Here is a 48,771-nt window from a genome sequence, read left to right as displayed (position 1 = left end):
CTGCCGGCAAAAGCAGTGCCCGTGGCAACGAGGATGGCGGCGGCGGTAAGAGCGATCTTGGTCATTTTAATTACTCCTGAGTTCAAGTTTGGGTCGATATCGGCAGTCGCGATTAGCGGCCGAAGAGGTTGCGGTCAGCGCCCTGCGAAGCGGGAGCCTGGACGGTCTGCGTCGACTTGGAGACCGAAGCGGTGATCGAATGGTCGACAGCGACGGCAGGCTGATTGGCGTTGGCCGAGCCATAATTGTCGCTGCCGGCAAAAGCAGTGCCCGTGGCAACGAGGATGGCGGCGGCGGTAAGAGCGATCTTGGTCATTTTAATTACTCCAGTATTTGTCATGTCCGTCTAGTGGCGTGCCCTTGGGAGGAATTTCGCGTCGCTCGGACCACCCCGAGATGGGCTCGCCCTGCCGCGGATTCCAATCACGAAGATGTTCCCCCGCGGCTCGAATCCAGGCCTTGAAATTTGACACAGGGCCTCGGCGGTCATAATTTAACTGTTTGAAATCAGACAGTTAATCGATAACGCCCATCACCAGGCGCGACCGCTCGCCAGGCCGGCGTTCACCATCTGCTACACAGTGCGTCAACAGAAATCGAACTGAACGGTTCGGTTTGAAGCGATTGCGCACCATCTGAACTTCTGGATCTCCTACATTTGCCTTGCGGTTGGATCGAGATTATCGCTTGTGCACGATCATCAATCGGGCGCGACTTGGCGGCGCCAGTTGAAGAAGTGGCGGAAATCCGGGTGACCTGCACCCCAGGACAGCGATAGAAATGCGGTTGCTGCTTGTAGAAGACAATCGCGAGCTGGCGGATTGGCTGGGCAAGACCCTGCGTCAGGCGAACTATGTCGTCGACATCGTCCATGATGGCGAGGATGTCGAACACGCGCTCGCCGCCGGTGACCACGCGCTTGTCATCCTCGACCTTGCGCTGCCGCGCATGAGCGGGCTGGAGGTGCTGCGAATGTTGCGGACGCGCGGCAACCGGGTGCCGGTGATCGTGCTGACCGCAAACGCCAGTCTCGACGGCCGGGTCAAGGGCCTCAATGAGGGCGCCGACGACTATCTGGCCAAGCCCTTCCAGATCGAAGAGCTCGAAGCACGAATCCGCGCGCAATTGCGCCGTGCCAATGACCGCACCGCGCCGGTCGTTGCCTGCGGTGATCTCGTCTTCGACACCAACACGCGGCTGTTTTCGCTTGCCGGCGAGGCGATGGCGCTGACACCGCGCGAGCATGCCGTGCTTGAGCAATTGATGGTCAAGGCCGGACGCACGGTGAGCAAGGCGGCATTGTCGGCCGCGATCTACGATTTCGAGACCGACGCCGATCCCAGCGCCATCGAGATCTACGTGCACCGCGTGCGCAAGAAGCTCGAAGGGTCGCGGGTCCAGATCGCCACACTGCGTGGCCTCGGCTACCTCTTGCGCCAAGACGATTTGGCGCCGTGACGATCCTGGCGCCATGAGGATCAACAGCCTCCGCCTGCAATTGCTGGCATGGGTGGTGCTGCCGCTTGCCGGGCTCGCGACCATCAACCTGTGGACCAGCCAGCGCAACGCACTGGCGACCGCGGACCTGGTCACCGACCGGATGCTCGTCGGATCGGCGCGGGCGATTGCCGAGCAGGTCGCCATGGTCGACGGCGTGCTCGATGCCACGGTGCCCCCGGCGGCGATCGAGATGTTCGACACCGGCGACCGCGACAGCGTCTACTATCGCGTCGAGACAGCCGGCGGGCGGCTGCTGACCGGATATCCCGACCTGCCCGAAGCGCCGCAGCATGCCAGTGTCGAGGCCCCCTACCGCGATCACCAGCTGCGGCTCCTGACCCTTGGCCATGCGGTGATCGGCGCCGGCAACGACTCGCCAATATCAGTCACCGTGGGCGTCACCCTTGCCGGCCATGACGCCATGGTCAAACAGCTTTGGTTCAGCGCCTTTGCCCAGCAACTGGCGCTGGTGGCGATTGCCGGCGTGTTCGTGCTGCTCGGCTTGCGTCGCGGCCTGGCGCCGTTGATCCGGCTGCGCGATGCGGTACGCTCGCCAAACCGCAGCGACCTTGACCCCGTCGAAGTGCCCGGTGCGCAAAGCGAGATCCGCCCGCTGATCGACGCCCTCAACGCCTACATGGAGCGCGTGCGGGCGCAGATGGCGGCGCAACGCCGCTTCATCGCCAATGCGGCGCACCAGCTGCGCACGCCCCTGGCGCTGCTGTCGACACAGGCAAGCTATGCGCTTCGCGAAAGTGCCGCCGATGCCCGCCAGGAGGCGCTGGTGGCGCTGCAGGCGAGTTCCGGCAAACTGGCGCGGCTGGCCGAACAGCTCTTGACCCTGTCACGCGCCGAGCCAGGCAGCCGGCGGCCGCGCGCCGACCGCATTGACCTGGCGGAAGCCGCCCGGCACGTGCTGGAAACCCTGGCGCCAACGGCCATCGATCGCAAAATAGATCTCGGCCTCGAGGAGGCTGGCCCCGTTCCGGTCATCGGCGACGGCACCATGCTGCGCGAGATGATCGTCAACCTCGTCGACAACGCGCTGCGCTACTCCCGGGCTGAGGGCAGTGTCACGGTGAAGCTGGCGGCCATCGACGGCGAAGCCGTGCTGACGGTCGCCGACGACGGGCCTGGCATTCCGGCGGACGAGCGAGACCATGTCTTCGAGCGCTTCTACCGTATTGCCGGTTCGACCGAGGAAGGCAGCGGGCTGGGGCTCGCCATTGTACGCGAGGTCGTCGAAAATGCCGGCGGCCGCGTCACCCTTGGGGATGGCGCGGCCGGCGGTCTGTTGGTTGAGGTCAGGCTGCCGCTGGCCTGACCGGTCAGGCTGCCCCTGGTCTGACCGATCACGTTCCCTGCTCGTTGAACGGCGCCGGCCGCCACTTCACGACATAGTTCTCGAAGCGGGTGATGATGAACTCCACCACCAGCGCCATGACAGCCAGGATGATCATCGCGGCGAACACGCCATTGGCGTTGAAGGCGCCCTGCGCGGTCGAGATCAGCAGGCCCATGCCTTGCTTGGCGCCGAGGAACTCGCCGACCACCGCGCCGACCAGCGCGAAGCCGAAGCTGACATGCAGGCTGGCGAGGATCCAGCTCATCGCCGAAGGAATGATGACGGTGCGGGTGATCTGGAACGGCGAGGCGCCAAGGATCTGGGCATTGGCGATCATTGCCCTGTCGGCCTCGCGCACACCCTGGAAGGCGTTGGCGAAAACAACGAAGAACACCATCACCACGGCAAGCGCCACTTTGGACGCCATGCCGAGGCCGAGCGCGATGATGAACACCGAGCCGAGCACGACGCGCGGCACCGAATTGGCGATCTTGATGTAGATCGAAAAGACATCCGCCAACAGCCGATTGCGGCCGAGGATGATGCCGGCGGCGATGCCGCCAAGGGCACCGATGACAAAGCCGAGGAAGGTTTCCTCCAGCGTCACGTAGATCTGCAGCCAGAGTGGGCCTTGCGAGGTGCCTTCGGTGATCCACGACCAGATCTGCTGCCAGATGCCAGAAGGGCTGGCGAAGAAGAACGGGTCGATGATGTTGTAGTCGGCGCCGAGTTCCCACAGGCCAAGGAAGACGACCAGGATCGCCAGGCGCAAGGAGATGACAAGCGCGTCGCGGCGGCGCAGCCTTGCCCTCGCCCGGGCTTCGGCAACGGCGATGGAAGCATCGCGGACGGCGGCCTGGTTGGCGGTCGGAGAGATTGCGGTCATGCTGTTTCTCCTTTCAATGTCCGGTCTGCAAGGTCCGGCTCTGGCCGAGCTGCACTTCCTCGCGCAGATCGTTCCAGATCACCTTGGCGATCTCGACGAAGTTCGGGTCGTAGCGGATGTCGGCCATGACGCGCGGGCGCGGCAGGTCGATGCGGTAGACGCTCTTGACCGTGCCCGGCCCAGCGGTGAGCACATAGACCTTGTCGGCCAGCGCCACCGCCTCCTCTAGGTCGTGGGTGACGAAGACAACCGAGGATTTCTGCTCCGACCACAGATCCAGCAATTCGTCCTGCATGGCGGTGCGCGTCTGCATGTCGAGCGCGCTGAACGGCTCGTCCATCAAAAGGATCTTGGGCTGGTTGATGAAGGTCTGCGCCAGCGCGACGCGCTTGCGCATGCCGCCCGAAAGCTGGTGCGGATAGTGCTTCTCGAAGCGGCCGAGGCCGACGCGGGCGATCCAGTCGCGGGCGCGGTCGTAGGCCTGCGCCTTTGGCGTGCCGCGATAAAGTGGACCGGCGGCGACATTGTCGATGACACTGCGCCAGGGAAACAGCGCATCCGCCTGGAAGACAAAGCCGATGTCCCGGCTGATATCGGTGACCGGCGTGCCCATGACGCGGACATTGCCGGTCGTCGGCCGCAACAGGCCGGTGACCAGGTTGAGCGTCGTCGACTTGCCGCAGCCGGTCGGCCCGACGACGCAGGCGAACTCGCCGCGCGCCACGGTCATCGTGAAATCGCGGATCGCCGTCATCATGTGCCCGTCGGGCGTGACGAAACGCAAGGTCACATCATCGATGGCGATCGCGGCGTCGGCTTGTGGCGCGGCCTGAGACAGCTTCTCGGCCGCCATGGGTTGCACTTGCATGGCGCACTCCTGTCGCAATGGGGCAAGGGAGCCCGCGGCAGTGCCACGGATCTCCAGGTGTTCGGGAGGCCGCGCCGCTGCCTTCTTGATTCAAGCAGCCGGCGCAAGTCCTTGTTATTCAACGAGTGGTAGGCTGGCGCCGCTATTTGGCGGCGTCGACGAATTCGGTCGTGTAGGTCTTCGACAGGTCGATCTGCTTGCCTTGCAGGCTCTTCGAGAATGTCGAGAGAACCTTGAGCACGGTCGGCGGACCATCGGCCGGCATGCGGCCATCCGGCGTGAACATCGCCTTGCCGCCGGCCAGCCCCTGCACGTAAAGGTCCCGGTTGCCGGCATAATAATCCTTCGGCATCTTGTCGGCGATCTCTTCGGCCGAATGCGTGGCGATGAATTTCATCGTCTTGACGAAGGCATTGGCGAGCTTCTGTGCCTCATCCTTGTGGCCTTCCAGCCAAGAGGACTGGACATAGAAGGACGCCGCCGGATAGTCGCCGCCCAGCGCTTCCTTGGTCTTTTCGGGCGTGCGCATGTCGACCAGGATGCTTGCCTCGCCGGTCTTGAGCAGTTTGGCGATGGTCGGCTCGGTGGTCATGCCGGCCTGGATCTGGTCCTGCTTGACGGCGGCGATGAAGGTGTTGCCGGCGCCGACCGGCAGCAGCGTGTAGTCGCCGGGCTTCAGGCCGCTGCGCACGGCAAGATACTGGGTCAGGAAATCGGTCGAGGAGCCGAGACCGGTGACGCCGAGCGTGGCGCCCTTGAAATCGGCGGGCGACTTGATCTCCGGGTGCTTGGCGGAGACCAGCTCGACCTCACCAGGCGCTTGGCTGAACTGGACGATCGACTGGATGTATTTGCCCTTCGACTGCAGGTCGACGGTGTGATCGTAGAAGCCGACAACGCCTTGGACGGCACCGGCCAGCAGTTCATTTTCGGCCTCGACCCCGGCGCGCGAGTTGAGCAGTTCGACATCGAGCCCCTGGTCCTTGAAGTAGCCGAGCTGCTGGGTGAGCACGGCAGGCAGATAGATCTGCTTTTCCATGCCGCCGACGATGATGGTGATTTTGTCGGCAGCCGAAGCCACCGTGGCGCTTGTGGCTGCAATAGCAAGGGTTAGCGCCGCTGTGCGCAGGGCGCACTTCGAGATGAAACCGGTCACGAAACTTCCTCCACTTGGGCGGCGCGCCATCCCGGCTGCGCCGCATTCCTCCTTACCGGCCGCTCCCGCACCGGTCACACGGCGAACGCCGCAATGACTTCATGGCACGCCCAAGCTTTCAGCTGGCTTTCAGTCGTTTTAACGGCCGTTGAAATGGAATCCGTTGTGGCTGCCGGTCACGGAGCGCCGAAACCGAGAACGTCGCGCATGTCGTATTCGCCGGGCGGGCGTCCCTCGAGCCAGAGCGCGGCGGCAATGGCGCCGCGGGCGAACATGACGCGGTCGCCGGCCGCATGCGACAAGGTCACAAGCTCGCCGTCGACACAGAAGCTCACGCTGTGTTCGCCGATGATGCTGCCGCCACGCACCACCGCGAAGCCGATCTCGCCGGCAAGCCGCGCGCCGGCAACGCCATCGCGAACATGCCGCGCCACCGCGTCGAGCTCGACCTTGCGGCCGCCGGCCACGGCCTGGCCAAGCATCAAAGCGGTACCTGACGGCGCGTCGATCTTGTGTCGGTGATGCGCCTCGAAGACCTCGGCGTCCCAGTCTTCGGGATCGAGCGCTGTCGCCGCCTGTTCGACCAATCCGACCAGCATGTTCAGCCCCAGCGAAAAGCTGCCGGAGCGCACGATGGCGATGGTCTTCGCGGCCTCGGCGATGTCGGCGAATTCAGTCGCATCGAAACCGGTCGATCCGATGACCAGGGCCGGCCCGCCGCGGGCGGCGCAAAACCTTGCCAGGTCAGCCGAGGCCGCCGGCGTCGTGAAGTCGATGACCACATCGGCCGTGGCAAGCGCCTCCTCGCGGCTGACCAGCCCATCGCCGACAGCGCCGGGCCGATGGAACCGCGCAGCGAGCGCCAGCCGTGGATCGACCCGCACGGCGTCCGTCATCTGGCGGCCCATGCGGCCGAGCGCGCCGGCGATGGCGATCCTGATCGGCGGCTGCGGCATGGCCTCGGCTATTTCCACATGCCGCGCATGCGTGCGCCGATGTCGACGCGCACCTCCGGCCGGGCCGCCCTGCCCTGTGCTGCCTGTGCGCTCGGCCACGACACCTGCTGGAATGCGGCAAGGATCGAAGCCGGGATGAAACGGGTGCGCGAGGCATAGAGATGGCGGTCGCCGCGCGCCGCCTGGCCATGTGGAAAGAAACGCTGCGGCATGACCAGGTTGAGATTGTCCTTGGCCCGCGTCATTGCCACGTAGAGCAGCCGGCGCTCCTCCTCGATGTCCTCCTTGGTGCCGACGCCGAGATCGGCCGGGATGCAGCCATCGACGGTGTTGAGCACGAAGACATTTTTCCACTCCTGGCCCTTGGCCGAGTGGATGGTCGACAGGATCAGATAATCCTCGTCGCGATGCGGCGGCCCAGCCTGGTCGCTGGTGGCGTCCGGCGGATCGAGCGTCAGTTCGGTCAGGAAGCGCTCGCGCGAGGCATAGCCCGAGCCGATCTGCTCAAGTTGCAACAGGTCGGCCCGGCGCGTCGTCGCGTCCTCGTGGATGCGTTCCAGATGCGGCTCGTACCACAGCCTGATCTGTTCGAGGTCGGCCGGCCATCTGGCGCCGGCGCGCAGGCCGGAATAGAGCGAGACGAAGCCAGGCCAGTCATCGGCAGCGCGTTGCGGCGGACGCCAGCCGGCCAGCCCCATGGCCTCGTCCAGCGCCGTCGTCATGGTCTCGACGATCTGCGCGGCGGCCGAAGGGCCGATGCCAGGCAAGAGTTGCAATACGCGAAAACCGGCGACACGGTCGCGCGGATTTTCGGCAAAGCGCAGCACCGCCAGCACATCCTTGACATGGGCGGCATCGAGAAACTTCAGGCCTCCGAATTTGACGAAGGGAATGTTGCGCCGCGTCAGTTCGATCTCCAGCGGCCCGCTGTGATGCGAGGCGCGAAACAGCACCGCCTGGGATTTCAGCGCTGTGCCCGCCTCGCGCTCGGCCAGGATGGTGTCGCAGACGAAATTGGCCTGCTCGACTTCGTCGCGCACGGTCACCAGTTTTGGCCTGTCGCTGGATTTGCGCTCCGACCACAGGTTTTTGGTGAAGCGCTCCGAGGCTTCGCCGATCACCGCGTTGGCGGCAGCAAGGATGGTCTCGGTCGAGCGGTAATTGCGCTCCAGCATCACCACGTCGGCGGCTTGCGCGAACTGATTGGGGAAGTCGAGGATGTTGCGAACCTCGGCGGCGCGGAACGAATAGATCGATTGCGCATCGTCGCCCACCACCGTCAGCCCGGCGCCGTCGGGTTTCAGCGCCATGAGGATCGAAGCCTGCAGGCGATTTGTGTCCTGGTATTCGTCGACCAGCACATGGTCGAAACGCCCGCCCAGATGCGCTGCTATCTCGGGCTCCGCCGCCATCTGCGCCCAGTAGAGCAGCAAATCGTCGTAATCGAGCACGTTTTGCGCCTGCTTGGCCTCGACATAACCGGCGAACAATTCTTTCAGCTGCTCCGCCCAGCCGGCGCACCAGGGAAAGGCGGAACCCAACACCTCGTTGAGCGGCGCCTGCGCGTTGACGGCGCGCGAATAGATGGCAAGGCAAGTGCCCTTGGTGGGGAAGCGCGCTTCCGTCTTCGAGAAGCCGAGCTCGTGGCGGACCAGGTTCATCAGGTCGGCGGAATCCTCGCGATCATGGATGGTGAAGGCCGGGTCGAGGCCGATCTCCAGCGCATAGTCGCGCAACAGCCGCGCGCCGATGCCGTGAAAGGTGCCGGCCCAGGTCAGCGCATCGGTGATGACGGCTGCATCGCGGCCGAGCACCTCGCCGGCAATACGCTCGACGCGCCTGGCCATTTCGGATGCGGCGCGGCGCGAAAACGTCATCAGCAGGATGCGGCGCGGGTCGGCGCCCTTGACGATCAGATGAGCGACGCGATGCGCCAGCGTGTTGGTCTTGCCAGATCCGGCGCCGGCAATGACCAGCAACGGGCCGGCAATCTGACCGGCGCCGTGCTCGACGGCCTGGCGCTGGGCATCGTTCAGCCGCGCGAGATAGGCAGGCTGGACGGTCGGTTCCCGAAAGGTCGAATCAGCGGTGGCGAGGTTCATCGCCCATCAAGCATCGTTTCTGCTTTGTTCGCAACATCGATGCGGGCACACCTAACCCATGCAGGACTGGGGCCGGTCTGAAGAGAAGGGATCGCGGCTAGCGTTGCGGATCGACACCCATGTCGGCCGACTGCCGTCGCAAGGTCTCGCGATCAGGTTGCGACGGCGGCAACAGCAGCGGGTCGACCGTATCGGGCACGTTTTCGACCATCTTCCTGGCGATGCGATAAGTGACATAGGCGAAGGCGCCGGCGACGAGCAGACGGAACATGGTGCAACACTCCTTTGGAGCAGAACCAACCGGGGAAACCGCCTTTGGTTCCCTTGCCAATCGTCCACGCGCGCAGTCGAAGATGGAGGGCGGTTTCGCCAGCGCTCCCGATGCATTCTCGAGGCAACCGGAGGCGGAACTTGGCCTTTGCGAGGTTCGCGTGCTGCCGCAACCCGCTGTGGCGTCCCGGACGAACTTTTGGAGAAGAAGGCCGGCGCCGCTTGGGAGGAGTGAAGCGCCGGCCAAGCGGATAATTAGGTCCGCCGCACAGGTAAGGCTAGCTGAGTCTTTCCCCCGCGTCATCGGAACATTGTTTTTGTTAACAGCGTATCTGCCCGCGACTCTACCCATATCCGGCTCGCGATACGCATGTTTGACAATAGTGACGCCGCGATCATCTCCCGGCCGCGAGCCTTTGCCTGACCAGCGCGACATGGAAATTCGTGCCGAACAACAGCCCCTCATCGTCGAAGTCGTAGCTGGAATTGTGCAGCGGCGCCGAGCCCTCGCCATTGCCGAGGAAGGCGAAGCAGCCCGGCACATGGTCGAGGAAGCGGGCGAAATCCTCGGAGGCGGTCATCGGCTCGCGGGCGACGGCGATGTTGCCGGGTTCGAAGACGCCTCTGGCGGCGGCGAATGCGGCATCGACCAGTTCGGCATCGTTGCGCAGCGGCACAAACTCCCTGCTGTACTTGACCTCGGCGGTGACATTATAGGCGGCAGCGATGCCCTCGGCGAGAATGCGCATCTGCCGCTCGATCTCGGCGCTGACCTCGGGACGGAAGCTGCGCGCATCGCCGAGGATGCGGGCAAGACCGGGCAGAGCGTTGCGGGTGCCGTCGGTGATCAGCTCGGTCACCGAAACCACGGATATGTCGGCCGGACTCAGTCGGCGCGAGACGATGGTCTGCAGATTGGTGACCAGCGCGCAGGCCGCGACCAGCGTCTCGTTGCCCGCATGCGGCCGCGCGGCATGGCCGCCGAGCCCCTTGAGCACGATCTCGAAGTTGTCCTCGGCCGACATTATGGGTCCGGCACGGGTCTCGAAATGCCCGATCGGCAGGCCGGGCATATTGTGCAGGCCAAATATCTCGTCGAAGGGAAAGCGCTGCATCAGCCCATCGTCGAGCATGGCGAGCGCGCCCCTGCCCCATTCCTCGGCCGGCTGGAAGACGAAGCGCACGGTGCCGTCGAAACCGCCCTCACCGGCCAGCAGCTTTGCCGCGCCGAGCAGCATGGTGGTGTGGCCGTCATGGCCGCAGGCATGCATGATGCCGGGATTGCCGGACCGGTAAGATGCGTCCGATTGTTCTGATATGCGCAGCGCATCCATGTCGGCCCTCAGCGCAATCGCCCGGTTGCCGCTGCCGCGCTTCAGCGTGCCGACGACACCGGTGCCGCCGACGCCTTCGGTGACATCGTCCAACCCAAATTCGCGCAGTTTGGCGGCGACGAAGGCTGCGGTACGCTTCTCCTCGAAACCGAATTCGGGATGCGCATGCAGATCGCGCCGCCAGAAAATCATCTCCTGCTTCAGCGCGTCGCGATCGAGTTCAGACATTCTTCTGCCCCTTCTGCTTCTGCCCCTTCTGACCTACTTTGCCAGTTGCGCGGCCACATCAAGCAGGATGTTGGCGCCGGCAACAAGCTCGGCGTCATCGGTGTGTTCGCGAGGACTGTGACTGATGCCGCCAACGCTCGGCACGAAGATCATCGCCGCAGGCGCGATACACGCCAGCATCTGCGCGTCGTGGCCGGCGCCTGATGTCATGCGCCTGACCCCGAGGCCACGGCGTTTCGCGGCGGCCTCGATTTGTTCGACGATGCGCAGGTCGAAGATCACCGGTTCGAAGCGGGCCAGTTGCTCGACCGAAACCGTCACGTTCTCAGCGGCGGCAAGCTGCTCGAGATAGGCGGCAAGCGCCGCTTCCGCCGCCTGCAGGCGCTGTTCGTCGGGATCGCGCAGATCGACGGTGAAGACCGCGCGCGAAGGGATGACATTGATGGCATTCGGCTCGAAGCGGATCGTGCCGACGGTGGCGACGGTCGGCGCGTTCGAGGCTTTGGTCCGGTCGAGCAGGAAGGTGATGACCCGGGCGGCGGCGTGGCCGGCATCGTTGCGCATCGACATCGGCGTGGTGCCGGCATGGTTGGCGACGCCGTCGATGGTGATGCGCTGCCAGGAGATGCCTTGCAGATTCTCCACCGCGCCGACCGGCAAGCCTTCGCGCTCCAGCACCGGCCCTTGCTCAATATGCAGTTCGAGATAGGCGTGCGGCGTGAGGAAGCCGGGCTCCCGGTCGCCGGCATAGCCGATGCGGGCAAGCTCCTGCCCGAGCACGCTGCCGTCGGTGCCGACGGCCGCCAGCACCGTTTCGGCATCGATGCCGCCGGCGTGGACCAGCGAGCCCATCATGTCGGGTGTGTAGCGTACGCCCTCCTCATTGGTGAAAGCGGCGACCGCGACCGGGCGCGACGGCGAAAAGCCCGTCGCCTTGAGCGTCTCGATCACTTCCAGCCCGGCAAGCACCCCGTAGCAGCCGTCATAAATGCCGGCATCGATGACGGTGTCGAGGTGCGAGCCGATGAGCAGCGGCGCTTGCCCGGTAATTTCCGGGTTTTGCCAGATGCCGAAAATGTTGCCGACCCGGTCGATGGCGACATCGAGCCCGGCCTGCCGAAGCCAGCCGACGAAGAGGTCGCGGCCCTGCCTGTCGGTGTCTGAGGCGGCCAGCCGGGTCAGCCTGCCCTCGCCATCCCGGCCAACAGCGCCGAGTTCGCGGATGCGGCCGAGCAGGCGCTGCGCATCGATGGCGATCATGCCGTTGCCTCGACTGTCATCTTGCCTTCCAGCACATCGGCCGGGTTCATGCCAACCAGTTCGGCGTAGCGATGCGGGTCGGTGGCGCCTTCGGTGTTGATCACCAGCACCCGCGATTTGCCGTCGAGTTCAAGATCGGCCCGGTTGTCGGCCACCGCCCGGATCAGCCCGGCAAGGCCGACACCACCGCTTTCGCCGGCGACGATCACCGGGTCACCGCCGGCCGGCCAGGCCAGCCGCCGCATCACCGCGATGGCCTCGTCCTCATCCACCGTCATGAAGGCGTCGGCGGCGCGCGCCAGCACCCGCCAGGCGACCGGCGAGGCTTCGTAACATTCAAGCATGGCCATCACCGTCGGCTGGCCGTGCGCGACCTTGACCGGACGCCCGACCTGGGCGGCTGCGAGAACACAAGCGGCACGCGCCGGCTCGACCACGATGAAGGTCGGCCTGGCGTCACCGAGCACGATGGCCAGATGACCGGCCAGCGCGGCGGCAATGCCGCCGACACCGGCCTGCACGAAGACGTGGGTCGGCGTCCGAGGGAGTTGACGCAAGGCTTCGCGTACGATCGCGGTATAGCCCTGCATGACCAGGCCGGGAATGCGCTCATAGCCCGGCCACGAGGTGTCGGAGACCACGGTCCAGTCCTTGTCGGCCGAAACCTGGGCAGCTTGCCTGACCGAATCGTCATAATTGCCGTGGACGCGGATCATCTCGGCGCCATAGCGGGCGATCGCCGCGATGCGCTCCTCGCTGATCCCGGCGTGGACGAAGATCGCCGCCCGCGCGCCGACGAGTTGCGCGCCCTGTGCGACGGAGCGGCCATGATTGCCGTCGGTCGCACAGGCAAATGTCATCGCCGCGGCGACCGCCCGCACGTCAGCCTGATCGAGATCGGCCATGTCGACGGGCCGGCCAAGGCGACTGCCGGCCTCCTCCAGCATCAGGCGGAAGACGGCATAGGCGCCGCCAAGCGCCTTGAAGCTGCCGAGGCCGAGGCGAAAGCCCTCATCCTTGATATGGATGGCGCCCAGTCCGAATTCACTGGCGAGCGCCGGCAGTGCATGCAGCGGCGTCATCCGGTGATTGTCGCGGTGGCTGAGAAAACGCTCGACTGTGTCGGCTCCGGCCACGCCAAGGGTTTCGGCATCGATCGGATCGAGCGGCCGGCGGTGCGATGCGTTGCGGTTGAGCAGGAACATTGGCCGGTCCCGTTGGTCAGCGAGAACATATTGCAGGAGCGACGCAAAGAGCGCTGTAATATGGTCTCTTAAATGCAAGTTTGTTTCGTCCGGGATATTCCATTGCCTGCATTGCCGTCCTCGCTCGATAGTTTCGATCTCGCCATCCTTGCCATCCTGCAGCGCGACAACACGACGCCGCAGCGGTTGATCGGCGAGGCGGTGAACCTGTCGGCGCCGGCGGTGCAGCGCCGCATCAAGCGCATGGAGCAGACCGGCGTTATTGCCGGCAATGTCGCTGTCGTCGAGCCGGCAGCGGTCGGCCAACCCATCACCATCTTCGTCGAGGTGGAACTCGAGAGCGAACGCGCCGAACTGATCGACGCGGCCAAGCGGCAGTTCTCGGCGACCCCCGAGGTCCAGCAATGCTATTACGTCACCGGCGAGGCCGACTTCATCCTGGTCATCACAGTGGCCGACATGGGCGCCTATGAGGCGCTGACGCGAAAACTGTTCTTCGACAGCAACAATGTCCGCAAATTCCGCACGTTCGTTGCCATGGACCGGGTCAAGGTAGGGTTGACGGTGCCTTTGCCTGTCTAAATATTTGTCGCGCGGCAGGCCTTTACTTTTCCCACCATGTTTTTGACATTCTCGGGCTGTGAATTCTGCCGCGGAGGCGCGCTTGGACGACACCACCCCAGTTGCGATCATCGGTGCCGGGCCGGCGGGCCTGGCCATTGCCGCGTGCCTGCGGGAGAGCGGGCAGGATTTCGTCCTGCTGGAAAAGGAGCAGCAGGCCGCACCCGCCTGGCGACGCCACTATGAGCGCGTCCATTTGCACACGGCCAAGCGCTTTTCCTCGCTGCCCTTCGCGCCCTTTCCCAGGGACTATCCGCGTTATGTGCCGCGCGATCTCTTCGTCGACTATCTCGATGCCTATGCGCAACGTTTCGATCTGCGGCCGCGATTTGGAGAAACAGTGCGGGCGATCACCCGGCGGGGCAGAAGCTGGCTCGTGGATACGACGACCGGTCCCTTGCATGCTTCAAACGTTGTGATTGCATCTGGCAACAACGCAGAGCCGCTGATGCCCGGATTTGCCGGCGCCGATGCCTTCAAGGGCCAAAAGCTGCATAGCGCCGACTATCGCAACGCAGTGCCTTTCGCCGGCCGGCCGGTGCTGATCGTCGGCATGGGCAATACCGGCGCCGAGATCGCGCTCGATCTGGTGGAAGGCGGTGCGCGGCCGACGATTTCGGTGCGCGGCGGCGTTCATATCGTACCGCGCGAACTGCTTGGCGTGCCCATCCAAATGATCGGCATGGCGGCGCGCCTGATGCCGCAGCGCATCAACGATGCCTTGTTTCCCATCATCCTCGATCTGGCGTTGGGCAGGCTCGGGAAATATGGGCTCAGGCGGCCGCAGCAAGGAATGTTGCAGCAGATCGCGCTCTCGTCGCGCATTCCGACGATCGATATTGGCACGGTGCGCAAGATCCGCGAAGGCGCGATCAAGGTCGCACCCGACATTGCCGAGATCACCGAACAGGGCGCCCGTTTTGCCGATGGCAAGCATGGCGAGTTCGATGCGATCATCTTCGCCACCGGCTTCCGGCCCGGCTACGCCAAATTGCTGGAGCCCGGCGTTCAGCCAGAGCGCAGCGGCGTCAATGCGAGGGCTTCAGAGCTTGGCCTCTATCTCATCGGCTTTCACAATCCGGTCACCGGATTGCTGCGCGAAATCTCGATCGAGGCCGAGCAGATCGCCGACGACATCAGTCTTAGGCGAAACCGAAAGAAGGTGGCCGAAGCCCTGCCGGTATAATTTGACGCGAGAGCAACTGAGTTCTCTCACCTTGCCGCGCGCAGCCAGACCTTGTTGTCGTGGAAGGCAGCACCCCCATAGGGTGCAGGCGCGTCGGCGCCGGTCAAAACGTTGATGCCCTCGCCGCGCTCATGGGCGCTGTTTGGCCAGATGCCTTCGGCGATCACCACGCCACGCTTGATGCCGTCGAACAGTTTTGCATGCAGCACGACTTCGCCGCGCTGGTTGCCGACCTCGACACGGTCGCCATCGGCCAGCCCAAGTGCCGCGGCATCGTCGGGATGTAGAAGCAGTTCCGGGCGGCCCTCCCTGGCTTTCGACACCGGTGTTTCCGAGAATGTCGAATTGAGGAAGTTGCGCGCCGGCGACGTCGTCAGCCGGAACGGGTGGGCTTCGTCGGCGACCTCGATCAGGTCGACATGGTCGGGGAATTCCGGCAGCCGCGCCACCGGGCCGAACAGGCCCATGCTTTTGGGCGGCCGGTTGGGCGCCGCCTGCCCGGTCCAGTCGGCGCGGAAGCGGAATTTTCCATCCGCATGGCCAAATCCGCTGATGAAGTGTGCTGCCTCGAAATCCGGCTGCAGGTCGACCCACTTGTCTTGCTTCAAGCTTTCGAAACTGCCCAGCCCGCGCTTGCCCAGGATGATGTCGATATGCTGCTGCTCGGTCAGGCCGAAACCCGGACGGTCGGCGACACCGAGGCGATCAGCCAATTGCTCGATGACGAAATGGTTGGTGCGCGGTCCCTCCGGCGGCTCGATCAGCTTGGGGCCAAGCGTGATGTGCTGGTTGCCGCCGCCCTTGTAGACATCGTCGTGCTCGAGGAACATCGTGGCCGGCAATACGACGTCGGCAAGCTTGGCCGTGTCGGTCATGAACTGCTCGTGCACGCAGGTAAACAGGTCGTCGCGCAGGAAGCCTTGCGTCACCAGCCGCTGCTCCGGCGCGACATTCACCGGATTGGTGTTCTGGATCAGCATCGCCGTCACCGGCGGGCCACCATAGAGCGCATCGCTGGCTCCGGTCAGCACCGGGCCGATGCGCGAATGGTCGAGATAGCGGATCGAGGGATCGCGCATCTTGGTGCCTTCGAGCACATCCTGGTTGAGCTTGAAGATGCCGGAATTGGAATGGAAGGCGCCGCCGCCCTCATATTGCCAGCTGCCGGTGACAGCCGCGATGCACGAGGCGGCATGCATGTTGACGGCGCCATTGCGCTGGCGTGCAAAACCATAGCCGAGGCGGAAATAGGTCTTCTTGGTCGTGCCGACGAGGCGGGCGAAGGCCTCGATCTCGGCGACCGTCAAGCCGGTGATCCCGGCCGCCCACGCCGGCGTGCGCGTCTCGAGATGCGCTTCCAGCCCTCTCGGGTCGTCGGTGTATTTCGAGAGATAGGCGCGGTCGGCCATGCCCTCCTTGAACAGCACATGCATGACCGCGCAGGCCAGCGCGCCATCGGTGCCTGGCTTCAGCACAAGGCCGAGATCGGCCTGCTTCATCGTCGCGTTTTCGTAGACGTCGATGACGACGATCTTGGCGCCGCGCTCCTTGCGCGCCTTGATGGCGTGGGTCATGACGTTGACTTGAGTCACCACCGCATTGGTGCCCCAGATCACCACGCAATCGGATTTCGCCATCTCGCGCGGGTCCGGCCCGCGCAAGGCGCCGGCGCCCACCATCCAGCCGGTCCAGGCGAGATTGGTGCAGATCGACCCGAAAAAGCCGGAATATTTCTTGGCGTGGCGCAGCCGGTCGATGCCGTCGCGCTGCACCAGCCCCATCGTGCCGGCATAATAGTAGGGCCAGACCGTCTCCGAGCCGTAGCTCTCCTCGGCCGCAATGAACTTTTCGGCGACAAGGTCGAGCGCGGCCTCCCAACTCGCTTCCTTCCAGGTGCCGCCGCCCTTGGTGCCGGCGCGGATCAGCGGCTTCAGCAAACGGTCGGGATGGTGGACGCGGTCGGCATAACGCGCGACCTTGGCGCAGACGACGCCGGCCGTGTAGCTGTTGGACTTGGCGCCATGGACGCGGCCGATGCGATTGCCGTCGAGCAGTTCGACCTCGAGCGCACAGGTCGACGGGCAATCATGCGGACAGGCGGAATGGCCGATTCTGAGCTTGGCGTGCTGGTTCATGCGGCAAGACTAGCGGGTTTCAAAGGGCGCGTGTAGGGCCAGATGATTAGCCAATCTCCCCACTTGTGGGGAGATTGCGTAATCACTCCGCCGTGCCTTCCTCATACTCTGCCGACATGGACAGCCACTTTTCCTCGTGGCCGGCCAGCGTCTGGGCCAGTTGCGAGCGCTCCTTGGCCAGCCGGGTCGCTGTCGAGGGATCCTTTTCGTACACCGCCGGATTGGACAGTTCGTCCTCGATGCCGTCGATGCGCTTGCGGATGCGGTCCATCAGCGCTTCGGTGGCGCGGATTTCCTTGGCCAGCGGCTCGAAGGCGGCGCGGCGTGCCGCCGCATCGCGACGGCGGTCGGCCTTTGATGCCTTGTCGGCCTCGCGCTTGCCGCGGCGGTCGCCGGACACGCCGGTGACCAGCGTCTTGTAGTCTTCCAGATCGCCGTCATAGGGGTTGACCGCGCCGTCCTTGACCAGCCACAGCCGGTCGGCGGTTGCCTCGAGCAGATGGCGATCATGCGAGATCAGGATGACGGCGCCAGGGAATTCGTTCAACGCATGGATCAGCGATTCGCGGCTGTCGATGTCGAGATGGTTGGTCGGTTCGTCGAGGATGAACAGGTTCGGCCCCTCGAAGGCCGACAGGCCCATCAGCAGCCGCGCCTTCTCGCCGCCCGAAAGATCCTTGGCGGCGGTGTTCATCTTCTCGGTGGTGAGGCCGAACTGGGCGACGCGGCCGCGTACCTTCGATTCCGGCGCCTCCGGCATCAACCGGCGGACATGCTCGTAGGCGTTTTCGTCCGGCCGCAGATCGTCGAGCTGATGCTGAGCGAAGATCGCCACCTTCAGCCCGGGCGCCACCGTCATGGTGCCGCTCTCCTGCTTCAACCGGCCGGACAGCAGTTTGGCGAAGGTCGACTTGCCGTTGCCGTTGGCACCGAGCAGCGCGATGCGGTCGTCGGCGTCGATGCGCAGCGTCATCTTCTTAAGGATCGGCTGCCCCTCGGTGTAGCCGACATTGACGTTGTTCAGCGCCACGATCGGCGAGGCCACCGTCTTCACCGGCTCGGGGAAGGAGAACGGCCGCACCGAGTCGTTCACGAGGGCCGCGATCGGCTTCATCTTTTCCAGTGCCTTGATGCGCGACTGTGCCTGTCTCGCCTTGGAGGCCTTGGCGCGGAACCGTTCGACGAAGGATTCCATGTGCTTGCGCGCGGCTTCCTGCTTGACGCGGCCCTTCTCCTGCAATTCCTTCTGTTCGGTGTATTGACGCTCGAACTGGTCGTAGCCGCCGCGCCAGAAGGTCAGCTTCTTCTGGTCGAGGTGAACGATCGAGTTGACGGCGCGGTTGAGCAGGTCGCGGTCGTGCGAGATCAAAAGCACGGTGTGCGGATATTTCGACACGTAGTTTTCCAACCACAGCGTGCCTTCAAGATCGAGATAGTTGGTCGGCTCGTCGAGCAGCAGCAGATCGGGCTCGGCAAACAGCACCGCGGCGAGCGCCACGCGCATGCGCCAGCCGCCGGAAAAGGAGGAGGCCGGACGCCGTTGCGCAGCGTCATCAAAGCCGAGGCCGGCGAGAATGGTGGCGGCGCGGGATTCGGCTGAGTGCGCGTCGATGTCGGCAAGCCGCATATGGATGTCGGCGATGCGGTGCGGATCGGTCGCCGTCTTTTCCTCTTCGAGCAACGCCGTGCGTTCGAGATCGGCCTTGAGCACGATCTCGATCAGCGCATCCTCGGTGCCTGGCGCTTCCTGCGCCACCTGGCCGATGCGGGTGCTCTTCGGCAGGCTGATCGAGCCTGTCTCGGACGGGAAATCGCCGGTAATGGCCTTGAACAGCGTCGTCTTGCCGGTACCGTTGCGGCCGACAAGGCCGGCTTTGGTGCCGGCCGGCAAGGTCAGCGAGGCATGGTCGAGAAGCAGGCGTCCGGCCATGCGGAGCGATAGGTCGTTGATGATCAGCATGGCCGCGCTTTTGCACCGGACATCAACGCTTCGCAAGGCCTTGCGGGCCAGTTGGCCGCACAAGGCCTCGAAACGACGCCCGCGAGGGCGCCGTCAAAGCAGCCGAACGGTGGCTTGCCTGCTCTCAGGCAGTCGCCTTGCGCTTCGTTGCCTTGGCGACAGCGGCCGGCGCTGCTGCCGGCTTGCGGCCCAGTCCCGTCGACTTTGCCAGCGCCGATCGCGTCGCCGAGTAGTTTGGCGCAACCATCGGATAGTCCGGCGGCAAGCCCCATTTGGCCCGATAGTCGTCCGGGCTCAGGCCGTAGTCGGTCCGCAGGTGCCGCTTGAGCGACTTGAACTTCTTTCCGTCCTCAAGGCAGATGATGTAGTCGGGAAATACCGACTTCTTCGGATTGACTGCCGGAACCAGGTTTGGTGTTTCCGCGACAACTGCACCAGCGAGCTTGCGAACCGAAGCACTGACGCTGGCAATCAACTCAGGCAGGCCGGAAGCCGGAAGGGGATTGTTGCCTACATAGGCCGAGACAATATCGGCCGTCAGCTCGATAACGGTCTTATCATCGATATTTGACAATTCTTTCACCTTATTTGCGACAAAATCCTCCACCCCAGCGAAGACTTGTGTCGATGTATCTCTTTAACCGCGTCCCCCAACGGACCGCCAAGTCTCATAAAAGAATGAAGAATCGGCCAAAATAGCATTCATGCGAAATCGACGCCGTGCAAATTAGAAAATCTAATACTTGGAACCAGCAGACTTAGCGGCAGGACTTTCGTCCAATATCTCCAGAATACGCTTCCAGCGGGCGCAGCACGCGAAATCCTTTTGTTCTATCGCCTTTTCGGCCCTCATCGCGGCGCAAAGCGGTGCCTCGACGCCGAATTCGTCGATCAGCCAATGCGCTTCCTGAATGGCCAGACGCTCATTCTCGTCAAACATGGTTTTCGGCCTCCGAACGTTCCACACCGACCGCGACACAACTGCCGATGACGAGGATGGCTCCGACAATGGCCGTCACCGTCAGCCGTTCGCCGGACAAGGTCAAAAGCAGGGTCGAGGCGATCGGCGTGAGATAGGCGACCACCGCGACCCTGCCGCTGCCTTCAAGCTTCAAGGCGCGCGACCAGAAATAGTAGCCCAAGCCCATCGGACCGGCGCCGAGATAAAGGCCGAGAGCCAGGTCCGCGCCGATGGGCCAGGTGAAACCGTCGCGAGCGCACCACAGAAACGTCAAAGCGACGCCGATCAACGATGAGGGCAGCAACAGGCGATCGGCTGGGGTGGCGACCCGTCCCACCATGATCGAATAGAAGGCCATGCACAGCGCCGACCCGAATGCGGCGAGATATCCGACCAGATCGCCGTCGAACCAGGATTGGTTGCGCCCTCCCGAAATCACCAGTGCGACGCCGATGAAGCCTACCACCGCGGCGAGACCCAACAGTGCCGGACGCCGCGGATTTTCCAAGGCAATGACTGCCGCCGCGACCATCAACGGCCAGGTGTAGGCGACCAGATTGGCCTCGATCACCGGCATCGAAGCGAAGGCGATGTATTGCAGCACCATGGTGCCGACCAGACCGATGAAGCCGACCGCGAGAGAGATGAACGCCGCCCCGGCCGTGACCGGTGCTACTCTTTCCCGGCTCATCAATCGGATGGCCCGGCTCATCAATCGGATGGCGGCGAAGACGAGTGCAGCGCCTGCAAATTGCAGGAACTGGACCTGCGACACCGGATGGCCGGCCAGCAGGGATTTGCCGATCAGGGCATTGGTGGACCACAACGCCACCGCACCGGCAGCGAAGACCAACGCGGATATCGAGCCGGATCCCTGCCGAAACAATCGGCATGGGATTCTATTTTGCTGTTCGACCATGATCCTGTCCGAAAACCGGTTCCGACTTTTCGGGATCATGGTTCACTACCATGATTCCCTGGCTCCGCCCGGAACCGGAGCATCGACGGCGGCGGGCACGGGATGCTCCGCCTCGAACCGACGGTAGGCCGGGAGCTGGTTGGTCCAGACATCTTCGGCCAGTTCGCTGACCCACTCACGGTCGTGGTCATTGTCGGCGGCGAGATAGAACATTCTGTTGTCGTCGACATAGGGTTTGGCCACCGAGCGCTGGTTGAGCACCAGCGTGACGCGCTCGCCGAACCGGATCGGCGCGGTGCGATGCAGGACGCCCAGGAACTGGCCGAGCGTCGCGTAGTTCATCTTGTGATCGATGCGCATGACACTGTTGCGCGGGATCTCGCGGCCGGATTCGAGAATGGCGCGGCCGGTTTCGGAGTCGTCGCAATAGATTTCGAGGTGGCCGCCGACCAGCGGATTGCTGATCGACAGCGGAATGAGCTCGGTGACCGGAACGCCATCGCAATGCCACTCCACGGCGCCGTCCCTGGGATTCATGAAGGTGACCGTCGAGCCGACGATCGACAGCGGATAGGGCTCCAGCTTGGTGCCCATCATGTCGGACAGCCGCTCCAGGCGCAGCTTGTCATGCAGCAATTCCCTGATCTCGGGGATGAAACGGTCGGCCCCGGTGATGAAGGTCAGATCGAGGTGCTTGTGCACGGCATGGCTGGCCTTGAGCTTCAGGGCAGCCTCCTCGATCGCGGCAAGCAGTGCCGGGTCATAGCCGTGCAGATATTGCGCGACACCGAAACTCGACACTTTCCAGGCGGTTTCATGGCCGATAATGGCTTCGCGGCTCATCGCATAACGCAGTTCGGGAATGGTATGGGCGTTCATTGTACTTCTCCAGGATGGGGGCAACACTTGGTAAACAGTCGATTAATTCACCCACCCCTGTAAAATTAGGAATGCTGGTGCTAGTGTAAGCCAAGCTTAAGGTCGAAACCGTGCGTCTGCTCAGTCAGGTCAACCTCAATTCGCTGAAAATCGTGGAAAGTGCTGCAAGGCACGGTAATTTCACGCGCGCCGGTGAAGAACAGTTTATTACCGCTTCAGCGGTCAGCCAGCGCGTGAAAAGCCTGGAGGATCAGCTTCGTTTCAAGATTTTCCAGCGCGGCGGCAATGCGGTGTCGTTGACGCCGGAGGGCGAGACCTATGTCTCGCGCGTTCGCGAGGCGCTGGAGCGAATCGTCGCCGCCAGCATGGAAGCGACCGGACAATCGCAGGAGCATGTGCTAAAAATATCGGTGCTGCCGACCTTTGCGGCACGCTGGCTGTTTCCGCGCCTGCCGCTGTTCCAGCAGCAATATCCCGATATCGTGATGCGGGTCTCAACCTCCTACGCGACGCATGAGCTCACGGCCTCGGAATTCGATCTCGAAATCCGTTATGGCGACGGTCACTTTCACGGGCTGCAATCCGATCTGCTGTTTCGCGAAGACCTGACACCGGTGTGCAGCCGCAAGCTGTTCCACGAAGTCCTCGGCGACAAGCGGCTGTCGAAGGTGACACCGGACGACCTCAAGCACTTCACCCTGCTGCATTCCGACACCTGCACCCAGAATTGGCAGTCCTGGCTTGGTTTCGCCGGCGCCAGCTTCGTGCTCAGCGAGACCAAGAGCATCTATTTCGACTCGTGCATGATGTCCTACGAGGCAGCCAATTCCGGGATGGGCTTTGCGGTGGCCAACCGTGCCTATATGGCCAGCGACATCCGCGCCGAAAGGCTGGTGGCTCCCTTCGCCGTCCATCATCCGAACACGGCTGGCTGGTATTTTGTCTCTCCGCTGAAAGGCCTTGCCGCACGCAAGGTCCAGTTGTTCAAGCAGTGGGTAATGGCGGAAGCGGCCCTGACCCAGTCCCAGTTGGACAACGAAATCAGGGGCGAGGCTTCGACGGCTGCCTGAATCCATCCGGTGCCTACTGATGCAAAGACGATGCTGCAGCACAAAATGCAGCGATGGTCGGCACAACCTTCGGACTGGCTACGCCAACGCCACCGATCAGGCGAAAGCCCTGCCCTCCTCGGTCCGCTGGAAAAGCATCAGGTCCAACCCCAGGCTTGGCCGTCCCAGGATGGTCAAGATCGTATGCGCCTGGCCGCGATGGTGGGTCTGGTGGTTGAAGACATGGTCCAGCGCCGGCGCCAGCCTTTGCGAGACGGTGCGCATGTCCGAGACGGTCATGTAGGTGAACCGGCCCGTCAACGCCTTGTCATTGAGGCCGCCGACCCAATCGATGATCCGCCTGTCCTCGGCTTCACGCGCCGCCCGCAGGCCGGTCAACCCCCGATGCAGGATAGCGTCCAGTGTCGTCGGCGCGTCGCCCTCCCCGGTGAAGCGCTTCATCCAGATGCGGTCGGCAGTCAAAAGGTGGTTGAGCGTGCCCATCATCGAGCCGAAGAAGGCGCCGACATCGCGGTTGAATTCCTCATCATCGAGTTCGGCGGCGGCATCATAGATGCGACCGTTGGCCCATTGATTATAGGCCGCAAACATCATGAAATGCTGTCTCATGGCTTCCCTCGGCTCGCGTCGATGCGGGGCCTACCTAACCCGCACGGGAGCCGCCGCCAATGACCATTCTGCTTTATGATCTCGTCGGACGCGACAGCACACGTCCGTTCAGCCCGCATTGCTGGAAGGTGGCGATGGCGCTTGCCCACAAGGGGCTCGACATATCAACCGTACCGACGCGCTTTCTCGAGGTGCCCGCTGTCGAGGGCGGCGTTTCGAAAACCGTTCCGGTGATCCGCGACGGCGAGACAGTCCTCGCGGATTCCTTCGCCATCGCGCTCTATCTCGATGAAGCCTATCCGGACCGGCCGACGCTGTTTGGCGGTGAAGGCGGCGAGGCGATGGCGCGCTTCATCGAACGCTGGTCGCAAGTGACCATTCATCCCTACGTGACCACCGCGGCCATCATGGACCTTCATGCCATGCAGGACGCGGAAAACGCCGTCTATTTCCGCCAGAGCCGGGAGCAGCGTCTTGGCAAGAGGCTGGAGGAGGTGACGGCCGCCAGGGAAGCCGGGCTCGGCACTTTCAGAGCCTCGCTGGAGCCATTGCGCTCGATGCTTTTCTATCAGCCGTTCATCGGCGGCGCGGCGCCGCTGTTTGGCGACTATATCGTCTTCGGCGCCTTGCAATGGGCGCGCATAGCCTCGCCCTACCAATTGCTCGACGACGGCGACGTGGTGGCGCAGTGGTTCACCCGCTGCCTCGACCTGCATGGCGGGCTGGGACGAAAGGTCGCCGCCGCGGCTTGACCCCGTAAAGCAGTAACTTACTTGGCCGCCTTCTTTGGCTTGCCGGCCTTCGTGGCAGCCTTTGCCTCCTTGGGGGCGGCTTTTGGCTTGGCGGCGCCAGCTGCCTTCTTGGTTGGCTTTTTGGCTGCCGACTTGTCCGTGGCGTCCTCCTGGTCGACATCCGCCGCCGCCTGATGCCAATGGCGCTCATGATGTCCAGCCGGCTGGCCCTCTTGCAGCCAGATCTGGTGCGCACGGTTGCGAATGCGTTCCTGACGATCGTCTGTCATGGTCATGTTGTCTCCATACGGCCCGACCTCAGCGCGGCGCCGGCACGCGACTATAGCAAGCAAAGCGTTGCTGTGCAGCCGTCTGATCGGGGGCCCTTGGCAATGGGCCGGGCGGCTTGTATAGAGCCCGCCACTCTCAATTCCATTCTCAGACAAGGACGACCCATGGCGCTCGAACGCACATTTTCCATGATCAAGCCGGACGCAACCCGGCGCAATCTCACCGGCGCCATCACCAGGATGCTGGAAGAGGCAGGCCTGCGCGTCATCGCCTCGCGCCGGGTCTGGATGAGCCGCCGCGAAGCGGAAGGCTTCTATGCCGTCCACAAGGACCGCCCTTTCTTCGGCGAATTGGTTGAATTCATGTCGTCGGCACCGACCGTCGTCCAGGTGCTGGAAGGCGAGAACGCCATTGCCAGGAACCGCGAAGTGATGGGCGCCACGAACCCGGCCAACGCCGCCGAAGGCACCATCCGCAAGGTTCATGCGCTGTCGATCGGCGAAAACTCCGTGCACGGCTCCGACGCACCGGAGACCGCGGCAGAAGAGATCAAGTACTGGTTCTCGGACACCGAGATCGTCGGCTGAGCCGACGATCCAGACCTTGGATTCCGTAAAAAGAAGGCCGGCGTTTCGCCGGCCTTTTTCGTTGGGGGTCAGCTCGCCGCGCTAAAGCGCAGGATCTCGCGGCCATCCTTGCCTGATATGATGAGCTTGCCGGCCTCGACACGGTATGACGCCGCCTTGGCCAGCGCATCGAACAGCGCCTTTTCCTCGGCCATCACCTCTGGCGCACAGGCCTTGTAGGTCGAACCGATGTCTCCGATCACGATCGTTTGCCCATTGACCTTGGCGGTGGCGAAATAGGTGTTGCAGGGGCCGCTGCCGCCCGCCTTGCCGGCCTCGCTGACCCTGAATGTCGCTTGCGGGGCAGCGATGACGCCGATGCCGTCGACATAGTCGACCAGCCAGAGCTGGTCGAAGACCGAAACCGTCGGCTCGGCGTTCGGGGCGACCATCTTCAGCATGATGGTCTGCGGCACGTCGGTCAGCGGATCGACCTGATGGCGCATATCGGAGATGAACAGGAGCTTGTCGTCGACGGTGATGCGGGCTTGCAACGCGTAAGTCATCTGCGACCGGATGACGGAAGGGTCGAATTTGATCTCGAAGCTGATCGGCACCTGGCCGGTCGGCTTCACTTTCTGCTCGCCGATAATGGTGGCCGGCGCATCGGCCAGCGACACATCGGCAAGTTGCACAGAGAGCACGGCACTGGGCGGCAAGGCAATGCGCTCGCGATAGATCACTTCGCCTCTCACTGCCTTTTCGGCGGCAACAGACTGCTCAGGAACGGCCAATATGCCGACGACCAGAGGCACGAAACCGAAGATGAAGAACTCCGCGATCCTGTCCAGCATGACCATCTCCCTCACCCCGGGCTGCCAATGCCCCGGGCTGCCAATGCCCAGGCTGACCAATTCCGCCAATTGGCCAAAGGATTGCGGTCAATGCATGGCTGCGGCGATCTTATTCGGACGCTTTCCAGCGTTGCGCGGCCGTTGCATCGGCTTCCTTGGCCTCGACCCAGCCACCCTCCGAACCGTCAGCCCGATGCTCCTTCTTCCAGAAGGGCGCGCGCGATTTGAGATAGTCCATGAGAAAATTCGCCGCCTCGAACGCCGCATGGCGGTGCGCGGAGGCTGCCACCACCAGCACGATGTTCTCGCCGGGCGCGATCTTCCCGTGGCGGTGGATGGCGGTGAGCCCCTGCAACGGCCAACGCTCGACCGCTTCAGCAGCGATGCGGGCGATTTCTGCTTCGGCCATACCGGGATAGTGTTCGAGCTCGAGCGCTGAGAGCGCGCCCTGCTCGTCGCGGCAAAGGCCTGAGAAGCTCACCACGGCGCCGATATCGGCGCGGCCTTGCGTCAGTCTGGCGATTTCGGCGGCGACGTCAAAATCTTGGCGCTGAATGCGCACGACAGGTATGATCCCGCCGGTCATGTCAGCCCCCGGTCATCGGCGGGAACAGCGCGATTTCGCGGGCGCCCGCGATCTTCTCGCGGTGCTCGACATGCTCCTGGTTGATGGCGACGCGGATCACGTCGGGATATTGCAGCGCGTGCTCGTAGCCCTCGCCGCGCGATTTCAGCCAGCGCAGGAGATCGGCGACCGTCTCGATGCCAGCCGGCAAGTCGACGTCTTCCTCGGGCATGCCGATGCGCTCGCGCACCCAGGCAAAATAGATGAGCCGGGTCGTCATCTCACTCGTCCATGATGTGCTTGAGGCCGGCGCGGAAATAGTCGTAGCCGGTGTAGAGCGTGACCAACGCCGCGATCCACAGCAGCACCAGCCCGGTCTGGGTGGTCAGCGGAAAGATCTTGTCGCCGGCTGGTCCGGCCAAGAGGAACGCTATGGCGACCATCTGGATGGCGGTCTTCCATTTTGCCAGCTGCGTCACCGGCACCGAGACTTTCAGCGCCGCCAGATATTCGCGCAGGCCCGAGACGAGGATTTCGCGGCACAGGATGATGATCGCCGCCCACAACGACCAGCCGGCAATGCCTGCATGGCGATCGGTGTCCGCAGCCAGCAGCAGCAGGCAGGTGGCGACCAGCAGCTTGTCAGCGATCGGGTCGAGCATCTTGCCGATGTTGGAGGTTTGTTGCCAGGCGCGCGCCAGATAGCCATCCAGATAATCGGTGATCGAGGCGAGCAGGAAGATGATCAGCGCCGACCAGCGGGCAAAGTCGCTCGACTTCAGATGTCCTTCGAGAAAAAAGCACAGCACCACCATCGGCACCGCGACGATGCGGGCGTAGGTGAGCATGTTGGGCAGGTTGAACGCGCGCTTGGCCATATCCGGGAAACTCTTTCTGCCTGCCTACTCAAATCAGAAGCGAATGTGGGGGGTCAACAGGCCAGATTCGACAGGCCAGATGAAAGTGCCAGATTTTTCAACTCTCGTGGAAGTGATTGTAGACCAGTTTCGCCACCTGCTCGGAAATCCCGTCGACTTTCCGCAGATCCTCGATGGCCGCGCGGCTGACCGCCTTGGCGGTGCCGAATGCCAGCAGCAATGCCCGCTTGCGGCCGGGACCGATGCCGCTGATCTCATCCAGTGGGCTCTTGACCATTTCCTTCTTGCGGCGAGCCCGATGCGAGCCGATCGCGAAACGGTGAACCTCATCGCGCAGCCGCTGGACGAAATAGAGCACGGGGTCGCGGACCGGTAGGGAAAACGAGTCCCTGCCTTTGACGAAGAACCGCTCGCGGCCGGCATCGCGGTCCTGGCCCTTGGCGATGCCGATGGCAACCACGCGATCCTCGATGCCGAGATCCGAAAGGATCTTGCGCACTGCGGTCATCTGGCCCTGGCCACCGTCGATCAGGATGACATCGGGCCAGGCCGGGAAGCTGCCGGAGATATCGTCCTCCATATCGTCTGCCGAACCGTCGGCTGCATCCCCAGCCGGGACATCGCCATGCTCCTTGAGCAACCGCGAAAACCGCCGTTCCATCACCTCGCGCATCATGCCGAAATCGTCGCCAGGCGTGATCTCGGTCGAGCGGATGTTGAATTTCCGGTACTGGTTCTTCACGAACCCCTCCGGTCCGGCAACGACCATGGCGCCGACGGCATTGGTGCCCATGATGTGCGAATTGTCGTAGACCTCGATGCGCACTGGCGGCTTCGGCAGGCCGAATGTCTCGGCGAAACCGGCAAGCAGGCGTCCCTGGGTGGAGGTTTCAGCCAGCCGGCGTCCGAGCGCTTCGCGGGCATTCTGCAAAGCGTTGTCGGTCAGGTCCTTCTTCTCGCCGCGCTGCGGCACGGAGATCGCGACCTTGCGGCCGGCGCGGGTGGAGAGCGCCTCGGCCAGCAATTCCTGATCCTCGACGCCATGCGACAGAAGAATGTTCCGCGGCGTCGGCTTGTCGTCATAGAACTGCGCCAGGAACGAGCCCAGCACCTCGGCTGCTTCCAACGCCGGATCGGCCTTGGGGAAATAGGCGCGGTTGCCCCAGTTCTGGCCGGTGCGGAAGAAGAACACCTGGATGCAGACCTGGCCGCCTTCCTGATGGATGGCGAAGACATCGGCTTCGTCGACGGTCGCCGGATTGATGCCCTGGTGGCTCTGCACATGCGACAGGGCCGCCAACCGGTCGCGATAGATCGCGGCGCGCTCGAAATCGAGAGCTTCCGACGCCTGCTGCATGGCGGCCGAGATTTCCGTCTTCACCTTCTGGCTGCGGCCGGACAAGAAGTCCTTCGCCTCATTGACCAGCTCGGCATAGTCCTGGTGCGAGACCTCGCCGGTGCAGGGACCGGCGCAGCGCTTGATCTGATAAAGCAGGCATGGCCGCGTGCGGTTCTCGTAGAACGAGTTGGTGCAACTGCGCAGCAGAAAGGCGCGCTGCAGCGAGTTGATGGTGCGGCCAACGGCACCGGCCGAAGCAAAGGGGCCGAAATAATCGCCTTTGCGCGAGCGCGCGCCGCGATGCTTGTAGATGCCGGGCGAGACATGGTCGCCGGTCAAGAGGATATAGGGAAACGACTTGTCGTCGCGCATCAGGACGTTGAATCGCGGCCGCAAGCGCTTGATAAGATTGGCTTCGAGCAGCAGCGCTTCGATCTCGGTGCGGGTGACGACGAACTCCATCGTCGACGTCTCGCGCACCATGCGGCCGATGCGGGTGGTGTGGAAGCGGCCTTGCGCGTAGTTGGTGACGCGCTTCTTCAGGCTGCGTGCCTTGCCGACATAGAGCACGTCGCCGGCAGCGTTCATCATGCGGTAGACGCCGGGCGCGTTGGGCAGCCGCTTGACCAGCGTCTGGATCACCTCGGCGCCGATCATGCCTTCCGCGTCGCCGGCATGCGGCGTCCAGTCGATGGCGGTGAAGGCGACATCGGGACCGACGGTTTCAACGATTTCCTCGACCGCCTCGTCCTCAAGGTCGATATCGGGGGGCAGATCGTCGGTGCCGCCGCGCGGCTTGCTTTTGTGGTCTATAGGACTCATTCCGTCATGCCTGTCACATCGGGCGTCTGCCACGCAAGATGCTGGCCGCCATCGAGCGCGATCATCTGGCCGGTGACCGAGCGCGCTTCCCAGAGATAGCGGATTGTGGCGCCGAATTCCGGCAATTCCGGGCCGCGCTTGAGGATCAAGCCATCGACTTGGGCTGCAAAATCGCTGTCGTCCTGACGCGCGTTCTTCAATGTCGGCCCCGGGCCGATGGCATTGACGCGGACGCGGGGACCGAGCGCTTGCGCCATCATCTGGGTGGCTGTCCACAGCGTCGATTTGGACAGTGCATAGGAGAAGTAGCGCGGCGTCGGCCGCCAGACGCGCTGGTCTATCATGTTGACGATCAGGCCCTCCTGCCCTGCCGGTAGTGCCCGGGCGAAATTCTGCGCCAGGAGCGCGGGCGCTTTCACATGGACGGCAAAGTGCCGGTCCCAGGCCCGCCAGTCGAAATCCAGAACCGAATCGTCCTCGAACAGCGACGCGTTGTTGACCAGCAGCGAGAGCGGCCCTAGCGCTGCTTGCGCCTCGCCGATAAGGTCATCGATGGCGTCCATATCGGTCAGGTCGGCGGCGACCACCGCGGCGCGGCCACCTCCGGCGATGATTTCGGCAGCCAACGCATCGGCCTCGCTGCGCGAGCGGTTGCAATGGATGGCGACGGCAAAACCGTGCGCGGCGAGATCCTCGACGATCGCCCTGCCGATCCGCCTGGCCCCGCCCGTCACCAGCGCCGTGACAGTGGCTTTGCTCATATGGTGTCAATCCTCAATTTCGGCCCGAAAAAGCAGTGCCGGCGAAATATGGCCCGGCATGCGTTAAATGGTGTTCGCACCTTGGGCAGCATTGTGGCGAAACGGCCGTTTGGGCATCTTGGCCCGCCCTGGACTCAGGCGTGCCCGACCGCAATATAGGGTGCTGGAGTCCTTGCACCAAGCGGTGTGCAGCGCAGCACCGGATGGTTCCTGCCATTTCGCTGTTGCGAAGATGCAACGTCAAGGTTCTGCCTCATTTGCGCCGGGGAATGACCCAAGTTCAGGTTCGCTTCAGCCGCATTTTGACACGACATTTGGAACCGACGAACGCCAGATCCGTTTCACCCCCCGGACGGGTCGATGGCGATCGTGAGAAACAAGCCTGTGTCCTGTGGCTTAAGGAGTAAAGAACAATGCAAGCCAATCTCAAATTCGCACGGCCGCTGGCCGTTGCGCTCGGGCTCTTCGCCCTCAGCGGAACTGCCTATGCTGCTGACGTGGTTTCGGAAGAGCCGCCGGCACCTGCGCCGATCGCTGAACTTCCCGTCGCTTCGTGGGCCGGCCCCTACGCCGGTCTCAACGTCGGCTATGGCTTCAGCGGCCATACCAAGGAAAAGGATCTGGGTGTTGACAATGTTGACGTCGGCACCAAGGGCTTCGTGGGCAGCGTCTTCGGCGGCTATCAGTGGCAGCAAGAGAACTTCGTCTACGGCGCTGAAGCCGAACTCGGCTACAACGGCGTCAAGGGCGACGATTCTGGCGTCAATTCCAAGGCCGGCTTCGAGGGTTCGTTGCGAGCCCGTCTCGGCTATGCCGTGACCCCGGAAATCCTGCTCTATGGCACCGGCGGTCTCGCCGGAAGAAGCCTGAAGGTCGAAGACGACGTATACGGTTCGGACCGCGCCACGTTGCTCGGCTGGACCGCTGGTCTCGGCACCGACATCAAGCTGACCGACAATGTCTTCGGTCGCGTCGAGTATCGTTACACCGACTTCGGCAGCAAGAGCTTCGATGGTATCGGCAAGGTCAAGGCCACCGACAACCGCGTCACCTTCGGCGTCGGTATGAAGTTCTAAGTCGTTCAAGCCACGACACGAAAAAGCCGGGCCTCGCGCCCGGCTTTTTTATACCCGCGTGATTTCCGGGTAAATCTATTCGGGTAATGGGCGGTCAACCGGGAATGCAGGGCTTCAGTTCTGGAAACTTCTCGTCGAAGCGTGCCGCCCACCGCGTCAGCCGGGCGCGACCCTTCTCCCATTTCCCGGCAAAGCGCAGCGCGAGATAGCCAAGGCAGGCGCGCAGCGCCATCTGGCCGGCGGTGATCTTTTTCGGCAGCTTCGGCGGCTTGGCGTTGAGCAGGTCGAGTGCCGCCGTGATCTTCGCCCACTGGCGATCGAGCCAGGGCTGATAGACCATCTCCTCAGGCCGCGTGCGCCGTTCATAGACCATCGACAGCGCACAGTCGCAAATGCCGTCGGCCAATGCCTCCAGCACTTCCGCCTCGAGCCGCTTGTCGGGATTGCGTGGAAAAAGCGCGCTCTTCGACAAACGGTTGAGATGCTGGGTGATGGCGCGACTGTCATGGATGGAGCGACCGTCGTCGAGCACCAGAACCGGAATCTTGCCGAGCGGGTTGGCGATCATCAAGTCGACCGGCTTCTCCTCGGTCTTGATCGGCACCAGATCGACAGCGATGCCGGCATAGGCTGCCGCCATTCGTACCTTGGAACTGTAGGGAGAAGACGACGCATAGAGCAGTCTGGGCATGATCCGTTTCCTGTTTTGCAGGCCGGCAGTGTTGACCGATCGGGCGCGATCGGGCAATGGCCAGAAGCGGAAAACCCAACCGCCAGCGAGCGACGCATCGGACAGGGCCGTTTAGCGAGCGCTCCATGAAGACGGTGCTTCGTCACCATGGCCGCCGGGTTGCCGGGATCGCGCGAAGCCGCCAGCCGACTGGCAAGACCGAAGAGCCTCGCGCCGATGTTCATCACCCGCATGAATGACACGAAAAAAGCCCCACCGGACTCCGCCCTATGGCGAAGTCCTGGGAGCTGCGAAAAGATATCCTCCGTCCGCCTCTGTTCTCGCCTTCCGACTGCCTAAACAACGAGCGGGGCGCCCTGTGAGGCACCCGCCCTTGACTGTTTCGGCACCGCCCCCGGCGAGGGAAGCGCGACTACTTCTTGCCGGCCTTCGCGGGCGCTGCCTTCGGCTTGGCCGCAGGTGCCGCTTTCTTCACCGGCGCTGAAGATTTCGCTGCCGCCGCCTTCTTTACCGGAGCAGCCTTGGCAGCCGGCTTCTTGGCTGGTGCAGCCTTGGCAGCCGGTTTCTTGGCAGGTGCTGCCTTCTTCGCTGCGGGTTTCGCCGCGGCTTTCGCTGCAGGCTTCTTGGCCGGTGCCGCCTTGGCAGCCGGCTTTGCCGCTGCCTTGGCGGGTGCCGCCTTCTTCACTGCCGGTTTCGCAGCAGCTTTCGCTGCCGGCTTCTTGGCCGGTGCTGCTTTTGCCTTGGCCGCGGCCTTCGGCTTGGCAGCAGGTGCTGCTTTCTTCACTGCAGCTGCGACCTTTGCCGTCGCTGCTTTTGCGGGTGCTTTCTTTGCCGGTGCCTTGGACGCCGGCGCTTTGGATGACTGCTTAGCCATGCGATGCCCCTTCCTTTGTGCCGACGGCCGTAATGACCCGGCGCGCTCATGCATATCTGACTCGCGGCTTGCTAGCCAGCGAAGCAATAGACTGATTTTCGCAGCTTAAATTTCGGTTACGATCGGCACATGGTCGTGCTGATCGTCGCAGAAATTCACTTCTGATCTTCGACCATTGGCTAGAATGTGTCGCCGACATTCTCCACAGTCCGCGGAAGCGCTCCTCTCGTGAAGCTCCGAAGATCAGCGAGCTGCTTTGCGTGTCGATCGTCGGCCGCCGATATCATGACCGCTGCCTCATCGGTGCGATCATCTCGTGCAGGCGGACGATCTATACTGCAATGCGACAGCCGATCGGTGCATCGTCTTGTCAAGCACGAACGCAGATCGGCCTGCTCGTGAATTGACAGATAACTCTACATGGCAGAGTATTCTGTACAGCATGCTGGAGCATTTCAATGTCGATCGCACAGGAGCAAGCGGCGCTGTCGCCGTTCGAGATTGCCAAGACGGTCCGCCACGGCGGCAGCATGGTTGTCGGCGGCCTCCGGCTTGGCTGCGCCGGAGCCAATCGATGAGTGCCGACGAAATCATCCACCAGAGCACTCGGCTCAGGATCATGGCGGCGCTGAGCATGCTGGAAAGGCGGCAAACGCTGGATTTCACCGGGCTGAAAGCCATCGTGGACGTCACCGACGGCAATCTCGGTGCGCATCTCGATACGCTGGCCAGGGCTGGTTATGTCGACATCGAAAAGCTGTTCGTCGGCCGCCGGCCGCAGACGCGCGTCAGGGCGACGACGAGCGGACGGCGCGCGTTCCGCGGCCATGCCGCATTCCTGCGCAAGATCCTCGATCAGGCCGAGGCGGCGGCGCGCAGGAAATAGCGTGATGACTGGGCAATCCGCTCAGCGCGCGGCAACAACGGCAACGCCGGCGCCGATCATTACACCGCCCGCCGCGCGGTTCACCCGGCGTACGATCCTTGGTGTGCGCAACAGGCTGCGGGCGCGACCGGCGAGGACGACATGACCGCCGATCACCACGACCTCGACGGCCACGATCACCATCATCAGCACACCGAGATGACCTGCGTCGAGCGATGCGCCGACGACGCTAGGCAACAGCGCAATGTAGAACAACGGCATTTTCGGATTGCCAAGATTGAGCGCGATGCCGGTGGCAAAAATCATCAACAGCCCTCGCCGTCCTGAGATGGGCTGCAGTTCGGGAATGACGGGCGCCGCCATCCACAGCCTGATGCCCGTCCAGACCAGATAGGCCGCTCCACCATAGCGAAGCACCGTCATGACGATCGCCATCTTGGCGGCGACGATCGACAGGCCGAAGGCGGCGAGGATCAGGAAGATGAGGATGCCGACCACGGTGCCGGCACCGTAGGCGATGCTCGACGCGGCGCCATTGGAGATTGTGCGCGCGATGATCGTCATGTTGTCCGGACCCGGGCTGGCAGCGAACACGAAGAAGGCGGCCGCAAAGGCAAGCGAGGTCGCGAGATCTATGAAAACTCCCGAGGGTAATGCCGCTCTCGGGAGTCCAGACTAGCCGGTTTACCTGTCGGCGCCATCAGGAAAATCGCGAAACTGCGCGATGCGCATTTCCGTCACGGCTGATAGCCGAGGCAGATGGCGCCGAGCGCGACGATGGCGCAGGCGCCGACCCGCCGCGGCGTCAGCACCTCGCCGAGGAACAGACGTCCGATGAAGGCCGCGAAGACGACGCTGGTTTCGCGGATCGCGGTGATCGGACCGGCCGGTCCGAGCGCGAAGGCCGCGACCACGACACCGTAGGCCAGAAGTGCAAACAGGCCGCCGCCCAGCGCCTTCCAGGTTTCCGGCGCACCCAGGTCGACTGTGAGCCGGCCACGGCAGGCGACGAAGGCCGCCGGCAGCAACGCGCCGTAGATCACCAGCACCCATGCGGTATAGGCGCCGGCGTTTCCCGCCGCCCGAACGCCGAGCGCATCGACCGTCGCATAGGCGGCGATGATCGCTCCCGTTGCCAGCGCATAGAGTATCGATGTCGTGGCGGCCCTGCCCCTTCCGAGAGAAAGGCCCATGATGCCGCCCGCGACCAGCGCGACACCGATGGCCTGCGGCAGAGTGAGCTGCTGGTTGGCCAGGAAGAACCCGCCGAGCGTGACGAGCAGCGGCACGCTGCCGCGAACGATCGGATAGACCTGTCCCAGCTCGCCATATCTGTAGGCGGCCACCAGAAACAAACTGTAGCCAACCTGCAGGCAGGCCGAGAGCACAATGTAGGACCAGGCCGGCGCGGCCGGAAGGGCGTGGAAGAAGGCTAAGGGGATGGCGAGCGCCGTACTGGAAAAGCTCATGACGGTGACGGTCCACAACCTGTCGGCCCCCGTGCGCAGGAACGCGTTCCAGGTTGCGTGCAGGATTGCCGCAAACAATGCGAGCCCGATGACCAGCGGGCTCATTGGGACTTACGCGAAGCAGCGACGATGCCCATGGCCGCCTTGCGGGCGTCGCGAATGGCGGCGTCGGCCGGCCCCATCTGCGCCAGCAAGGTCGCACCTTCGATCAGCATAAGCAGTGTCGCCCCCACGCTTTCGGCGCGGCCGCGCGGCATCATCTCTTCGAGGATAGACCGCATGCGCCGCTTGAGGCCGTTCTTCTGCCTGACAACGGCCTTGAAAACCGGATGCCCGGGATCGCCGAACTCGGCCAATGCATGTGCGAACAGACAGCCATGGAAATCGGCGCTGCGGAACCAGCGTGCATGCCAGTCAAAGATCCTTCCGATTTTCTGCTCCGGCGGAATGCCCTCCTGGGCGAGCCGGTCGAGCTGGCGGTCGAAACGCATAGCGCGATAGTCGAGCACCTCGACGATCAATTCGTCCTTGCTGGGGAAGTGGCGATACATCGTCATCTTGGCCACATCGGCTTCGGCGATGATCCGGTCGATACCCGTCGCATGGAAACCGGCGCGCTTGAACAGCACGTAGGCCGTTTCAACGACGTGCTGGCGCTTATCGGAAACGGGCGATGGTGTCATGACGCATACCGAGTGATGAGACAGGTCTGTCTCATATCTATGCGACGGATCGCGCCTGCTGTCAACGCAGCACGAAAAACGCCTGCAGCCGATCAAGCCACAGGCGCGAAAGAGATTGGAAGGGGAAACCGGGTTTAGCGCAGAATGCGGCAGCGGCCGTTGTAGACCATCCAGCGGTCGAAGCCCGAGACGCAGAATTCGACATTGTCGCCGATCGAGGCAAAGCCCTGGCCTTCCTCGATCAGGTACCAGATGGTGCGATCGCGGCCGTCGGACAGGCTGACGGTGGCCCCGCAATAACGGCGACCGATCGGCCAGGTATCGTCGGCCGCCAGATAGCGATGCTGGTGAATGCGCCGGAAATCGGTGATCTGCACATCCGGCAGATGCGGCACGTGATGCACCTGATAGGAAAAGCGGCTGGTGATCTTGTTCAGTACCCAAGGCTGACCGCAGACCCCGCTGTCTTCATCGGAATAGACCGTAAGATCGGCGGCCTGCACGGTCTGGGCGATACCGAGAGGCGCGGCAAGCGGGGTGCAGAGCGAAATCAGGGCGGCAAGAGCGGATTTGGCGAAGCGAGTCATGGCAGCCTCTCAAGGTCGATTGTGCGCACTGTGCGGATTCGCTCGGCGGCGGTCAAGCGGTTGCGTTGACAATGGTTTCCCAGTTTGAAACTGCTTTTTGACCAAAGCCGAATTTACACGGCACCGGAATGGCTCTGGCACGTTCATGTCCGGATCCAAAAGAGCGCGGGTCCCGGGTCGTCAATGAGCCCGCCTCAAGCCTGCTCGCCGGCCAGCCATTCCAACGACCAGTGCGCCGGCCGCCCCACCGCAAGCAGCCTGTGCAGGGCCGGCAGCAGCATCCGCAGCTCGCCCTCCAGCGTGAACGGCGGATTGACCACCAGCAGACCGCTGCCGTCGAGGCTGGGTTCCAAAGAGGCCGGCCTGATCTCGAATTCGATGTCGAGCAGCTTCGGGATGCCCGATTGCTTCAGCGCCTTGCGGAAAGCGATGATCGCCTTGCGGTCCTTGATCGGATACCAGAGCGCGTAGATGCCGCCTGGCCAGCGCTTGTGCGCCCTTATGAGCCCGTCGACGAGGCGATCGAACTCACCCGCTTCCTCGAATGGCGGATCGATGAGAACAAGGCCGCGCTTCTCCTTCGGCGGCAGATGGGCGCCGAGCGCGAGCCAGCCATCGAGTTCGATGATCCGGGCCTGGAAATCGCCGGCAAAGAACGTCCTCAGCCTCGCGGCATCCTTGGGGTGCAGCTCGATCGCGGTCAGCCTGTCCTGCTTGCGCATGAGATGGCGCGCAATCAACGGCGAGCCCGGGTATTTCTGGATGCCACCCTCAGGGTTGAGCGACCGTATTGTCTCCAGATAAGGCGCGAGCAGTGCTGCCACCGGCGCGGCAAACGGGGCATCGATCAGCCTGCCGATGCCGCCTTGCCACTCACCCGTCTTCTGCGCTTCGGCCGACGACAGATCGTAGCGGCCAATGCCGGCATGGGTGTCGACGACCCGAAACGCCTTGTCCTTCTGCTTCAGATACTCGAGCAAGCGCGTCAGCACGACATGCTTGACGACGTCGGCGAAATTCCCGGCATGGTAGGCGTGGCGGTAGTTCATCGTTTTGTGCCGTTATGCATGTCGTTGTCCCAAAACCGCTGCACACTTTTGGGCGACATGCATCAGCCCCTGCCCCAGCGCGGTGGTGGCGGCTGAGAGTTCGGATTTTCCGGCCGGCCGCCTCGAGTGCGCAAGGTCAGCAAAAATCCGATCAGGCCGATCGCCATCAGCGCGAAGCCGACCGGCCGTGCACGGCTGTCGATCTCGCCTGCGCCGGAGCGCAGGATGAGATCGACAGCCCGCATCGGTATGTCGTCGGCATCACCCGGTCCGACGGTGAAGACGTAGGGACCCGGGCTGACGGTCGCGATGACGCCGGCCTCGTCGCGAAAGATCTTGTCGGGCAGTTGCGGGCTGGCCTGGCGAGGATTGTCGGAATGGTTGAACTGCAGCGTCGAGGCGAGCACCGTGCGGCCATTGCTGGCGGCGGTCAGCGTCAGCACGGTGCGCTGCTGCGAGACGATGCGCTCGGCTCTTGCGGTCAGGTCGACCAGCACCCGCACCGGCGCATCGCGGCCGGAGAGCGGCACCGTCAGCGGCTTGAAACGGCCTTGCTCATAGACCCGCCAGGTGCCGATCTCGTGCCCGGAGAAATTGCTCATCGCCCAGGGATAGATGACACCGACGCCGGCGCCGACAAGCAGGATCAGGACAAACAGAAAGCGCATTCACATCACCATGGCGTATCGTAACCTTGCCAATAGCGCCCCGACGGCCAAAAGGCGATGGCCAGTTGCGGCAGCCACCCTGGAGGTGGACCGTGCGGGGTGCGAGCGCAACCAGCTTGGCGGCGTGGCTGCGCAACAATGCCGATAACGTTCTACCTATGCGCTCAAAAATTAAGCCGTGTATTTCGCGCGCCGCGCTGAATATTGCTGTCGGCTCATTCTTGGCCGTTCTTGCTGTCAGGTTTTGATTCTACCTCAAGGGACAGCTTGCCGCGTCCGGCAACATATTGACGTCGATCGAGCCAATATGCTGATTCATAAACAGGATTTGCCTTGTGCGCCATGCTTCGGTCCGAGAGGCCGTAGCCGCTTTCATGATTAACCATTCGCGAGCGCATTTGGTTAAGGAATTGCTAATTTAGTTGACTATAATTTCCACAGGTATATTTTCGATGCGTTGGGATGTGCAATTTGGGCGAGCAATCGATGGTGACACCGGGCGTGTGATCGCGATTTCGGGGCGCGGAGAATGCTGAGCGGCAGCACGGAGGTTGTGTAGTCGCACCAGCTTCGCGAAAGCCAAGAACAATTGACGCACATCAGTGATGGCGGTTCCGCAGATGCGGAGGTTTGCCACGTTCTCAGGAACGTGGCCGGGCGATGCTTTGTCCCGGCCCGGCGGTAGCGTGTTCGGTGCGTATGAGGAAAGCATGACTAAGCTTGTCAAGGTTCTGAAACTGGAATCCGGCAGCCAAAAGGACGCCAGCCAAAGCCGACGACGCGCCCTTGTCGCCGGAGGAGCGGGATTTTTAGGTTCGCATCTGTGCGAACGTCTTTTGCGGGACGGATACGACGTTGTCGCGCTGGACAATTTCCACACCGGCAAAAGATACAATCTCAATGCCCTTCAGCGCAATCCGAGCTTCAGCTGCATCGAGCACGACATCGTCGATGCACTGCCTTCGGACCTTCAGTGCGACGAGATCTACAATCTCGCCTGCCCAGCCTCTCCGCCGCACTACCAGGCAGATCCGATCCACACCTTCAAGACAAGCGTGCTTGGCTCGCTGAACCTTCTGGAACTCGCGCGACAGAACAAGGCCAAGATATTCCAGGCCTCGACGTCCGAAGTCTATGGCGATCCCTTCGTGCATCCACAGCCCGAGAGCTACTTCGGCAACGTCAACACGCACGGGCCGCGCTCCTGCTACGATGAAGGCAAGCGCTCGGCCGAAACCCTGTTCTTCGATTATTCGAGAACCTATGGTCTCGATATTCGTGTCGCCCGCATTTTCAACACCTACGGTCGCCGCATGCAGCCCGACGATGGACGTGTGGTTTCGAACTTCATCGTCCAGGCGCTGCGCGGCGAGGACCTGACCGTCTATGGCAGCGGCCAGCAGACGCGCTCCTTCTGCTATGCCGACGACCTGATCGAGGGCTTTATCCGGCTGATGAATGCGCCGAACGCGCCCGCCCACCCGGTCAATCTCGGCAACCCTGCCGAATTCACCATCATGGAACTGGCGACGCTGGTCGTCGATTACACCAACGCCCGATCGAAGATCGTGCATCGGCCGCTGCCCGTCGACGATCCCAGGCAACGCAAGCCGGACATCTCCTTTGCCAGGGCCAATCTCGGCTGGGAGCCGAAAATCAGCTTGAGCCAGGGGCTCGCGCGTACCGTCGAGTATTTTGATACCCTGCTCTACGGAAGTCACACCGCCAGAGGAGCTGCTGCTTCATGAGCCGGCCGGCGGTCCTGGTGACGGGTGGAGCCGGCTTCATCGGCAGCCACACCTGCAAGCAGTTGGCCGCCGCCGGCTACATGCCGGTGGTTTTCGACAATCTGAGCCGCGGCAATGAGAGATCCGTCGCCTGGGGGCCGCTTGTCGTCGGCGATATCCGGGATCGGGATGCACTGCGGCGGGCGATGGAAACGCACCGGCCGACGGCCGTGATCCATTTTGCTGCGCTGGCCTATGTCGGAGAGTCCGTTCGCGAGCCGGCCGAATATTATTCGACCAATGTGACAGGCACCATCGCGGTGCTCGATGCCGCACGCGCGAGTTCGATCGAAAACATCATCTTCTCCAGCAGCTGTGCGACCTACGGCGTGCCGGAGGCGTTGCCGGTTCGCGAGACCTCCTCGCAAAATCCGATCAGCCCCTATGGGCGCACCAAGCTGATCGGCGAACAGATCATCGGCGACTATGCGTCCGCGTACGGAATGAAATTTGCGATCCTGCGCTATTTCAATGCTTGTGGCGCCGATCCCGATGGCGAGCTCGGTGAGTGGCATTCGCCGGAAACCCATCTGGTTCCCAGAGTGCTCATGGCCGCATCGGGCATCATCGACGCGATCGAGGTTTTCGGCACCGACTACGACACGTCGGACGGCACTTGCGTAAGGGATTATATCCACGTCACCGATCTGGCCCGCGCCCACCTGAAAGCGCTCATGCATCTCGAGGGTGGCGGGCGAAGCCTTGCGGTCAATCTCGGCACAGGGCGGGGCGTCTCCATCAAGGAGATTGTCAAGGCGGTCGGCCGAATGACGTCGAGGCCGGTTCCGGCAGTGTTCAGGAGCCGACGCCCCGGAGATCCGGCGGAGCTCTACGCCGACCCGGGAAGCGCACGCGAACATCTTGGCTTTGTGCCGGAGCTTTCAGACATCGATACGATTGTCAGGACGGCCGCTCCCTTTTTCGGACTGAAGACCAGGCCCATGAAACTGCCGCCAGTGAGGGCGGCAGCGCCGGTCGTCGCCCGACGGGTCAGAGATAGCGGGGGTGACAGCTCGCGCGCTGGCCAAATCCGCTAGGGCTGCAGATATAAGGCGAGCCGCCCGAGAACGTGCTGCCATCGCCCGGATTGAACGAGATGTTCACCGGCGCCGGCGTGCTGGCTTTGATCCGTTGCGGCGGTGCAAAGGCGTAGGCACTTTCGGTCCCTATTGTGCTTGTCATCTGGATCGGAAGGTCGGCCCGGAGCGAGCGCACGAGAAATCTGGCCTGCACGGGCTGGACCGCGGGCTGACTGCGGACCGGGTGGACGATGGGCCTGATAAGGACCGAACCGGTTTCAGTCGCGTCCATACCTTGACAACCTGCAACCATAGAGCTCAGCGCCACAGCCGCGGCAATAGATACGACATTCTTGCTTGAGCGAAATACGCTCGCGGAATTTCTCATCCTCTGTCCCTTGCTATCAAGTATAAGCCAGGGGCGCATTGCGACATACTATACTTGGGCCGCTTCCACGCCGCATGAGTGACCACTCGCACATCACACGTTATATTAGATATCACTAATTATTAAATTTCATCAAAACCGTATGGCAGGCCATCGTCTTGTCGTCCAGGCGATGCAGTTGAATGCGACTAAATGCGCTCGGCGCGCCGAGCGCCTGCCGAGCCACTCAACCATAAGCGATTCGCGGGTTCCACAACAGGCGCACGGGGAGAACAGCCAGGCCATCTCAGCGCGGCCGGAAGCGGCCTACTTTTTGGCATCGACCAGCTTGCGGGTCACTTCGAACTGCGCGCCCTTGGTGTCGCCTGCTTCGAATTTCTTGTATTCGTGGGAAGGATCCTCGGGAGATCGCTTGAAACCGTACCATTCCCCGTCCGGATCCTTGCGTTGCTCGATATTCCGGCCCTGAATGCGGTGGCTGTAGCAGGTGCGGTGCTGCTCGCCGGTGTAGCCCTTCGATCGCCAGGCGAGCTCCATGCACATCTTGCCGTCCTTGGTCACCAGCCATCTGCCCTCCGCGACAGACGCGGTGTCCTGCCCGGACGTCCAGGCCTGGAGACGTCGATTGTCCTGCGCGAAAAAGGCCGCGCCGTTTTTCCATATCCATGTGCGGTCGGCATAAAGAAGCTGCAGCTCGTAGGCAGTCGGAGCCGGTGCGATGACCGTTTCCGCTGGTCTGCCGTCTTTGGCGGCAGCCGCGTGCGCCGTTCCCGAAAGCGCCGTCTGGCCGCAGAGGGCCAGGAGAAACATGAGTTGCATACAAGTTGCGAACCGACAATGTTTGCGTCGACGGTCGACACCATGCGGTGGCAATCCGGTCAGAGCTGTCAGTACAATTGGCGTTCGCATGCCCGTTTTGCCCAAGGTAGCACTATCATCGCTCTGACAGCCGTATGAACTATTTAACAGTCGCGAGAACGGTGATGTCAACCTTTGCGAGCGGACGGACAACAACCGTTCCAGATGTGCGCATCCCGCTGTCGTCAAAATTAAGAAATGTGTCATATGCTCTGCCCAACTCTGACAATCGCACTCAAAAGCAACATCCGCAGACGTGAGGGAGGACGCGGTTTCAAATGGCGGGCGACCCGGAATTGAACCAGGCCGAAGGTCAGCAGTACCGGCAGCAGTCGACCGTCCGGGAAACGACTGCTCGCAATACCGTGAGCCTCAACATGGCGATCTTGCTGGGGATACTGTTCATTGCGATCCTGTTCAGGTTCCACAACATAACCTTGCCGCTGGTCGATGCCTTCAGCTGGCGCGAAACAAGTACCGCGATGATGGCCGACAATTTCCAGCAGCGCAGCTGGAACATCTTCTTCCCCGAGGTCAGCTGGACCGGGCCCGGGCCAAGCTATCAGGGCCGCGAGTTCCAGATCGTCAGCTATCTGACCGCCATACTCTACCAACTCTTTGGCTGGCACGACTGGTTCGGCCGCATGATTGCGGCCCTTTTCGGCTTGGTGACGGTGTTTTCACTGCACAGACTAACGGCGTTATGCTGGGGCGAGACGCACGCCCACGCCGCGGCACTTGCCTATGCGCTGATGCCGGCGGCGATCATGATCGACAGCTCGTTTCTTCCCGACCCCTCGATGCTGGCTCTGGTAACCTTGGGCGTCTGGCTTTTCACGAAATACTGGACGGGAGGCAGCGCGTGGCTGCTCCCTTTCGCCACAGCCAGCTTTTCCCTCGGTGTGCTTGCAAAACCACCGGGTTTGGCTGCTGGAGGCGTCATATTCTATCTGATGGTTTGCTGGCTTTTGCAAAATCGGCGAAAGCATGCGGCCAAAGTATTCATAAGCGGACTGGTCAGCCTGTTCGTCATCGGCGCCTACTACAGCTGGGCCATTTATCTCGGGCGAACCTATCCGCCCTTTCATGTCGCGGGCAGCGGATACATCTGGGATTCTGGATTCTGGACGTTTTTCAACAACGATTTCTATTTCAAATCTGTTTGGAACACCTCGGTCTGGTGGTTTTACGGCTATCCGTTCATGATTTTGATGGCGGTCGGATTCTGGATGCCGCCCCAGCCAGTCGCGGAATCGAAAGAACGCGCTCTTTCGGCCATACCTTTCATATGGCTTGCAGCGGCCTCTGTTGTTTATCTCGCTGCGGCACGTGAGATCACGACCAATCCATGGAACTATCATATATTCCATGTGCCATTTGCGATGTTTTGCGGCCGTGGCGCGGTCGTCCTGGCGACGCTTGGAGCCAAAACCGTTCCGTCTCCTGGGATAATTCTGCGGTCGATTTGCATCGCGGCCGCTATGCTTGTCTGGTCGACTTTTCCCCTCGTCCGGACAATGAAGGCGCCCTTCGCCATGAATGGAAAGTTGCTTGGCGACGAGCTGGCGCGCAGGGCCCAACCTGGCGATCTTGTCGTGGCCATCGCTCCGGAGGTGGGAGATCCTGTCGCAGTCTATTACAGCAGGGCGCGCGGGTGGGTGTTTCCGCCTGGTGGCGGCGACGTGGAGTGGTCCAGGTTCGTCGAGGACGATGCCATCGCGATAGCACAGCTTGAGGAACTTCGCACGCAAGGCGCGGATTGGTTCGGCGTGGCAAAGGATGCCGAAGACAGTCAGAAACGGCCGTTCATCGAGCATCATGACGGGGTGATCGACTATCTCAACAAGATCGGGACCAAGCGGCTGGATTCGGACAACCTCCTGATTTATGAAATCAGCCGGCCTTGATCTGGTCAGGCCGTTGGGCTTATGGGCTGGGGATCAGGCAAACGTTGGAAATCCGGCGACGGTCAGCGACCTTGCCGACCCGCCCTCGCCTGCCCAACGCAGCAAGCTAAGCGAGACAAGCCAGCCAGCAAGGTCAAATATCTCTACGGCTGGCGGAATTCGACGGTTGCGACCGGAGGAATTGTTGAAACGAGCGATTTCGATCATTGTGACGCTGGCCCTGCTGGCCTGGCTCGCCAGCGACTCGCGCTGGCGCATGGTCGGCGACGCCTTTGCCCGCATCACGCCCGGCACCTTCGCCGTGGCGACGATCGCGTTCTTCGCCACCTATGTCTTGCGTGCGCTGCGCGTCTGCGACGAGTTCCGCGACGAGGTGCATGGCCGCTTCGGCGCCTGCCTGCGCGTCATTCTGATCCACAATGCGATGATCAACGTCGTGCCCTTTCGCGGCGGCGAGACGGCCTTTCCCCTGCTCCTGCGCCAGGTCTTCGGCATACCGATCATGCGCGCCAGCGCCTCACTGCTGTGGTTCAGGCTGCAGGACGCCTTCGTCGTCGGCGTGCTCGCCCTGGCGGTGTGGCCGGGCCTGCATCCGGCGATTAGGATTGCGGGCGGGGCCGTCTTGATCACCGCCGCCTGGTACCTGCCGCGCTGGGCGCGTGCGCCGCATGACTGGGCCGGCCGCGGCAAGATCGTGGCGAAGCTCGGCAAGCTCCGAGATGTGTTCACCGAAGCAACCGGACGCTCGCGCTATGGCTGGTGGTGGACGATCGCAAACTGGTCGCTGAAGCTCGCTGTCCAGGGATGGTTGTTGGCAATGCTGCTGGGGACATCCTTTTCGACCGCCTTTCCAGGCGTCGTTGGGGCCGAAGGAGCCGCCATACTGCCGGTGCAAGGCGTCGCCGGCTTCGGCACCTATGAAGCGGGAGCAGCGGCGGCGCTGCTCACCTCCGGAATCACGATGAAGAATGGCTTGCAGGCGGCGCTGGCGCTGCACCTGTTCATCTTCTGCTCGGCAATCGCCACGGGTGCGATCGCCTGGCTGTTTCCCTCGAAATCGACGCTGCCGGGAAATCCGGCTGTCGGACCTGCAAGGAAGCCATCCCAATGAACGTATTGCCCATCCCTGCTTCGGGACTGCCTGACGGCGCGGTAATGCCGAACCATACGCTGTCCATCGTCGTCCCCATGTACAACGAGGCCGAAAATGTCGAGCCGCTGCTGGCACGGATCCACCAGGCGATGGAAGGCTACGACCAGCCCTGGGAGGTCGTGCTGGTCGATGACGGCAGCACCGACGCGACGGTGAGCGAGATCAGGCGCCTTGCAGCGCATTACGGCTCGCATGTGCATGCGGTCGAGCTGGTGCGCAACTACAAGCAGACCGCCGCGATGCAGGCCGGCATCGACGCGGCGCGCGGCGACGTCATCGCCACGATCGACGGCGACCTGCAAAATGATCCCTACGACATTCCCCGCATGGTCTATCGCCTGCTGAGCGAGAATCTCGACCTGGTGGTCGGCTGGCGCAAGGACCGCCAGGAAGGGTTTTTCATGCGCAGGCTGCCCTCGCGCATCGCCAACGCGCTGATCGCGCGCGTCACCGGGGTGCGCCTCAAGGATTATGGCTGCAGCCTCAAGGTCTATCGCGGCAACGTCATCCGCAGCGTCAAGCTCTACGGCGAGATGCACCGCTTCATCCCGGCATGGCTGGCCACGGTGACGACCCCCAGACGCATCGCGCAGGAGGTGGTGACGCACCATGCCCGCATCCACGGCCAGTCCAAATACGGCATTTCGCGCACCTTCAGGGTCGTGCTCGATCTGGTGTTCATGTACTTCTTCATGCGCTATCGCACACGGCCGGGACATTTCTTCGGCGGCATCGGCATCGTGCTTGGCGCGCTGGGTTCTCTGATCCTTGCCTACCTGCTTTGCCTGAAGCTGTTTTTCGCCGAAGACATCGGAACACGCCCGATGCTGTTCACCGGCTTCTTCCTGCTCATCGCCGGGGTGCAGATGGTGACGTCGGGCGTGCTGGCGGAAATGCTGGCACGCGTCTATCACGAGGCGAACGGAGCATCGGCCTATGTCGCGCGGCCACGGCCGCCGGCCGGCGACAATGACGGCTGGCACGCCCCGGGCCGAGCATCGTGACCTGATCGGAATGCCACGGAGGTCCGCGCCTAACGAACGCATGGCGGTCGGAGGGCAAGAGGCAAAGCGCAACGTCTGCGCAAACCTCTCGCCCTCCACTCGCGCCCCCCCGGCAAAGACCCGGCAGCGGTCAAATCGGCCGCGCTTCAGGTCTGATGTTCTGGTCTAGTAACGCGAACGGCAGCTGGCGCGCTGGCCGAAACCGCTCGGACCACATATCCAGGGCGAATGACCCAGGAGCGGGCCGCCATTGCCCAGACTGTAGGAGACCTTCACCGTCGCCGGCCTGCCGACCCGCTGCGGCCGCACGAAGGCCGCATAGGCCTCCTCCCTCGTACGCGTCACGTTGGTCATCTTGGTGAGCGGTTTGCGGTTGATCAGATGCAGCCGCTTGTCCTTGGCGTAGTGCACCCTCTGGCCGAGCGAATGAACCACGGGCTTGGTGCCGATCGAGCTCGTCTTGGTGGCATCCATGCTTTGGCAACCGGACATCATCGAGATCAATGCAACCGCGGCAAATGCACAGGCATGTTTCTTGCCGAGCCTTGCCCCTCTTTCCATTATTTTGTTCATCGCTATCCCCTGCCATGAAATACAAGTCGCTGGAGCGCGGAGATATATTGCTCTTATTTGCTTTCCGCACCACGCGAGTGACCCATCGCCACTCACATCATGGGCTGTATATTAGGGGAGACTTATTAAATATCATGCAAACGATATGATGAGCGCGGTCTTTCGGCACTCGACCGGATATTATTAAAATTTGACCTTTTGGGCCCGTGCCTGGCCCTGCTACAGCTTGCCGGCCGGCTATCAAGGCAAATGCGGTTCAGGGGAGTTGTTTGCGCACGGACGCCTGTCGGCGTCAGCGTGGCGGATTCCAGGCGGGGTCAAGATGGAATGTGCGGGTTCCGCTCCCGCCGCGCCCGGCTCCGGAAACCGGGTAGGCCACGCTGACGATGCGCATACCGCCTGCCCCCTGCTGGAGCCCATATATGCCTTCCAGGCCGCGGTCACAGAACGCGGCGCCCGGGACGAAGAGCGCAACGCCAGCGAGCGAGGCCTGCAAGGCGAGTTTCGCGGCATTGCAACGCAACGAAATTTTGTTCTCCACGAGGTGCCTGGTGATGATCACGACCACAAGCAATCCGTAGACGAACGCATTGAAGGCAGCGAACCAGTAGAAGCCGGTGGCGTCCGAGGCGCGGTCTACAAGAAGGACCGGCAGCGAAGCTCCCATTGCAAGCACCACATAGGGAACAATAACGCGGGCAGGCAGCAGGTTTTTCGGGCCACTGCCCTTGGGGGTAACGCGAAAATCGACGAACGACTTGGTCAGATAATCGCGGATCGACGACAGCGTGCCCGCCAGCACCCACGGCCAACGAGCGAAGAATGAGAACAACATTCCCTCCCAACTGATCGTCTTGGCGGTCAGTGGGCGCGACAGCCCGAAGGACTTCAACAGCATCACCAGCACAATCAGCGAAATCGAGTTCGGCGCATAGTATAGAAGGAAGTCAATATACGTCACATTGGCGAAATTCTGACCCGTAAGAAGCGCGTATATCGGCATGATGTACATGACAAGCGAAAATACGGCGAAAAGCGGATACCAGAGCTGGCGAAACAGGAACTGGAATTTCAGCCGTGGCGATACCTTGGAAAGGTATATGGGCGAGTATTCGAGCATGATCGTCATCAGGCTCCGCGACCACTGGAACTCTTGCGTGACAAGATCGGCAAAGGTTTGCGGGCCGTCGCCATGGGCAATGGCGTCTATGGCATGCACACCGCGCCAACCAGCCGCAATGAACAGCATGGACGTCGAGTGATCTTCGGCCAGTTCCGGGCCAAGGCCGCCGACCTGCTTGAGCGCTGCGGTTCTCACGGCATAGTGCGAGCCGATGCAGAGCGGCGTTCCGTCGCCCGTGTGGCCGGACTGCAAAGGTCCGTGGAACATCCCTTCCGGGAACAGCCGGCCGCGTGCCGACCAGCTTTCAGCGGCATTGTTGTCGCATATGCTCGGCGCCGATACATAGCCAACCGCCGGGTCGGCAAAGGCGACCAGGATTTCCCTGAGATAGGTTGGCGTCGGGACGTGGTCCGCGTCCATCTGAGCGACGAAGTGATAGCGTTCATAACCATAGTGGTCGTAGAAGAAGGCCAGGTTTCCCTCTTTGCAGCGCGTCCGGCGGGGCCACACCTTGCGGTGATAATCTTCCCGCCCGCGCCGCGTCGAAATCATGACGTTATGGGCATCGCACCAGGCAATCGTTTCCTCGGACGGGTCCTCGTCGGCCAGCCAGGTATCATGCGGACAGTCCTGCGCCAGCATTGCCTCGAGGGTTCGCGCAACCACGGAAAACGGCTCTGACGGAGCCTTGGTCACCACCATCGCGACACGCGAATGCT

The 48,771-nt window shown here is 62.6% G+C and carries 50 protein-coding genes and 1 pseudogene (1 of these 51 cut by a window edge); 14 read left to right on the top strand and 37 right to left on the bottom strand.

What is annotated here, in order from left to right; translation table 11 throughout:
• Together AC0L2D_RS24305 and AC0L2D_RS24300 are read right to left on the bottom strand one after the other, a co-directional pair.
• A pseudogene (locus AC0L2D_RS24305) lies at positions 1-65 on the bottom strand (DUF680 domain-containing protein); the annotation flags it as partial.
• A 47-nt stretch (positions 66-112) separates the two neighbouring features.
• A complete protein-coding gene (locus AC0L2D_RS24300) occupies positions 113-316 on the bottom strand; it encodes a DUF680 domain-containing protein (RefSeq protein WP_013532451.1) in 204 nt (67 codons plus the stop codon).
• A 464-nt stretch (positions 317-780) separates the two neighbouring features.
• Between AC0L2D_RS24300 and AC0L2D_RS24295 the strand changes: the two genes are divergently transcribed.
• Together AC0L2D_RS24295 and AC0L2D_RS24290 are read left to right on the top strand one after the other, a co-directional pair.
• Positions 781-1,458, top strand: a complete 678-nt coding sequence (locus tag AC0L2D_RS24295) for a response regulator (protein WP_473542743.1) — start codon at positions 781-783, stop codon at positions 1,456-1,458.
• A 13-nt stretch (positions 1,459-1,471) separates the two neighbouring features.
• Positions 1,472-2,824 carry a sensor histidine kinase gene (locus tag AC0L2D_RS24290; protein WP_063171818.1) on the top strand — a complete coding sequence of 451 codons (1,353 nt, stop codon included), beginning with the start codon at positions 1,472-1,474 and terminating at the stop codon, positions 2,822-2,824.
• Positions 2,825-2,852: 28 nt separating this feature from the next.
• On the opposite strand, the gene AC0L2D_RS24285 is transcribed toward AC0L2D_RS24290, so the two are convergent.
• The 9 genes from AC0L2D_RS24285 to AC0L2D_RS24245 all read right to left on the bottom strand — a co-directional run bounded on the left by AC0L2D_RS24285 (position 2,853) and on the right by AC0L2D_RS24245 (position 13,110).
• The gene (locus tag AC0L2D_RS24285; RefSeq protein ID WP_473542741.1) at positions 2,853-3,731 is read right to left on the bottom strand and encodes an ABC transporter permease; all 879 of its coding nucleotides are present in this window, start codon (positions 3,729-3,731) and stop codon (positions 2,853-2,855) included.
• 13 nt (positions 3,732-3,744) lie between these two features.
• Positions 3,745-4,599 (bottom strand): ABC transporter ATP-binding protein, encoded by an 855-nt coding sequence (locus AC0L2D_RS24280; protein WP_013532455.1) that lies wholly within the window; start codon positions 4,597-4,599, stop codon positions 3,745-3,747.
• 142 nt (positions 4,600-4,741) lie between these two features.
• On the bottom strand, positions 4,742-5,755 hold the full coding sequence (locus tag AC0L2D_RS24275) for an ABC transporter substrate-binding protein (protein ID WP_027163344.1): 1,014 nt from the start codon (positions 5,753-5,755) through the stop codon (positions 4,742-4,744).
• A 176-nt stretch (positions 5,756-5,931) separates the two neighbouring features.
• On the bottom strand, positions 5,932-6,711 hold the full coding sequence (gene dapB, locus AC0L2D_RS24270; protein WP_473542739.1) for a 4-hydroxy-tetrahydrodipicolinate reductase: 780 nt from the start codon (positions 6,709-6,711) through the stop codon (positions 5,932-5,934).
• Between the two features lie 8 nt (positions 6,712-6,719).
• Entirely contained in the window at positions 6,720-8,813 is a 2,094-nt protein-coding gene (locus tag AC0L2D_RS24265) for an ATP-dependent helicase (protein WP_063171816.1), read from the bottom strand.
• 97 nt (positions 8,814-8,910) lie between these two features.
• Positions 8,911-9,084, bottom strand: a complete 174-nt coding sequence (locus AC0L2D_RS24260; RefSeq protein ID WP_013532459.1) for a hypothetical protein — start codon at positions 9,082-9,084, stop codon at positions 8,911-8,913.
• Between the two features lie 394 nt (positions 9,085-9,478).
• Entirely contained in the window at positions 9,479-10,645 is a 1,167-nt protein-coding gene (locus tag AC0L2D_RS24255) for a M20 aminoacylase family protein (RefSeq protein ID WP_473542736.1), read from the bottom strand.
• 33 nt (positions 10,646-10,678) lie between these two features.
• Positions 10,679-11,905: a Zn-dependent hydrolase gene (locus AC0L2D_RS24250; RefSeq protein WP_063171814.1), complete on the bottom strand. Its 1,227-nt coding sequence runs from the start codon at positions 11,903-11,905 to the stop codon at positions 10,679-10,681.
• On the bottom strand, positions 11,902-13,110 hold the full coding sequence (locus AC0L2D_RS24245; RefSeq protein WP_473542734.1) for a diaminopropionate ammonia-lyase: 1,209 nt from the start codon (positions 13,108-13,110) through the stop codon (positions 11,902-11,904). Before AC0L2D_RS24245 ends, AC0L2D_RS24250 begins: the two co-directional genes overlap by 4 nt.
• 102 nt (positions 13,111-13,212) lie before the next feature.
• Here AC0L2D_RS24245 and AC0L2D_RS24240 point away from each other — a divergent pair, with 102 nt between their 5' ends.
• Together AC0L2D_RS24240 and AC0L2D_RS24235 are read left to right on the top strand one after the other, a co-directional pair.
• On the top strand, positions 13,213-13,692 hold the full coding sequence (locus tag AC0L2D_RS24240) for an Lrp/AsnC family transcriptional regulator (RefSeq protein WP_013532463.1): 480 nt from the start codon (positions 13,213-13,215) through the stop codon (positions 13,690-13,692).
• Between the two features lie 82 nt (positions 13,693-13,774).
• The gene (locus AC0L2D_RS24235) at positions 13,775-14,917 is read left to right on the top strand and encodes a flavin-containing monooxygenase (RefSeq protein ID WP_473542732.1); all 1,143 of its coding nucleotides are present in this window, start codon (positions 13,775-13,777) and stop codon (positions 14,915-14,917) included.
• 26 nt (positions 14,918-14,943) lie between these two features.
• On the opposite strand, the gene AC0L2D_RS24230 is transcribed toward AC0L2D_RS24235, so the two are convergent.
• The 6 genes from AC0L2D_RS24230 to AC0L2D_RS24205 form a co-directional block, all read right to left on the bottom strand.
• On the bottom strand, positions 14,944-17,052 hold the full coding sequence (locus tag AC0L2D_RS24230) for a molybdopterin-containing oxidoreductase family protein (RefSeq protein WP_473542730.1): 2,109 nt from the start codon (positions 17,050-17,052) through the stop codon (positions 14,944-14,946).
• Positions 17,053-17,134: 82 nt separating this feature from the next.
• On the bottom strand, positions 17,135-19,012 hold the full coding sequence (locus AC0L2D_RS24225; RefSeq protein ID WP_027162727.1) for an ABC-F family ATP-binding cassette domain-containing protein: 1,878 nt from the start codon (positions 19,010-19,012) through the stop codon (positions 17,135-17,137).
• A 124-nt stretch (positions 19,013-19,136) separates the two neighbouring features.
• A complete protein-coding gene (locus AC0L2D_RS24220; RefSeq protein ID WP_013532467.1) occupies positions 19,137-19,586 on the bottom strand; it encodes a Ros/MucR family transcriptional regulator in 450 nt (149 codons plus the stop codon).
• 162 nt (positions 19,587-19,748) lie between these two features.
• On the bottom strand, positions 19,749-19,952 hold the full coding sequence (locus AC0L2D_RS24215) for a hypothetical protein (RefSeq protein ID WP_473542728.1): 204 nt from the start codon (positions 19,950-19,952) through the stop codon (positions 19,749-19,751).
• Entirely contained in the window at positions 19,945-20,892 is a 948-nt protein-coding gene (locus AC0L2D_RS24210; protein WP_064993164.1) for a DMT family transporter, read from the bottom strand. The genes AC0L2D_RS24215 and AC0L2D_RS24210 overlap by 8 nt, the downstream gene beginning before the upstream one ends.
• 45 nt (positions 20,893-20,937) lie before the next feature.
• Positions 20,938-21,771, bottom strand: coding sequence for a hypothetical protein (locus AC0L2D_RS24205; RefSeq protein WP_024504290.1), 834 nt, complete (start codon positions 21,769-21,771; stop codon positions 20,938-20,940).
• Between the two features lie 110 nt (positions 21,772-21,881).
• Between AC0L2D_RS24205 and AC0L2D_RS24200 the strand changes: the two genes are divergently transcribed.
• Positions 21,882-22,841, top strand: a complete 960-nt coding sequence (locus tag AC0L2D_RS24200) for a LysR substrate-binding domain-containing protein (RefSeq protein WP_024504291.1) — start codon at positions 21,882-21,884, stop codon at positions 22,839-22,841.
• A gap of 96 nt (positions 22,842-22,937) precedes the next feature.
• On the opposite strand, the gene AC0L2D_RS24195 is transcribed toward AC0L2D_RS24200, so the two are convergent.
• On the bottom strand, positions 22,938-23,450 hold the full coding sequence (locus AC0L2D_RS24195) for a DinB family protein (RefSeq protein ID WP_013532473.1): 513 nt from the start codon (positions 23,448-23,450) through the stop codon (positions 22,938-22,940).
• A 59-nt stretch (positions 23,451-23,509) separates the two neighbouring features.
• On the opposite strand from AC0L2D_RS24195, the gene AC0L2D_RS24190 reads away from it, so the two are divergent.
• Positions 23,510-24,202 carry a glutathione S-transferase family protein gene (locus AC0L2D_RS24190; RefSeq protein ID WP_473542725.1) on the top strand — a complete coding sequence of 231 codons (693 nt, stop codon included), beginning with the start codon at positions 23,510-23,512 and terminating at the stop codon, positions 24,200-24,202.
• 17 nt (positions 24,203-24,219) lie between these two features.
• Here AC0L2D_RS24190 and AC0L2D_RS24185 read toward each other — a convergent pair whose 3' ends face one another.
• A complete protein-coding gene (locus tag AC0L2D_RS24185; protein ID WP_013532475.1) occupies positions 24,220-24,477 on the bottom strand; it encodes a DUF2934 domain-containing protein in 258 nt (85 codons plus the stop codon).
• Between the two features lie 159 nt (positions 24,478-24,636).
• On the opposite strand from AC0L2D_RS24185, the gene ndk reads away from it, so the two are divergent.
• Positions 24,637-25,059 (top strand): nucleoside-diphosphate kinase, encoded by a 423-nt coding sequence (gene ndk / locus AC0L2D_RS24180; protein WP_013532476.1) that lies wholly within the window; start codon positions 24,637-24,639, stop codon positions 25,057-25,059.
• Positions 25,060-25,127: 68 nt separating this feature from the next.
• Here the strand turns inward: ndk and AC0L2D_RS24175 are convergent, their stop codons facing one another.
• The 6 genes from AC0L2D_RS24175 to AC0L2D_RS24150 form a co-directional block, all read right to left on the bottom strand.
• Positions 25,128-25,892 carry a YbaY family lipoprotein gene (locus AC0L2D_RS24175; RefSeq protein WP_013532477.1) on the bottom strand — a complete coding sequence of 255 codons (765 nt, stop codon included), beginning with the start codon at positions 25,890-25,892 and terminating at the stop codon, positions 25,128-25,130.
• A 109-nt stretch (positions 25,893-26,001) separates the two neighbouring features.
• A complete protein-coding gene (locus tag AC0L2D_RS24170; RefSeq protein WP_473542722.1) occupies positions 26,002-26,478 on the bottom strand; it encodes a molybdenum cofactor biosynthesis protein MoaE in 477 nt (158 codons plus the stop codon).
• Between the two features lies 1 nt (position 26,479).
• Positions 26,480-26,737 carry a molybdopterin converting factor subunit 1 gene (gene moaD, locus AC0L2D_RS24165; protein WP_013532479.1) on the bottom strand — a complete coding sequence of 86 codons (258 nt, stop codon included), beginning with the start codon at positions 26,735-26,737 and terminating at the stop codon, positions 26,480-26,482.
• Position 26,738: 1 nt separating this feature from the next.
• A complete protein-coding gene (gene pgsA, locus AC0L2D_RS24160) occupies positions 26,739-27,335 on the bottom strand; it encodes a CDP-diacylglycerol--glycerol-3-phosphate 3-phosphatidyltransferase (protein WP_013532480.1) in 597 nt (198 codons plus the stop codon).
• A 97-nt stretch (positions 27,336-27,432) separates the two neighbouring features.
• Entirely contained in the window at positions 27,433-29,496 is a 2,064-nt protein-coding gene (gene uvrC, locus AC0L2D_RS24155) for an excinuclease ABC subunit UvrC (protein WP_473542719.1), read from the bottom strand.
• Positions 29,493-30,257 carry an SDR family oxidoreductase gene (locus AC0L2D_RS24150; RefSeq protein ID WP_013532482.1) on the bottom strand — a complete coding sequence of 255 codons (765 nt, stop codon included), beginning with the start codon at positions 30,255-30,257 and terminating at the stop codon, positions 29,493-29,495. Before AC0L2D_RS24150 ends, uvrC begins: the two co-directional genes overlap by 4 nt.
• A gap of 413 nt (positions 30,258-30,670) precedes the next feature.
• Between AC0L2D_RS24150 and AC0L2D_RS24145 the strand changes: the two genes are divergently transcribed.
• On the top strand, positions 30,671-31,333 hold the full coding sequence (locus AC0L2D_RS24145) for an outer membrane protein (protein ID WP_013532483.1): 663 nt from the start codon (positions 30,671-30,673) through the stop codon (positions 31,331-31,333).
• 94 nt (positions 31,334-31,427) lie between these two features.
• On the opposite strand, the gene AC0L2D_RS24140 is transcribed toward AC0L2D_RS24145, so the two are convergent.
• Both AC0L2D_RS24140 and AC0L2D_RS24135 read right to left on the bottom strand, forming a co-directional pair.
• Positions 31,428-32,024 carry a glutathione S-transferase family protein gene (locus tag AC0L2D_RS24140; RefSeq protein WP_473542717.1) on the bottom strand — a complete coding sequence of 199 codons (597 nt, stop codon included), beginning with the start codon at positions 32,022-32,024 and terminating at the stop codon, positions 31,428-31,430.
• A 412-nt stretch (positions 32,025-32,436) separates the two neighbouring features.
• A complete protein-coding gene (locus AC0L2D_RS24135; protein ID WP_473542715.1) occupies positions 32,437-32,898 on the bottom strand; it encodes a hypothetical protein in 462 nt (153 codons plus the stop codon).
• 574 nt (positions 32,899-33,472) lie between these two features.
• Here AC0L2D_RS24135 and AC0L2D_RS24130 point away from each other — a divergent pair.
• Entirely contained in the window at positions 33,473-33,784 is a 312-nt protein-coding gene (locus AC0L2D_RS24130) for a transcriptional regulator (protein ID WP_013532486.1), read from the top strand.
• A 21-nt stretch (positions 33,785-33,805) separates the two neighbouring features.
• Here the strand turns inward: AC0L2D_RS24130 and AC0L2D_RS24125 are convergent, their stop codons facing one another.
• The 7 genes from AC0L2D_RS24125 to AC0L2D_RS24095 form a co-directional block, all read right to left on the bottom strand.
• The gene (locus AC0L2D_RS24125) at positions 33,806-34,420 is read right to left on the bottom strand and encodes a LysE family translocator (RefSeq protein WP_473542798.1); all 615 of its coding nucleotides are present in this window, start codon (positions 34,418-34,420) and stop codon (positions 33,806-33,808) included.
• Between the two features lie 101 nt (positions 34,421-34,521).
• Positions 34,522-35,358, bottom strand: coding sequence for an EamA family transporter (locus tag AC0L2D_RS24120; protein ID WP_473542713.1), 837 nt, complete (start codon positions 35,356-35,358; stop codon positions 34,522-34,524).
• On the bottom strand, positions 35,355-35,936 hold the full coding sequence (locus AC0L2D_RS24115) for a TetR/AcrR family transcriptional regulator (RefSeq protein ID WP_473542711.1): 582 nt from the start codon (positions 35,934-35,936) through the stop codon (positions 35,355-35,357). Before AC0L2D_RS24115 ends, AC0L2D_RS24120 begins: the two co-directional genes overlap by 4 nt.
• 134 nt (positions 35,937-36,070) lie before the next feature.
• Positions 36,071-36,523, bottom strand: coding sequence for a hypothetical protein (locus AC0L2D_RS24110; protein WP_473542709.1), 453 nt, complete (start codon positions 36,521-36,523; stop codon positions 36,071-36,073).
• Between the two features lie 194 nt (positions 36,524-36,717).
• The gene (locus AC0L2D_RS24105; protein ID WP_473542707.1) at positions 36,718-37,572 is read right to left on the bottom strand and encodes a 23S rRNA (adenine(2030)-N(6))-methyltransferase RlmJ; all 855 of its coding nucleotides are present in this window, start codon (positions 37,570-37,572) and stop codon (positions 36,718-36,720) included.
• Between the two features lie 62 nt (positions 37,573-37,634).
• Positions 37,635-38,240, bottom strand: a complete 606-nt coding sequence (locus AC0L2D_RS24100; RefSeq protein WP_013532492.1) for a hypothetical protein — start codon at positions 38,238-38,240, stop codon at positions 37,635-37,637.
• Between the two features lie 215 nt (positions 38,241-38,455).
• Complete coding sequence (locus tag AC0L2D_RS24095) at positions 38,456-38,584, bottom strand: hypothetical protein (protein ID WP_255337192.1); 129 nt, start codon at positions 38,582-38,584, stop codon at positions 38,456-38,458.
• Between the two features lie 366 nt (positions 38,585-38,950).
• On the opposite strand from AC0L2D_RS24095, the gene AC0L2D_RS24090 reads away from it, so the two are divergent.
• Both AC0L2D_RS24090 and galE read left to right on the top strand, forming a co-directional pair.
• Entirely contained in the window at positions 38,951-39,988 is a 1,038-nt protein-coding gene (locus AC0L2D_RS24090; protein WP_024504301.1) for a UDP-glucuronic acid decarboxylase family protein, read from the top strand.
• Entirely contained in the window at positions 39,985-41,064 is a 1,080-nt protein-coding gene (gene galE / locus AC0L2D_RS24085; protein ID WP_063171800.1) for a UDP-glucose 4-epimerase GalE, read from the top strand. Before AC0L2D_RS24090 ends, galE begins: the two co-directional genes overlap by 4 nt.
• A gap of 676 nt (positions 41,065-41,740) precedes the next feature.
• Here galE and AC0L2D_RS24080 read toward each other — a convergent pair.
• Positions 41,741-42,343, bottom strand: coding sequence for a DUF995 domain-containing protein (locus AC0L2D_RS24080; protein WP_473542704.1), 603 nt, complete (start codon positions 42,341-42,343; stop codon positions 41,741-41,743).
• A gap of 227 nt (positions 42,344-42,570) precedes the next feature.
• Between AC0L2D_RS24080 and AC0L2D_RS24075 the strand changes: the two genes are divergently transcribed.
• From AC0L2D_RS24075 to AC0L2D_RS24065, 3 genes are all read left to right on the top strand, one after another.
• On the top strand, positions 42,571-44,199 hold the full coding sequence (locus tag AC0L2D_RS24075) for an ArnT family glycosyltransferase (protein ID WP_473542702.1): 1,629 nt from the start codon (positions 42,571-42,573) through the stop codon (positions 44,197-44,199).
• Between the two features lie 184 nt (positions 44,200-44,383).
• A complete protein-coding gene (locus tag AC0L2D_RS24070) occupies positions 44,384-45,310 on the top strand; it encodes a lysylphosphatidylglycerol synthase transmembrane domain-containing protein (protein ID WP_473542700.1) in 927 nt (308 codons plus the stop codon).
• 44 nt (positions 45,311-45,354) lie between these two features.
• Positions 45,355-46,356, top strand: coding sequence for a glycosyltransferase family 2 protein (locus tag AC0L2D_RS24065; protein WP_473542796.1), 1,002 nt, complete (start codon positions 45,355-45,357; stop codon positions 46,354-46,356).
• Positions 46,357-46,521: 165 nt separating this feature from the next.
• Here AC0L2D_RS24065 and AC0L2D_RS24060 read toward each other — a convergent pair whose 3' ends face one another.
• Together AC0L2D_RS24060 and AC0L2D_RS24055 are read right to left on the bottom strand one after the other, a co-directional pair.
• Positions 46,522-46,929 (bottom strand): hypothetical protein, encoded by a 408-nt coding sequence (locus tag AC0L2D_RS24060; RefSeq protein WP_013532500.1) that lies wholly within the window; start codon positions 46,927-46,929, stop codon positions 46,522-46,524.
• A gap of 292 nt (positions 46,930-47,221) precedes the next feature.
• Positions 47,222-48,771 carry the 3' portion of a glycosyltransferase family 2 protein gene (locus AC0L2D_RS24055; protein ID WP_473542794.1) on the bottom strand. It continues 289 nt past the right edge of the window, so the window shows 1,550 of its 1,839 coding nt (coding positions 290-1,839); its start codon lies beyond the right edge, outside the window; its stop codon occupies positions 47,222-47,224.

The sequence above is a fragment of the Mesorhizobium sp. WSM4833 genome (assembly GCF_055811095.1).
The sequence above is the reverse complement of the archived record's forward strand: the minus strand, read 5'-3'. Positions and strand labels throughout refer to the sequence as shown.

What these genes read in the sequence shown, in the direction of transcription:
- AC0L2D_RS24175 (WP_013532477.1), bottom strand. Translation starts at nt 25,892, where the DNA reads ATGCTGGACAGGATCGCGGAGTTCTTCATCTTCGGTTTCGTGCCTCTG.
- AC0L2D_RS24195 (WP_013532473.1), bottom strand. Translation starts at nt 23,450, where the DNA reads ATGAGACAGCATTTCATGATGTTTGCGGCCTATAATCAATGGGCCAAC.
- uvrC (WP_473542719.1), bottom strand. Translation starts at nt 29,496, where the DNA reads ATGAGTCCTATAGACCACAAAAGCAAGCCGCGCGGCGGCACCGACGAT.
- AC0L2D_RS24260 (WP_013532459.1), bottom strand. Translation starts at nt 9,084, where the DNA reads ATGTTCCGTCTGCTCGTCGCCGGCGCCTTCGCCTATGTCACTTATCGC.
- ndk (WP_013532476.1), top strand. Translation starts at nt 24,637, where the DNA reads ATGGCGCTCGAACGCACATTTTCCATGATCAAGCCGGACGCAACCCGG.
- galE (WP_063171800.1), top strand. Translation starts at nt 39,985, where the DNA reads ATGAGCCGGCCGGCGGTCCTGGTGACGGGTGGAGCCGGCTTCATCGGC.
- AC0L2D_RS24060 (WP_013532500.1), bottom strand. Translation starts at nt 46,929, where the DNA reads ATGAACAAAATAATGGAAAGAGGGGCAAGGCTCGGCAAGAAACATGCC.
- AC0L2D_RS24065 (WP_473542796.1), top strand. Translation starts at nt 45,355, where the DNA reads ATGCCGAACCATACGCTGTCCATCGTCGTCCCCATGTACAACGAGGCC.
- AC0L2D_RS24265 (WP_063171816.1), bottom strand. Translation starts at nt 8,813, where the DNA reads ATGAACCTCGCCACCGCTGATTCGACCTTTCGGGAACCGACCGTCCAG.
- AC0L2D_RS24285 (WP_473542741.1), bottom strand. Translation starts at nt 3,731, where the DNA reads ATGACCGCAATCTCTCCGACCGCCAACCAGGCCGCCGTCCGCGATGCT.
- pgsA (WP_013532480.1), bottom strand. Translation starts at nt 27,335, where the DNA reads ATGGCCAAGCGCGCGTTCAACCTGCCCAACATGCTCACCTACGCCCGC.
- AC0L2D_RS24140 (WP_473542717.1), bottom strand. Translation starts at nt 32,024, where the DNA reads ATGCCCAGACTGCTCTATGCGTCGTCTTCTCCCTACAGTTCCAAGGTA.
- AC0L2D_RS24095 (WP_255337192.1), bottom strand. Translation starts at nt 38,584, where the DNA reads ATGGCGCACAAGGCAAATCCTGTTTATGAATCAGCATATTGGCTCGAT.
- AC0L2D_RS24300 (WP_013532451.1), bottom strand. Translation starts at nt 316, where the DNA reads ATGACCAAGATCGCTCTTACCGCCGCCGCCATCCTCGTTGCCACGGGC.
- dapB (WP_473542739.1), bottom strand. Translation starts at nt 6,711, where the DNA reads ATGCCGCAGCCGCCGATCAGGATCGCCATCGCCGGCGCGCTCGGCCGC.
- AC0L2D_RS24080 (WP_473542704.1), bottom strand. Translation starts at nt 42,343, where the DNA reads ATGCGAACGCCAATTGTACTGACAGCTCTGACCGGATTGCCACCGCAT.
- AC0L2D_RS24230 (WP_473542730.1), bottom strand. Translation starts at nt 17,052, where the DNA reads ATGAACCAGCACGCCAAGCTCAGAATCGGCCATTCCGCCTGTCCGCAT.
- AC0L2D_RS24110 (WP_473542709.1), bottom strand. Translation starts at nt 36,523, where the DNA reads ATGACTCGCTTCGCCAAATCCGCTCTTGCCGCCCTGATTTCGCTCTGC.
- AC0L2D_RS24075 (WP_473542702.1), top strand. Translation starts at nt 42,571, where the DNA reads ATGGCGGGCGACCCGGAATTGAACCAGGCCGAAGGTCAGCAGTACCGG.
- AC0L2D_RS24295 (WP_473542743.1), top strand. Translation starts at nt 781, where the DNA reads ATGCGGTTGCTGCTTGTAGAAGACAATCGCGAGCTGGCGGATTGGCTG.
- AC0L2D_RS24105 (WP_473542707.1), bottom strand. Translation starts at nt 37,572, where the DNA reads ATGAACTACCGCCACGCCTACCATGCCGGGAATTTCGCCGACGTCGTC.
- AC0L2D_RS24120 (WP_473542713.1), bottom strand. Translation starts at nt 35,358, where the DNA reads ATGAGCCCGCTGGTCATCGGGCTCGCATTGTTTGCGGCAATCCTGCAC.
- AC0L2D_RS24115 (WP_473542711.1), bottom strand. Translation starts at nt 35,936, where the DNA reads ATGACACCATCGCCCGTTTCCGATAAGCGCCAGCACGTCGTTGAAACG.
- AC0L2D_RS24145 (WP_013532483.1), top strand. Translation starts at nt 30,671, where the DNA reads ATGCAAGCCAATCTCAAATTCGCACGGCCGCTGGCCGTTGCGCTCGGG.
- AC0L2D_RS24170 (WP_473542722.1), bottom strand. Translation starts at nt 26,478, where the DNA reads ATGACCGGCGGGATCATACCTGTCGTGCGCATTCAGCGCCAAGATTTT.
- AC0L2D_RS24135 (WP_473542715.1), bottom strand. Translation starts at nt 32,898, where the DNA reads ATGGCTAAGCAGTCATCCAAAGCGCCGGCGTCCAAGGCACCGGCAAAG.
- AC0L2D_RS24130 (WP_013532486.1), top strand. Translation starts at nt 33,473, where the DNA reads ATGAGTGCCGACGAAATCATCCACCAGAGCACTCGGCTCAGGATCATG.
- AC0L2D_RS24255 (WP_473542736.1), bottom strand. Translation starts at nt 10,645, where the DNA reads ATGTCTGAACTCGATCGCGACGCGCTGAAGCAGGAGATGATTTTCTGG.
- AC0L2D_RS24215 (WP_473542728.1), bottom strand. Translation starts at nt 19,952, where the DNA reads ATGTTTGACGAGAATGAGCGTCTGGCCATTCAGGAAGCGCATTGGCTG.
- AC0L2D_RS24290 (WP_063171818.1), top strand. Translation starts at nt 1,472, where the DNA reads ATGAGGATCAACAGCCTCCGCCTGCAATTGCTGGCATGGGTGGTGCTG.
- AC0L2D_RS24205 (WP_024504290.1), bottom strand. Translation starts at nt 21,771, where the DNA reads ATGAACGCCCATACCATTCCCGAACTGCGTTATGCGATGAGCCGCGAA.
- AC0L2D_RS24150 (WP_013532482.1), bottom strand. Translation starts at nt 30,257, where the DNA reads ATGAGCAAAGCCACTGTCACGGCGCTGGTGACGGGCGGGGCCAGGCGG.
- AC0L2D_RS24245 (WP_473542734.1), bottom strand. Translation starts at nt 13,110, where the DNA reads ATGTTCCTGCTCAACCGCAACGCATCGCACCGCCGGCCGCTCGATCCG.
- AC0L2D_RS24250 (WP_063171814.1), bottom strand. Translation starts at nt 11,905, where the DNA reads ATGATCGCCATCGATGCGCAGCGCCTGCTCGGCCGCATCCGCGAACTC.
- AC0L2D_RS24090 (WP_024504301.1), top strand. Translation starts at nt 38,951, where the DNA reads ATGACTAAGCTTGTCAAGGTTCTGAAACTGGAATCCGGCAGCCAAAAG.
- AC0L2D_RS24210 (WP_064993164.1), bottom strand. Translation starts at nt 20,892, where the DNA reads ATGGTCGAACAGCAAAATAGAATCCCATGCCGATTGTTTCGGCAGGGA.
- moaD (WP_013532479.1), bottom strand. Translation starts at nt 26,737, where the DNA reads ATGACGACCCGGCTCATCTATTTTGCCTGGGTGCGCGAGCGCATCGGC.
- AC0L2D_RS24190 (WP_473542725.1), top strand. Translation starts at nt 23,510, where the DNA reads ATGACCATTCTGCTTTATGATCTCGTCGGACGCGACAGCACACGTCCG.
- AC0L2D_RS24100 (WP_013532492.1), bottom strand. Translation starts at nt 38,240, where the DNA reads ATGCGCTTTCTGTTTGTCCTGATCCTGCTTGTCGGCGCCGGCGTCGGT.
- AC0L2D_RS24225 (WP_027162727.1), bottom strand. Translation starts at nt 19,012, where the DNA reads ATGCTGATCATCAACGACCTATCGCTCCGCATGGCCGGACGCCTGCTT.
- AC0L2D_RS24185 (WP_013532475.1), bottom strand. Translation starts at nt 24,477, where the DNA reads ATGACCATGACAGACGATCGTCAGGAACGCATTCGCAACCGTGCGCAC.
- AC0L2D_RS24280 (WP_013532455.1), bottom strand. Translation starts at nt 4,599, where the DNA reads ATGCAAGTGCAACCCATGGCGGCCGAGAAGCTGTCTCAGGCCGCGCCA.